The sequence below is a fragment of the Thioalkalivibrio sp. HL-Eb18 genome (assembly GCF_000364985.1).
GTDB lineage: Bacteria > Pseudomonadota > Gammaproteobacteria > Ectothiorhodospirales > Ectothiorhodospiraceae > Thioalkalivibrio.
Genome location: NZ_KB822964.1, coordinates 1 through 56,762 on the forward strand (window position 1 = coordinate 1; position 56,762 = coordinate 56,762).

Annotated in this window: 52 protein-coding genes and 1 pseudogene (1 of these 53 running past the window's edge); 24 read left to right on the forward strand and 29 right to left on the reverse strand. The window is 67.3% G+C overall.

The genetic code is table 11. The annotated features are described in order from the left end of the window. Positions 1-304: 304 nt before the first annotated feature. A complete protein-coding gene (locus tag F813_RS0104915; RefSeq protein WP_012981881.1) occupies positions 305-910 on the reverse strand; it encodes a DUF2459 domain-containing protein in 606 nt (201 codons plus the stop codon). Positions 911-1,106: 196 nt separating this feature from the next. Between F813_RS0104915 and F813_RS0104920 the strand changes: the two genes are divergently transcribed. After that, positions 1,107-1,598 carry a YhcB family protein gene (locus tag F813_RS0104920; protein WP_026148147.1) on the forward strand — a complete coding sequence of 164 codons (492 nt, stop codon included), beginning with the start codon at positions 1,107-1,109 and terminating at the stop codon, positions 1,596-1,598. 114 nt (positions 1,599-1,712) lie between these two features. Here the strand turns inward: F813_RS0104920 and F813_RS0104925 are convergent, their stop codons facing one another. From F813_RS0104925 to F813_RS0104985, 13 genes are all read right to left on the reverse strand, one after another. Continuing rightward, entirely contained in the window at positions 1,713-2,108 is a 396-nt protein-coding gene (locus tag F813_RS0104925) for a hypothetical protein (RefSeq protein WP_017925787.1), read from the reverse strand. A gap of 110 nt (positions 2,109-2,218) precedes the next feature. Continuing rightward, positions 2,219-2,959, reverse strand: a complete 741-nt coding sequence (locus F813_RS0104930) for a glycosyltransferase family 2 protein (protein WP_017925788.1) — start codon at positions 2,957-2,959, stop codon at positions 2,219-2,221. A gap of 9 nt (positions 2,960-2,968) precedes the next feature. Further along, a complete protein-coding gene (gene fabG, locus F813_RS0104935) occupies positions 2,969-3,691 on the reverse strand; it encodes a 3-oxoacyl-ACP reductase FabG (protein ID WP_017925789.1) in 723 nt (240 codons plus the stop codon). Further along, positions 3,688-4,143: a hypothetical protein gene (locus tag F813_RS0104940; RefSeq protein ID WP_017925790.1), complete on the reverse strand. Its 456-nt coding sequence runs from the start codon at positions 4,141-4,143 to the stop codon at positions 3,688-3,690. Before F813_RS0104940 ends, fabG begins: the two co-directional genes overlap by 4 nt. A gap of 51 nt (positions 4,144-4,194) precedes the next feature. Beyond that, entirely contained in the window at positions 4,195-4,971 is a 777-nt protein-coding gene (locus tag F813_RS0104945) for a beta-ketoacyl synthase chain length factor (protein WP_012981887.1), read from the reverse strand. Beyond that, complete coding sequence (locus F813_RS0104950; protein ID WP_017925791.1) at positions 4,968-6,152, reverse strand: beta-ketoacyl-[acyl-carrier-protein] synthase family protein; 1,185 nt, start codon at positions 6,150-6,152, stop codon at positions 4,968-4,970. The genes F813_RS0104945 and F813_RS0104950 overlap by 4 nt, the downstream gene beginning before the upstream one ends. A gap of 38 nt (positions 6,153-6,190) precedes the next feature. Further along, positions 6,191-8,581: an MMPL family transporter gene (locus F813_RS0104955; RefSeq protein ID WP_017925792.1), complete on the reverse strand. Its 2,391-nt coding sequence runs from the start codon at positions 8,579-8,581 to the stop codon at positions 6,191-6,193. Continuing rightward, positions 8,582-9,136, reverse strand: coding sequence for a LolA-related protein (locus F813_RS0104960; RefSeq protein WP_026148148.1), 555 nt, complete (start codon positions 9,134-9,136; stop codon positions 8,582-8,584). Positions 9,137-9,182: 46 nt separating this feature from the next. Then, entirely contained in the window at positions 9,183-10,082 is a 900-nt protein-coding gene (locus F813_RS0104965; RefSeq protein ID WP_017925794.1) for a lipid A biosynthesis acyltransferase, read from the reverse strand. Continuing rightward, a complete protein-coding gene (locus F813_RS0104970) occupies positions 10,079-10,405 on the reverse strand; it encodes a hypothetical protein (RefSeq protein ID WP_017925795.1) in 327 nt (108 codons plus the stop codon). Before F813_RS0104970 ends, F813_RS0104965 begins: the two co-directional genes overlap by 4 nt. Positions 10,406-10,408: 3 nt before the next feature. Beyond that, the gene (locus F813_RS0104975; protein WP_026148149.1) at positions 10,409-11,749 is read right to left on the reverse strand and encodes an AMP-binding protein; all 1,341 of its coding nucleotides are present in this window, start codon (positions 11,747-11,749) and stop codon (positions 10,409-10,411) included. Further along, the gene (locus F813_RS0104980) at positions 11,746-12,360 is read right to left on the reverse strand and encodes a hypothetical protein (RefSeq protein ID WP_017925797.1); all 615 of its coding nucleotides are present in this window, start codon (positions 12,358-12,360) and stop codon (positions 11,746-11,748) included. Before F813_RS0104980 ends, F813_RS0104975 begins: the two co-directional genes overlap by 4 nt. Further along, positions 12,357-12,629, reverse strand: coding sequence for a phosphopantetheine-binding protein (locus F813_RS0104985; RefSeq protein WP_012981895.1), 273 nt, complete (start codon positions 12,627-12,629; stop codon positions 12,357-12,359). The genes F813_RS0104980 and F813_RS0104985 overlap by 4 nt, the downstream gene beginning before the upstream one ends. A 236-nt stretch (positions 12,630-12,865) precedes the next feature. Between F813_RS0104985 and F813_RS0104990 the strand changes: the two genes are divergently transcribed. After that, complete coding sequence (locus F813_RS0104990) at positions 12,866-13,540, forward strand: YdcF family protein (protein WP_017925799.1); 675 nt, start codon at positions 12,866-12,868, stop codon at positions 13,538-13,540. Between the two features lie 25 nt (positions 13,541-13,565). Here the strand turns inward: F813_RS0104990 and F813_RS0104995 are convergent, their stop codons facing one another. Next, on the reverse strand, positions 13,566-16,343 hold the full coding sequence (locus F813_RS0104995; protein WP_017925800.1) for a valine--tRNA ligase: 2,778 nt from the start codon (positions 16,341-16,343) through the stop codon (positions 13,566-13,568). 433 nt (positions 16,344-16,776) lie between these two features. Here F813_RS0104995 and F813_RS14615 point away from each other — a divergent pair. Beyond that, positions 16,777-17,075, forward strand: a pseudogene (locus F813_RS14615) (hypothetical protein). A gap of 280 nt (positions 17,076-17,355) precedes the next feature. On the opposite strand, the gene F813_RS0105005 reads toward F813_RS14615, so the two are convergent. Next, positions 17,356-18,201 (reverse strand): SDR family oxidoreductase, encoded by an 846-nt coding sequence (locus F813_RS0105005; protein ID WP_017925801.1) that lies wholly within the window; start codon positions 18,199-18,201, stop codon positions 17,356-17,358. Between the two features lie 130 nt (positions 18,202-18,331). Between F813_RS0105005 and F813_RS0105010 the strand changes: the two genes are divergently transcribed. Together F813_RS0105010 and F813_RS0105015 are read left to right on the forward strand one after the other, a co-directional pair. Next, positions 18,332-18,739 carry a YchJ family protein gene (locus tag F813_RS0105010; RefSeq protein ID WP_369759324.1) on the forward strand — a complete coding sequence of 136 codons (408 nt, stop codon included), beginning with the start codon at positions 18,332-18,334 and terminating at the stop codon, positions 18,737-18,739. Then, positions 18,736-19,341 carry a DNA-J related domain-containing protein gene (locus F813_RS0105015; protein WP_012981900.1) on the forward strand — a complete coding sequence of 202 codons (606 nt, stop codon included), beginning with the start codon at positions 18,736-18,738 and terminating at the stop codon, positions 19,339-19,341. The genes F813_RS0105010 and F813_RS0105015 overlap by 4 nt, the downstream gene beginning before the upstream one ends. On the opposite strand, the gene F813_RS0105020 is transcribed toward F813_RS0105015, so the two are convergent. From F813_RS0105020 to queG, 3 genes are all read right to left on the reverse strand, one after another. Next, positions 19,342-20,133: a ferredoxin--NADP reductase gene (locus F813_RS0105020; protein WP_012981901.1), complete on the reverse strand. Its 792-nt coding sequence runs from the start codon at positions 20,131-20,133 to the stop codon at positions 19,342-19,344. 104 nt (positions 20,134-20,237) lie between these two features. Then, positions 20,238-22,691 carry an EAL domain-containing protein gene (locus tag F813_RS0105025; protein WP_012981902.1) on the reverse strand — a complete coding sequence of 818 codons (2,454 nt, stop codon included), beginning with the start codon at positions 22,689-22,691 and terminating at the stop codon, positions 20,238-20,240. Between the two features lie 100 nt (positions 22,692-22,791). Further along, entirely contained in the window at positions 22,792-23,934 is a 1,143-nt protein-coding gene (gene queG, locus F813_RS0105030) for a tRNA epoxyqueuosine(34) reductase QueG (protein ID WP_017925803.1), read from the reverse strand. A gap of 19 nt (positions 23,935-23,953) precedes the next feature. On the opposite strand from queG, the gene F813_RS0105035 reads away from it, so the two are divergent. The 7 genes from F813_RS0105035 to hflX all read left to right on the forward strand — a co-directional run bounded on the left by F813_RS0105035 (position 23,954) and on the right by hflX (position 32,144). After that, a complete protein-coding gene (locus F813_RS0105035) occupies positions 23,954-25,468 on the forward strand; it encodes a bifunctional ADP-dependent NAD(P)H-hydrate dehydratase/NAD(P)H-hydrate epimerase (RefSeq protein WP_017925804.1) in 1,515 nt (504 codons plus the stop codon). Then, positions 25,465-25,932 carry a tRNA (adenosine(37)-N6)-threonylcarbamoyltransferase complex ATPase subunit type 1 TsaE gene (gene tsaE, locus F813_RS0105040; protein ID WP_012981905.1) on the forward strand — a complete coding sequence of 156 codons (468 nt, stop codon included), beginning with the start codon at positions 25,465-25,467 and terminating at the stop codon, positions 25,930-25,932. The genes F813_RS0105035 and tsaE overlap by 4 nt, the downstream gene beginning before the upstream one ends. 211 nt (positions 25,933-26,143) lie before the next feature. Further along, positions 26,144-27,487, forward strand: coding sequence for an N-acetylmuramoyl-L-alanine amidase (locus F813_RS0105045; protein ID WP_017925805.1), 1,344 nt, complete (start codon positions 26,144-26,146; stop codon positions 27,485-27,487). Positions 27,488-27,620: 133 nt separating this feature from the next. Beyond that, entirely contained in the window at positions 27,621-29,501 is a 1,881-nt protein-coding gene (gene mutL, locus F813_RS0105050; RefSeq protein WP_017925806.1) for a DNA mismatch repair endonuclease MutL, read from the forward strand. Beyond that, positions 29,501-30,445: a tRNA (adenosine(37)-N6)-dimethylallyltransferase MiaA gene (gene miaA, locus F813_RS0105055; RefSeq protein WP_017925807.1), complete on the forward strand. Its 945-nt coding sequence runs from the start codon at positions 29,501-29,503 to the stop codon at positions 30,443-30,445. Before mutL ends, miaA begins: the two co-directional genes overlap by 1 nt. 94 nt (positions 30,446-30,539) lie before the next feature. Continuing rightward, positions 30,540-30,794 (forward strand): RNA chaperone Hfq, encoded by a 255-nt coding sequence (gene hfq / locus F813_RS0105060; protein ID WP_012981909.1) that lies wholly within the window; start codon positions 30,540-30,542, stop codon positions 30,792-30,794. A 24-nt stretch (positions 30,795-30,818) separates the two neighbouring features. After that, positions 30,819-32,144 carry a ribosome rescue GTPase HflX gene (gene hflX, locus F813_RS0105065; protein WP_012981910.1) on the forward strand — a complete coding sequence of 442 codons (1,326 nt, stop codon included), beginning with the start codon at positions 30,819-30,821 and terminating at the stop codon, positions 32,142-32,144. A gap of 46 nt (positions 32,145-32,190) precedes the next feature. On the opposite strand, the gene F813_RS0105070 is transcribed toward hflX, so the two are convergent. Continuing rightward, a complete protein-coding gene (locus F813_RS0105070; protein WP_017925808.1) occupies positions 32,191-33,777 on the reverse strand; it encodes a LysM peptidoglycan-binding domain-containing protein in 1,587 nt (528 codons plus the stop codon). On the opposite strand from F813_RS0105070, the gene F813_RS0105075 reads away from it, so the two are divergent. The 3 genes from F813_RS0105075 to dnaQ all read left to right on the forward strand — a co-directional run bounded on the left by F813_RS0105075 (position 33,776) and on the right by dnaQ (position 35,864). After that, positions 33,776-34,537 carry a hypothetical protein gene (locus tag F813_RS0105075; RefSeq protein ID WP_026148150.1) on the forward strand — a complete coding sequence of 254 codons (762 nt, stop codon included), beginning with the start codon at positions 33,776-33,778 and terminating at the stop codon, positions 34,535-34,537. The two genes, F813_RS0105070 and F813_RS0105075, sit on opposite strands and share 2 nt — an antisense overlap. After that, positions 34,530-34,982: a ribonuclease HI gene (rnhA, locus tag F813_RS0105080; protein ID WP_017925810.1), complete on the forward strand. Its 453-nt coding sequence runs from the start codon at positions 34,530-34,532 to the stop codon at positions 34,980-34,982. Before F813_RS0105075 ends, rnhA begins: the two co-directional genes overlap by 8 nt. Before the next feature lie 165 nt (positions 34,983-35,147). Beyond that, positions 35,148-35,864 carry a DNA polymerase III subunit epsilon gene (gene dnaQ / locus F813_RS0105085; RefSeq protein ID WP_017925811.1) on the forward strand — a complete coding sequence of 239 codons (717 nt, stop codon included), beginning with the start codon at positions 35,148-35,150 and terminating at the stop codon, positions 35,862-35,864. A 29-nt stretch (positions 35,865-35,893) separates the two neighbouring features. On the opposite strand, the gene F813_RS0105090 is transcribed toward dnaQ, so the two are convergent. From F813_RS0105090 to F813_RS0105100, 3 genes are read right to left on the reverse strand one after another with little or no spacing between them, the layout of a single operon-like run. Then, the gene (locus F813_RS0105090; protein WP_017925812.1) at positions 35,894-37,756 is read right to left on the reverse strand and encodes an SLC13 family permease; all 1,863 of its coding nucleotides are present in this window, start codon (positions 37,754-37,756) and stop codon (positions 35,894-35,896) included. 16 nt (positions 37,757-37,772) lie between these two features. After that, entirely contained in the window at positions 37,773-39,485 is a 1,713-nt protein-coding gene (locus tag F813_RS0105095) for a proline--tRNA ligase (protein ID WP_017925813.1), read from the reverse strand. 57 nt (positions 39,486-39,542) lie between these two features. After that, a complete protein-coding gene (locus F813_RS0105100) occupies positions 39,543-39,884 on the reverse strand; it encodes a phenylpyruvate tautomerase MIF-related protein (RefSeq protein WP_017925814.1) in 342 nt (113 codons plus the stop codon). Between the two features lie 212 nt (positions 39,885-40,096). Here F813_RS0105100 and F813_RS0105105 point away from each other — a divergent pair, with 212 nt between their 5' ends. The 4 genes from F813_RS0105105 to F813_RS0105120 all read left to right on the forward strand — a co-directional run bounded on the left by F813_RS0105105 (position 40,097) and on the right by F813_RS0105120 (position 45,016). After that, positions 40,097-41,146 carry an efflux RND transporter periplasmic adaptor subunit gene (locus F813_RS0105105; protein WP_017925815.1) on the forward strand — a complete coding sequence of 350 codons (1,050 nt, stop codon included), beginning with the start codon at positions 40,097-40,099 and terminating at the stop codon, positions 41,144-41,146. After that, a complete protein-coding gene (locus F813_RS0105110) occupies positions 41,139-44,447 on the forward strand; it encodes an efflux RND transporter permease subunit (protein ID WP_017925816.1) in 3,309 nt (1,102 codons plus the stop codon). The genes F813_RS0105105 and F813_RS0105110 overlap by 8 nt, the downstream gene beginning before the upstream one ends. Before the next feature lie 113 nt (positions 44,448-44,560). Continuing rightward, the gene (locus F813_RS0105115; protein WP_017925817.1) at positions 44,561-44,779 is read left to right on the forward strand and encodes a hypothetical protein; all 219 of its coding nucleotides are present in this window, start codon (positions 44,561-44,563) and stop codon (positions 44,777-44,779) included. A 30-nt stretch (positions 44,780-44,809) separates the two neighbouring features. Further along, positions 44,810-45,016 carry a hypothetical protein gene (locus F813_RS0105120; protein WP_012981921.1) on the forward strand — a complete coding sequence of 69 codons (207 nt, stop codon included), beginning with the start codon at positions 44,810-44,812 and terminating at the stop codon, positions 45,014-45,016. Positions 45,017-45,037: 21 nt separating this feature from the next. Here the strand turns inward: F813_RS0105120 and F813_RS0105125 are convergent, their stop codons facing one another. Genes F813_RS0105125 through F813_RS0105135 form a run of 3 tightly spaced genes read right to left on the reverse strand, consistent with a single transcriptional unit; the run spans position 45,038 to position 47,674 of the window. Further along, complete coding sequence (locus F813_RS0105125) at positions 45,038-46,411, reverse strand: nucleoside recognition domain-containing protein (protein ID WP_017925818.1); 1,374 nt, start codon at positions 46,409-46,411, stop codon at positions 45,038-45,040. A gap of 22 nt (positions 46,412-46,433) precedes the next feature. Next, the gene (locus F813_RS0105130; protein WP_017925819.1) at positions 46,434-47,288 is read right to left on the reverse strand and encodes an SDR family oxidoreductase; all 855 of its coding nucleotides are present in this window, start codon (positions 47,286-47,288) and stop codon (positions 46,434-46,436) included. 8 nt (positions 47,289-47,296) lie between these two features. Further along, positions 47,297-47,674 (reverse strand): DsrE family protein, encoded by a 378-nt coding sequence (locus F813_RS0105135; protein ID WP_017925820.1) that lies wholly within the window; start codon positions 47,672-47,674, stop codon positions 47,297-47,299. Positions 47,675-47,854: 180 nt separating this feature from the next. Between F813_RS0105135 and F813_RS0105140 the strand changes: the two genes are divergently transcribed. From F813_RS0105140 to F813_RS0105155, 4 genes are all read left to right on the forward strand, one after another. Next, positions 47,855-48,139 carry an FmdB family zinc ribbon protein gene (locus F813_RS0105140; RefSeq protein WP_012981925.1) on the forward strand — a complete coding sequence of 95 codons (285 nt, stop codon included), beginning with the start codon at positions 47,855-47,857 and terminating at the stop codon, positions 48,137-48,139. 3 nt (positions 48,140-48,142) lie between these two features. Next, on the forward strand, positions 48,143-48,793 hold the full coding sequence (locus F813_RS0105145; RefSeq protein WP_017925821.1) for a DUF502 domain-containing protein: 651 nt from the start codon (positions 48,143-48,145) through the stop codon (positions 48,791-48,793). A 101-nt stretch (positions 48,794-48,894) separates the two neighbouring features. Continuing rightward, positions 48,895-50,679 (forward strand): aspartate--tRNA ligase, encoded by a 1,785-nt coding sequence (aspS, locus tag F813_RS0105150; protein ID WP_012981927.1) that lies wholly within the window; start codon positions 48,895-48,897, stop codon positions 50,677-50,679. A gap of 21 nt (positions 50,680-50,700) precedes the next feature. Then, a complete protein-coding gene (locus F813_RS0105155; protein WP_012981928.1) occupies positions 50,701-51,330 on the forward strand; it encodes a triacylglycerol lipase in 630 nt (209 codons plus the stop codon). A 22-nt stretch (positions 51,331-51,352) separates the two neighbouring features. Here F813_RS0105155 and F813_RS0105160 read toward each other — a convergent pair whose 3' ends face one another. The 3 genes from F813_RS0105160 to F813_RS0105170 form a co-directional block, all read right to left on the reverse strand. Further along, positions 51,353-52,435, reverse strand: a complete 1,083-nt coding sequence (locus tag F813_RS0105160) for a DUF3524 domain-containing protein (protein WP_017925822.1) — start codon at positions 52,433-52,435, stop codon at positions 51,353-51,355. A 2-nt stretch (positions 52,436-52,437) separates the two neighbouring features. Further along, positions 52,438-55,656: an EAL domain-containing protein gene (locus F813_RS0105165; protein ID WP_017925823.1), complete on the reverse strand. Its 3,219-nt coding sequence runs from the start codon at positions 55,654-55,656 to the stop codon at positions 52,438-52,440. A 285-nt stretch (positions 55,657-55,941) separates the two neighbouring features. Then, positions 55,942-56,265, reverse strand: coding sequence for a high-potential iron-sulfur protein (locus F813_RS0105170; protein ID WP_012981931.1), 324 nt, complete (start codon positions 56,263-56,265; stop codon positions 55,942-55,944). Between the two features lie 326 nt (positions 56,266-56,591). Between F813_RS0105170 and F813_RS0105175 the strand changes: the two genes are divergently transcribed. Beyond that, positions 56,592-56,762: the 5' end (the start) of an outer membrane beta-barrel protein gene (locus F813_RS0105175; protein WP_012981932.1), read on the forward strand. The gene runs 381 nt beyond the window's last position; the window shows 171 of its 552 coding nt (coding positions 1-171); the start codon lies at positions 56,592-56,594; its stop codon lies beyond the right edge, outside the window.

Below are 56,762 nucleotides of genomic sequence, written 5' to 3' on the forward strand. Positions count from 1 at the left end.
TGATTTAATCGCACGTCCGCGCTCGAGCCGCTTTTGCGTGTGAACAAGGCGCGGTGACCGCCGTGCAGTCATTCTGCACAAAGGAGCCGCAACGCCGTTCCCACGCAAAAGCGGCCGAGCCCCTGCTTTTAATGGCTTGTGGGGTTGGTGCCCCCTGTTCCCCGATCCTGCGTTGCGCCGCTTGCGGGTAGAACCACTACCCGCTGCACGACGCGCCTTGTCTCGGAAAACAGGGGGCACCAACGCGGACGTGCGATTAAATCAGCGTCTCCCTAGGGAACACTGATTTCAGAGTTTCCCTGGATTAGCGGGTTTCGACCTGCCAGTTCGAGAGCACCGGTTTCTTCGATACCTCGACGTCCAGGCTCTCCAGCCACTGGGCGACCACGTGGTTCGAGTTGTGGCGCAGAGTGTAGGCATCCGGGTGGTGGACGAAGCTCATGCCCCAGGCCGCCGAGTCGACGCGCTCGTCGGCTCCTTCTTCCCATATGGCCTCGAGCTTTTCGATCAGCGCCTGCGCCCGCGTGGCGGGGACCTCGATGTGGTGGATGTCCTCCAGCGGGACCCGCAGACTCGTGCGCACGGCGGCGTTGAGATCGGCGCCCTCAAGTTCCTGGCGCCCCAGTGCTGCGCGGGTCGAGGCGAAGACGGCCGCCAGCATCGCACCCGGTCCGGTATTGCGTTCGACATAGAACGACCAGTCGCCATAGGAATAGCGCAGCCAGTGCCCGGGCGGCTCGGTCGGCAGCACCAGGCTGGAGTGGCGGCCATGGTCGAGCACGGCCACGGTCACCGGGTCTTCGGGTTCCGCCGGGGCCTTGAGGGTGGTCGGGGCGCAACCGGACAGGAGCCCGGCCAGGCCGATGACCAGGATCAGGGATGGCCAGCGTGTGGTCTGCCTTGGGCGCATGGTTCAGGGGGCCTTTGGCTATGTGTGTCGACGATCGCGACGGGCGATCGAATCGTTGTCCGTCACCCGCTCGGGCGGGTTCCATTGACTTGGTTCGCGTTGAGCGAGATTAGCATGGCCGGGAATGGTGACGACGAGTGCGTTCGCGACGGCCCTGCGGCACAATGGCGACCGTGTTTCCTCGCGGAAGGTGACAGTGGAAGATCAAACGGCAGTCGGGCTGTGGACGGCCCTCGGAATTCTGGCGATCGTGGTAGCCGGCCTGGTGGGTTTCTGGGTTGGGCGCGTCACCAGTGACGAACGCAAACTGATCCGCGAGCTGGAGGAAGAGCTGGATCGGCGCATGCAGGAACTGACGCGCTATCGCGGTCAGGTCAACGACCACTTTGATCGTACCGCCACCCTGTTCGCGACCATGGCCGGTTCCTATCGCGACCTCTACCACCACCTCGCCCAGAGTGCGGAGGAGCTGGCAGACAAGCCGACCCGGGACCGCCTGGAGGATCGCGCGGGGCGCCTGTTGTCGAACGTGCCGAATCGTGATTACGGCGGCAGTCCGGGCGAGGGCCGCAGTCACCGCGAACGCGACTCGGAGCCGGAGGGCGATGTACCCGACCGGCGCTACGAGAGCGACTACCGCGAGTCCTCCGACGCCGAACAGTCGCCGTCGCGTCCGCGGGCCGATTAGGCGGGCGAACCCTCCTTCTGCTGCCGGTGCGTAATCGGATGAGCAGACCAGAGAAAGGCCGGGCGAATGCCCGGCCTTTCTGTTTGTCGGGGTGGCTATAGGGGAGTAACGGGATTAGAGCGCCGAGATTTCCGCGCGGATCTGGTTGTCCAGATTCTGTACCCAGTTGTTGTAATTCGGGTGGATGCGACCATCTTCGTAGTTGAGGTTCGAGCTGTCCTTGTAGCGGATGCTGTACGCCCCGTCGCTGTAGGGGATTTCGACCACTGCAATATGGTCGCGCAGCGACAGCCGACCTTCGAGCAGGCCGGGCTCGGTTTCGCTGATCTGCCAGCCCAGTGCCGTGCCGGCGTTGCGGATCGCCTGCTGCATCTGCTCTGCGCTTGGGCGCTCGCCGTGCACATCGGTGATCGTGGTGTCGCTGACATCATGCACCGGTGCGGTACCGCGGCAGCCCGCGAGTACGAGCACGCCGGCCACGAGCAGGATCAGCAGGAGCCTTGCAGACATTGGTGTTGTCCTTGATGGTGGATGATCACCTGGCAGTGTAGGCAGCGTGACCGCGAATTGCCATGCCCGCCCTGGAAAAAGGTTTGTGAATCCGAGCCTTGTCGCGGTTTTCAGGGTCTGCGAAGCAGTCCCAGATGCCTCAATAGACCAAGCGGGTGCAGGCCACGTGCCAGCAGGCGCAGGGCGACCATCTGGATAATGCGCAGGGTATCCGTTGCGGCGCGGAAATGGCTGGCGCGGTGCTGGTCCGGGTAGATGCAGCGCACGGGTACCAGGGTGACCGGGAAGCCCAGGCGCTCGGCCTCGATCAGGACCTCGCTCTCGAATACGAAGCTGCGGCGCTCGCCATGGGGTAGATGCAGTTGTCGCAGCAGTGCTGCCGGATACAGCCGAAAGCCGGACTGCGAATCGCGCAGCGGCTGTCCCGAGGCCCAGCCAATCCAGAAGTCGGCGGTGCGGTTGCCGAACAGGCGCAGAGGGGGCGTTGCTTCCCGGCCCTTGAGTCGTGCCCCGATCACCAGATGGTGAGGGTGGGTGTGCCAGGCGGTGATCAGGTTCGGGATCTCCGAGGCATCGTGCTGGCCGTCCGCATCCAGCGTGATTACGGCATCCGCTCCCTGTTCCAGGGCGTGCTGCATGCCCGTCCACAGCGCATTCGCCTTGCCACGATTGCGGGGTAGTCGCAGGAGTTCCACCATCCCGGGCTGTGTCTCGACCCGTTCGGCAGTGCCGTCCTGCGAGCCGTCGTCGACCACGATTACCCGGTCGACATGGGGGCGCGTGGCCGCGACGACGGCGGCGATCGTGGGGGCCTCGTTATGGGCCGGTATCAGCGCGTGGACGATCGCCATCGGTTCGGGTCAGGCCAGTGCGCCATTGATGCCGATCACCTGGCCGGAGACATAGCCGGCGTGATCGGAGGTCAGATACGCCACCAGTCCGGCGACTTCCTCGGGGCGTCCGGCGCGCTGCGCGGGCACCATGCGCCTGATCGTCTCGGTGTCGAAGCTCGACTCGCTCATCGCGGTCTCGATGATCCCCGGCGCGACCGCATTGGCCGTGATGCCGCGCGACCCGACCTCCTGCGCCAGAGAGCGAATGGCCCCGTGCAGCCCGGATTTGGCCGCGGCATAGTTGGCCTGGCCGCGGTTGCCCACCACGCCGGCCACCGAGGAGATCGCAATCACGCGCCCCCAGCGGGTGGTGATCATGGGCAGTAGCAGCGGCTGGGTCACGTTGTAGAACCCGTTGAGTGCGACGTCGATCGGCCGGGCCCATTGTTCCGGGCTCATGCCGGCCAGCGGCGCGTCGTCGTGCACGCCCGCGTTGTGAACCAGGATCTGCACCGGCTGCGCAGCCGCGACGGGCTCCAGCTGCGCCCGCGCGGCAGCGGCGTCGGTGATGTCGAAGACCAGGACATCCGCCTGACCGCCGTCGGAGTGGATCTGTTCCGCCAGGTCCCAGGCGGGGCCCGGGTTGCGGTGTGCGTGCAGCAGGACCTCGCAGCCGCTGTCGGCCAGGGCCCGTGCGATGGCCTGGCCAATGGCACCGCTGGCGCCGGTGATCAGTGCGCGATGGCTCATGTCGGGGTGTCCTCGGTTTGCAGGATCACGGTCGCGCGTGCGGACAGGACGGGCTCGCCGTCGGCCGATACCTCGAGATCATAGATGGAGCTGTTGCGATCCGACATCACGCTGCGGGCCGTGATGTCGAGGTCCACGTTCAGGTCGTCCAGCACCGTCCGGTGCACGCGCAGGTTGCGGACCGCGGCCAGGAAGCCGGGCTTGGGTGGTCCGGCGTCGGCCAGCAGGGCGCCATGCACGGCCATCGCCTGGGCGCCGTACTCCAGCGCCGACAGGGCCGGGAGCCCGGTGGTGTTGCGCAAGGGGTTATCAGGGGCGCGGTGGCTGATGGCGCGGCAACGGATCGCCTGTTCGTCCCATTCGACCACCGTCTCCAGCAGGCACATTGCGCCTGCATGCGGCAGCAGGCGGCAGATCGCCTCGTGGTTCAGTTGGGGGCTGGCGGCCTTCATGTGTGGGATCGTCCTGATCCGTCGCAGAGAGTGAGGCGAACCGCGGAAAGATCAGGGCGTGACGCGGATCTCCAGCGATCGCCCCAGCGGCGCGGCAAGCGTAACATGACCGCCTTCGCCGCGCGCGAGGACCTCCAGCAGGGGCAGGGCACGGGCCGCGGGGTTGGTGCCGCGCAGGGCCTCCAGCGAATCCTGGCGGCAGGGGGTTGGATCGCCTCCTTCGCCCAAGGCCAGTTCGAGGGTGGGCCGCCCGGCAACGGCGGGGCCCAGGCGCAGACCGACGGCGAACGGCTCGGTGATGGGCCGTACACGCCGGAACGTGGCCATGGAAGCGACATCGTAAGCAGCCAGCAGGACCTCGCCACCGTCAGCCTGCAGTAGCGTGGCGGCCTCCAGCAGTCCTGCCGCCAGCGTCGCATCGAAACCGGAGATGGCCGTTGCCGGGGCTGGATTTCCCGTCGCGATCGACCAGTTGCCGGCCGGCGCGTTGTGTACCGAGTTGTGGAACTGCACGGGCGAGACCATGGGCTCCGCCTGTGTCAGGGCCTCGCAGATGCGGTCGATGATGTCCATGTCCCCGGAGGACGAGGCGAACACCGAGCGCAGCTGGCTGCGGTCGCAGTCGGCTGTGGCCTCCTCTGCGGCCTTCAGCGCCAGGCGAATCGTGTCCGTCGTGCGGCGGCGCTCGTTGGCCGGCAGCAGGGTGGTCGGCGGGATGGTCACCGGCGCCCGCTCATAGGGCTCCTGTCCGGCGAGGACGGGGCGTGCCGAGGCGAAATCGGCCAGGCCCGGGCCCAGCAGGCCAACGCCCGCAATGCCAACCTTCATGCGGCCTCCAGCAGCAGGCTGCAGTTGTTGCCGCCGAAGCCGAAGGCATTTACGAGTACATGGCGGATCTCGCGTTCCTCGGCGACCCCTCGGGCGTCCAGTTCAAGCTCGGGGTCCGGACGGTCCAGTCCTGCCGTGGCGGGTACGAAGCCCCGCTCCAGGCTGGCCAGTGCCTGCGCGACCCCGACGGCCCCGGCCGCCCCGAGGGTATGGCCGGTCAGGCCCTTGGTGCCGGTGGCGCGGCTGTCTGCACCAAACAGGCGCGCCAGGGCGCGTGCCTCGGAGCGGTCGTTGGCCGGGGTCGCGGTGGCATGCATGAGCACATAATCGATGGCCCCGGCGGACCGCTGTGACCGCGTGAGGGCCTGCTCCATGGCGCTCGCGGCGCCGAGTCCCTCCGGATGCGGGGCCGACATGTGGTGGGCATCGCTGGATTCGCCGTGGCCGATCAGCCGGGGACCGGCCGCGCCGCTGTCGGGCCTCTCCAGCAGGAAGAAACCGGCGGCCTCGCCGATGGAGATGCCGGCGCGCTCGGCATGCAGCGGGCGGCAGGGTTCCGGTGCCACGAGTTGCAGCGCATTGAAGCCGTGCAGGGTCATCCCGCAGAGACTGTCCACACCGCCGACCACCGCCGCATCGCAGAGCCCCGCCGCAATAAAGCGTTCGGCATCGGCAAAGACCTTGGCGCTGGACGAGCAGGCCGTGGAGACCACCATCGCCGGGCCCCGCAGGCCGAGCCGGGTACCGACGAAATCGGCCAGCGAGAACATGTTCTGGGTGTGCTGGTAGTCGTAGTCCGGTGGCAGGTCCCCGGTAGCCGGGTCGCGGCGGTGGTAGGCCTGTTCCGTCGCGGCAATCCCCGAGGTGCTTGTGCCCATCAGGACTGCGATACGTCCGGCACCGTAACGTTCGCGCGCGGTCTCGACGGCCTCGATGAAGCCATCCTGCCGCAGCCCCAGCTCGGCCAACTGGTGGTTGCGGCACTGGAACGGGGCCAGGTGATCCGTCAGCACGATCTCCTCCACATCCGTCACACGCCCGATGTGGGTGTCCAGCTGCACGGAGTCCAGGTCGCAGGCGCGCAGTCCGCTATGCCCTTTGAGCAGAGCATCGGCATTGGCCTGGCGGCCGGTTCCGGTGGCGGAGGTCAGGGTGTGGGCGGAGATGACCAGTGGATTCATTCGGCGGGCTGCGGTTGGCGGGACTGTTGGCGGTGGGGTCAGGGATTGTTGGTGACTACTGTACGGCGCGACCGGGGGGGCTGCGCCAGAAGCGCGGCTGCGAGAAAGGAAAATACCACGCCCAGTACTACCGTGAGCCCCATGGCGCGCAGTACCGGCAGACTGGAAAGGGCCAGCAGGCCAAACACGGCCACGGTGGATAATGCGCAGATGCTGACCGAGGCGGCTGTGTTCTGCCGTGCGCGCAGGTCGCTCAGCGGGCGGCTGAAAAACACGGCGTAGTCCAGGCACAGGCCAACGATCAGCAGCAGCGCGATCAGGTGGAAAAGGGACAGGGGAATTCCGAGCAGGATCAGCGCAGCCACGGTCAGGACCAGCCCGCTCCCTACCGCGGTCAGGATGCGCAGGCTGCGCCCGGGCGCGCGCGTGACCAGCAGCAGTAACAGGGCGACGGCCACCACGCCGAGGGCCAGCCGCTCCAGCGCCTGATCGCGGAATCCGCTGACCAGGTCCTCCGAGGCGCGCAGAAAATCCACGTGCTGCACGCCCACATCGGCCAGGCCGGGCAGGTCTGCCAGCGGTTCCCGCTGCAGCCATTGTCTCACCGCGGTTGCATCCTCCACGCCGCTGAGCCGCACCCAGGCCAGCCAGTCGCCGCGGTCCACGTCCGGCATCAGCAGAGTCCCTGTCGTCTGGCGCAGCGGTCCTTCCGGAAGCGTCTCCGGTGTGAGCGGCTCCAGGTCGCGGGTCCGGGCCACATCCTCCAGAAAGGGCTCGAAGGCATCCGCGCGGAAACCCAGCCCGTCGACCGCGGTGTCCAGTCGCGCGCGCAGGGTGTCCGCGGCGGGCAGGGCCTCCTGGCGTATGCGCTGCAAGGTCTGGCTCGGCAGGACCTGGGCCGCATGGTCGTAGTCCGTCAGCGTCCCCTGGTCGCGCAGATCTTCAAGGCCCGGGTTCAGCGCTTCGATGGCCTGTAGCGCCCGCTCGGGGTCCGGAGCGGTAATCAGCAGGGCATGGCGGATATCTGGCAGTCCCAGGGCGTGGCGCAGTTCGCGGTCGCGGTCGATGTGCTCCTGCGGGACCGGGTGCAGGGCGCCCAGGTTGCCCTCCCAGGGGAACGGGTCGGTGCTGGCGATAACCACCAGCGCCCCCAGCACGGAGGCGGCCAGGATCCAGCGCGCCGCCACCGGAGGCTGCGTCAGAGCGGCCGGTACCGGGAGGCGGGCCGGTGGTACCCCGTCACGCTGCAACGCCTGTGGCATCAGGCGAGGCAGTACCCAGCGCGTGGTGATCGCGGCCACGCCAACTCCGGTCAGCACGAACAGCCCGAGCTGGGCCATGCCGGAAAACCCCGTGATCGCCATTAGCGCGTAGACCAGTACCGTGCTCCCGGCGCCCAGGCCAATCGCCGGCCACAGCTCGCGTGCCACGCCGCGCATCCCGTCACGCGGGGGCGGCCGGCTGTGCGCGAACAGGTGCAATGGGTAGTCGAGCGCGATGCCCAGCACGGTAATGCCGAACGCCAGTGCGATCCCGTGCAGGTGACCGAATACCATTGTCACCACCGCGGCGCCGGACAGAATGCCGGTCGCCAGTGGAACGGCCGCGAGCCAGACGGGGTGGGGGTGGCGGAACACGACCAGCAGGAGTGTGGCCAGGGCAAGGCTGGCGGCCAGGCTGAAGGCGGTGATCTCGCCCCGGATGCGCCCGCGCGCTTCGACCGCAATCACGGCGGGCCCCGCGATGAGCAGATCCAGGTCGTCCGCGTACTCGGCGAAGGTCTCGTCCAGCGCCTTCAGGAGCGCTTGCTGACCGTCCAGATCCATGCCTTCAGCCGCGCTGTGCAAGACCAGCAGGGCCCGCTCGCGCTCGGGGTCGACCCAGACGCCGTGGCGGTCGCGTTCGCCCCCGCCACCAGCCTGTCCCAACTGTTCGAGCACCACCAGTGATTCGCCCGTGGGGTCGCGGCCGATCAGTTCCCGGGGCATCAGCGGGGCGGCACTACCGAGGTCCTCCCGACGTTCCTCGAGCTGGTCGCGCAGGGTGTCGACAGAGAAGCGCTCCGGGGTGACCTCGGGGCTCAGGAGATAGCGGTGCTCAAGCAGGAAATCCAGGGCGGGGTCATCCGGGTCGAGACGCCCGTTACGGATCTCCGCGACCGCGGGGTGGTCGCGCAGCGCCTGGACCAGATGGTCGCTGGCATCCGCGCGTGCCCGGCTGTTCCCGCCCTCGAGGCCCAGCAGCAGGATCTGTCCGGCCGGGCCGCCCCCGGGGTCCAGCGCCACCCCGGTCTCGGTGACCGGCTCCGGGGTGAAGCCCTGGAGGTCGGTTACCAGTTCGCCCCGCCACAGCAGGATGCTGGCTGCCACCAGCAGCCCGATCAGCCAGAGTGCCGGTCCCGGTGACAGGGGAAAGCGATTCGGCACCAATCAGTCGCCGTCTTGCGGATCGAGCTGCATGCGGCTGTGGCGCCCTCCGGACTCCTCGGTATCCAGGCGCAGGAGGGCACCGCCCTCGCCCTGGAGGTTGAGTCCGAGGATCATGCGCCGAAGGGCGCGGTCACGCGGAGTGAGTTCCAGCTTCCAGGCCTCCAGGTCGCCTTCGGTGTCGACTTCGAAGTGTTCTTCCAGTCCCTCGCGTTCCCCCTTGGCAAGGGAGCGGAACAAGGCGGCAAACGCGGCCAGGCCCGGCTGCTCGTCCAGGTCCACCTCGCGGCTGGAGCCTCGGCGCTCCACGATTACCTGGCGTCCCTCGATACGCACGCGTTCACCGCCGTCGCCATCCATACGGCGCTCCAGAGTATCCGGCGGCTCGAACACCAGCGTGCCGGTACGGGTCTCGGGGAATTCGAGCAGGGGGTCCTGACGGGTTTCGCGAAAGTCGATACGTGATGGCGGATTGTCGGCCAGTGCTTCCAGGATCTGGTCCAGTGTGTCGCCGGAGGTCTCCGCCTGTGCGAACAGCGGGCAGGTCAGCAGGAGCACCGCCAGGGCCAGTACCCGCACCCTGGGCAGTTGCCGGAAACAAGGCTTAGCGGGACGAGTCATTCCAGAAATCATAGAAGTTGAACCAGTTGTACGGGGCCTCGCGCACGCGCGTCTCGAGGCGATCGGCGTAGCGTTGCACCCATTCGGCCAGGGCCTCTTCGCGTCGGCCGCGGGGGGCCTCGAGGACGTCGGCAAAGCGCTCAAAGACGATATCGTAGCGATTGCCGCCGCGATAGAGGCCGAAGCACAGGATGACCGGGACCTTGAGTACTGCGGCCAGCAGCAGCGGGCCCTGGGGAAAAAAGGCCCGGCCCCCGAGGAAACGGCATTCCACCATCTTGTCGCTCTCGGCCACGCGATCGGCCAGGGTGGCCACAATCCCCCCCTGTTCCAGACAGTCGCGCGCGTGCAGCAGGGTCTCGGTGTCGCCCAGGGGAATGACCGACGCGGCGACCTCGGGGTTGAGCGCCTCCAGCAACTGGGTGATGCGCTGGTTGTGATCGCGGTACATCAGTACGCGCACCGGAAAGTCGTTCTTGCCGACCGCCAGTACCCGCAGGGCCTCGAAACTGCCCAGGTGTGCCCCTAGCAGCAGGGCCCCGCGGCCGCTTTCGACGTGCTCGAGGAAGATCTCGCGCTCGTGAACATGAAGATCCAGGCACGCGTCCTTGCCGGCTAGTAGAAACACACGGTCCAGGATCACGGCCGCGAAGCTGTGGAAGTGTCGGGCGATCTCGCGTAGACGCGGCTCGCGCCCGAGCACACGGCGCAGGTAGTCCCGGCTGTAACCCCGGGACTTCGGTGCAAACAGGAGAAAGTAGGCGGTGATCGGGTAGAGCAGTGCGCGTCCGGCCGGCCGCCCGAGATGCAAGGCGACCCACAGGATGATGCGCAGGGCCAGGGGGGACCCTCGCTCCCCCTGGCTGAACCACCCGCGGCTCATGCCGATTGACCGTCGTCGTGCAGCCTCAGTTGTCCGCTACACAGGAGTTCGGGTGTCTCTGCGCCATTGCCGATAACGCGGAATGCCCGCAGGCCGCTGGTACCGGGGGGATCAATCTCTACTCGGAAGTCGACCTCCGGGAGCAACGGCGCCAGGAATTTGGCCCGTGCCAGGGTGGCCACCGGCCCCAGACCGCTTGCGCGCGCGACGGCGTCCACCGTGTCCAGGATGACCACGCCCGGTACCACGGGCTGGCCGGGGAAATGTCCGGGCAGCGAGGGGTGGCTGGCCGGGATGCGGTGCGTGGCGGTGATCGGTCCCATTGCTCAGGCGCACTGGCTGTGCTGGTGCAGCAGGTCCAGCAGGACCTGGCGCGGGACCTTGCCCGTCGCGCTGCGGGGAAGGGTATCCACTCGGATGAGCGGGCGCGGGAGGAACAGTGGGTCCGTGGTTTCGGCCAGTGCGGCCAGGATCTCGGCTTCGGAGCGTTCGGGCGCGACGACAATCGCGGCCAGGCGTGCAGTCCCGCTGTCCTGCCCCGGGTCGGGCGGGATGAACACGCCGTCCTGTACGCCGGGGATGGCGTTCAGGCGCCGGTTCAATTCGGCCAGCGAGGCGCGTTTGCCGGCGATATTGAGCTGATCCGCCAGGCGACCGCGCATGCGAAAGTGCTGGTTATCTTCCCGCTCGATACGGTCGGGCAGGGGAACCGGTGCCGGATGCTGGGGCCCCTGTACCGCGACCTGTTCGCTGTCCCGCGTCGTCAGGGCAATCCCGTCATAGACCGTCCACAGGTGCTCTCGGGCCGTCTCGCGGCTGGCAATCGCCCCGGCCTCGGTGCAGCCGTAGATCTCGCGGACGGTCGTGCCAAACAGTGTTTCCGCGGCCTGGGCCCGGTCTTGTTCCAGTGGGGCCGTGGCGCTGAGGATGCGCGCCGCCCTGGGCCAGGTGAGCCCCGCCCGCAGGCAGGCGTCCAGGTGAAACGGGGTCGTAACAAGGTTCGCCGGGGCATGCTCGGCCAGGGCCTGGCGGATATCGTCCGGGAAGAATGGGCGCTCGGCCAGCAGGGTGCAGGGGCCGAGCAGGGCATACAGCACCGTGGATTCCAGGCCGTACATGTGCTGTGCGGGGACCGTCCCCACCAGCGTTCCCCCGTCGGTATCCAGTCCGAAGCGGCGCAGGGCCTGTGCCGTCACGACATGAAGGCTGCTCCAGCTCCTGCTGTGGGCAGTGGGCTGTCCGGTACTGCCCGAGGTATAGGCGTGCACCGCAACCTGATCCGCCGGGATCTCCGGGATCGCGCCCACGTCATGGGTGTGCTCCGTGCCGCCTGCGGTGACCGGGATGGCGGGGGTGGTGACCAGGAGGTCCCGCTCGTCCACCAGGGCGTGCGCGCCCGGATGACGTTCGGCGATCTCGCTCAGGGTGGTGCGGGCACGGTTCGGGGGAAGGATGCTGGCACCGCCGCGTAGCAGGATCGCGGCAAACGCGACCGCAAAGCGATAGCGATCCTCGCAAAGGTTGAAGTGGGCTCCGCCGGCCGGGATTCGTCGGGCGAGGGTGCGGACATCCGCCAGAAATGCAGCCCGCGAGACACGGCGGCCCGCCACCCAGGCCAGTGGCGTTGGGTGGTCGGCAATCAACGCTAGCGTGTTCGAGTTCCTCATCGTTGCCTCAGGATGTGGCGGTGGTCGGCGCGCGCCAGTGCGGCGAGGTAGCGCAGGAAACCCGCCCGGGGTTCGTCGCGCAGGAGCCAGCATCGTAATGGATATTCCAGCATGAACAGAGCCGCCAGGAACAGATAGTTGATCCCATTTGCGAATATGGCCCAGGTGGTGGTGGATACCGTCACCGCGAGGACCGCCGACAGCAGGGCCAGCCCACCGCACAGCAGGGCCCAGGCAACCGTAAGCCGCCGCGTATAGCGATGCACCGGCGGGCTGTCGGAGGCGCCCATGGCCAGTGCATACCGGGTGATCAGGGGCGTGGAGCCCGGGCGCAGGGAGCGGGCAAACAGCCAGGCCAGGGCCCCCTGAACAAGCACCGGTACCGCATAGATCAGCCATTTCCCGGCTGGCTCGGTCCCCAGAAGCAACGCTAGCACGACCAGCGCCAGGGCCATTACCGCTCGGCCGAGTACGGGCAGGGCCGGCCAGGCCAGGACCAGTATGAGCAGCACCAGCCAGGTCAGCGGCAGTTGCGGCAGCTCCAGGAAGCTGCCCGCGATCACGGCCACCGGGTAGCCCAGGGCTACCGCGGCGGCGAGACGGGGGCTCACGACGTGGCTCGATGCGCCTCGATATGGGCGGTCAGGGCCCGCAAGGATGCGAATATCTGGCGGTTGTTCTCGTCATCCGAACGGATCTGCACACCATAGGCACGCGAGATGGCCAGCGCCAGTTCCAGCGCATCGATCGAGTCCAGTCCAAGGCCCTCGCGGAACAAGGGGGCCTCCGGCTCGATGTCCTCGGGGCTGACCTCTTCGAGATTCAGGCTGTCGACGATCAGTCGGGCGACTTCCTGTTCCATTGCGGTTTGTGCTGCCACGTCTCTCCCCTAAATAGCGGCGTAATCCGAAATCGTCTCTCCCTGGGGAGGTGCTGGGCGCGCCCAGCACCTCCCGGCCCGGGGCCGATGATACGCAACCCCAGGGGGGCGTGGTACCCTCCGAATGCTGGGAATAAGCGGTTTTGCGGGGCGGGCCGGCAGAGTGGGTGCTCTCACGGGCTGAGGCGACTCGGCCACCAAGCGAACCGTCGGGGGGCAAGTATGGGGGGCAAGTCGTGATCGGCGGCCGGGTGGGACTGCGGCGCGTCGGGCCGGATGGGCTGCTGACCTTCGGGCTGTCCAATCTGGTCATTGTGCTAACGGCGGGGCTTAGCTGGCTCGTGCTGTGGGGGTGCATGCATCTCTGGGTGCGCAGTCTGCACTGTCCAGGGCGAGCCCCCTGGGTCATCGTCCTGGGACAGCAGTTACAAGAGGGACGCCCCGGACCGGGTTATCGGCTGCGCCTGTTGCGCGCCCTGCGCCTGTTGCGGCGCGACCCGGAGGCCCGCGTTCTGCTGCTGGGGGGCTACACCTCGCCGGAAGGGCCCAGCGAGTCGGCCGCGGGGGCGGCCTTCCTGCGTCAGCGCGGCATGGCGGCCTCTCGCATCTTCTGTGAAGAGGACTCGCGGCACACCCTGGAGAACCTGCAAAACGCCCGCGACCTGCTCGCCCAGCGTACCGGCGGCCGCCTGCCGAGCTGTGTGCTCGTGACCAGTCGCTTCCATCTGCCCCGGGCGGTGGCCATCGCGCGTGGGGTGGGACTCGAGGTCTGTCCCTGTCCTGCCGAGCGCTCACCCCGGGTGCCGCAGCTGCGCCTGGCGCGGGAAATCTGGATGCTGCACTGGTATCACACCGGGCGGCTCGTTGCCCGGTTGATTCGTCATCAGGGGATGCTCGACCGGATCAGCTGATCCCCTGCAGTAGCGTTCGCCGCTGCTACATCGCGCGGATCCGTTCGCGCTGGCCGGCGAGCTGGTCGCGGGTGGCCTGCATCTCGGCGACGCGGTCGCGTTCCTTCTGCACCACCTCGGCCGGAGCGCGGTCGACGAAACTTTCGTTGGACAGACGCTTTGCGCTCTGCTCGAGGTTCTTGTCGAGTTTGCCGATTTCCTTGTCCAGTCGTGCCAGTTCGGCATCCTTGTCGATCAGCCCGGCCAGCGGAATCAGCAACTGCATCTCGTCGACCAGGGCCATCGCGGACTCCGGTGCCTCGTCGTCCGCATCCAGCCAGGTGACGCTCTCGGGCTTGGCGAGGAATTCCAGCAAGCCACGGTGGCGTGTGTAGCGCTCCTGGTCGGCCTCGCTCCAGTTCTTCACCAGCACCGGCAGCGGCTTGCCCGGGGCGATGTCCATCTCGGCGCGGATGCGGCGCAGCCCGGTGATGAAGTCCTTGACCCAGTCGAGCTCGGCGGTGGCGGCGGTATCGCGCGGGAAGGCGTCCTGCGCCGGCCAGGGGCGCTGCACCAGGAACTCGATGTCGTCATCGATGCCGGCGTGCGGCTTCACGCTGGTCCAGATCGCCTCGGTGATGAACGGCATCACCGGGTGCAGCAGGCGCAGCAGGGCCTCGAGGACGGTAACCAGGGTGTGACGCGTGGCGCGCTTGACCGCCTCCGGCGTGGCGTCGTTGTTCAGCACCGGCTTGGTCAGCTCCAGGTACCAGTCGCAGTAGTCGTGCCAGGTGAACTCGTACAGCGTCTGCGCGGCGAGGTCGAAGCGGTAGGCATCAAGCTGCTGCGTGGCGGTCTCGGCGGTGGCCGCCAGGCGATCAAGGATCCAGCGATCGGCGAGGGTGCGCTGCTCCGCGGTGTCGGCGGCGGCCGAGCAGTCCTGGCCCTCGACGTTCATCAGCACGAAGCGCGAGGCGTTCCACAGCTTGTTGCAGAAGTTGCGGTAGCCCTCGATGCGGCCGAGGTCGAACTTGATGTCGCGCCCGGTGGTGGCCAGTGCGGCCAGGGTGAAGCGCAGGGCGTCGGTGCCGAAGGCGGGGAAGCCGTCGGGGAAGGCCTTGCGCGTGGTCTTCTCGATCTTTTTCGCCATCTGCGGCTGCATCAGGCCACGGGTGCGCTTGGCCACAAGGTCGTCGATGCTGATGCCGTCGATCAGGTCAATCGGATCGATCACGTTGCCCTTGGACTTGGACATCTTCTGTCCTTCCGAGTCGCGGATCAGGCCGGTGACATAGACCTCGCGAAACGGCACATCCCCCATGAAGTGTTCGCCCATCATGATCATGCGGGCGACCCAGAAGAAGATGATGTCGAAGCCGGTGACCAGCACGCTGGTCGGGTAAAAGTCCCTGAGCTCCTGCGTCTCCTGCGGCCAGCCGAGGGTGGAGAATGGCCACAGCGCCGAGCTGAACCAGGTGTCGAGCACGTCCTCGTCCTGTTCCAGCGCCACCTCGGCTCCCAGGCCGTGCTTCTCGCGCACTTCGTCCTCGGAACGGCCGACATACACGTTGCCATCGGCGTCGTACCAGGCCGGGATGCGGTGGCCCCACCAGATCTGGCGCGAGATGCACCAGTCCTCGATGTTGCGCATCCACTCGAAGTAGGTCTTGGACCAGTTCTCCGGCACGAAGCGGATGCGGCCATCCTCCACCGCCTTGATCGCCGGTTCGGCCAGCGGGCCGGCCTTCACGTACCACTGGTCGGTCAGGTAGGGCTCGACCACGGTGCCGGAACGGTCGCCGCGCGGGACCATCAGCTTGTGGTCGTCGATCTTCTCCAGCAGGCCTTCGGCCTCGAGATCCGCGACCACCCGCTTGCGCGCCTCATAGCGGTCCAGGCCCTGGTAGGCCTCGGGCACGTTTTCGTTCAGGCAGGCATCGATGGTCAGGATGTTGATGACCGGCAGGTCGTGGCGCTGACCCATCGCATAGTCGTTGAAGTCGTGCGCCGGGGTGATCTTTACGCAGCCGGAGCCGAACTCGGCCTCGACGTAGTCGTCGGCGATGATCGGGATCTCGCGCCCGACCAGCGGCAGGCGGATCGTCTTGCCGATCAGGTGGCGGTAGCGCTCGTCCTCCGGATGCACCGCGACGGCGGTGTCGCCGAGCATGGTCTCCGGGCGCGTGGTGGCCACGGTCAGGTGCCCGGAGCCGTCCGCCAGCGGGTAGCGGAAGTGCCACAGGTGGCCGGACTCTTCCTCCGACAGGACCTCGAGGTCGGACAGCGCGGTGTGCAGCACCGGATCCCAGTTGACCAGGCGCTTGCCGCGGTAGATCAGGCCCTCGTCATGCAGGCGCACGAAGACCTCGCGCACCGCCTCGGACAGCCCGTCGTCCATGGTGAAGCGCTCGCGCGACCAGTCCACCGAATCGCCCAGCCGGCGCATCTGTCGGGTGATGGTGCCGCCGGATTCGTGTTTCCACTCCCATACGGCCTTCAGGAAGTCCTCGCGCCCGAGGTCGTGGCGGCTCTTGCCCTCCGCGGCCAACTGGCGCTCGACCACCATCTGGGTGGCGATCCCCGCATGGTCGGTGCCGCCCTGCCACAGCGTGCGGTCGCCATGCATGCGCCGGTAGCGGATCAGGGTGTCCATCAGGGTGTGCTGGAACGCATGCCCCATGTGCAGGGTGCCGGTGACGTTCGGCGGCGGCAGCAGGATGCAGTAGTTGGCCTCGCCCGACTCCGGCGGCGCGAAGATGTTCGCGGCCTCCCAGCGTTCGTACTGGGTCTGCTCGATGCTCTTGGGGTCGAAGCTCTTGTCCATGATCGCGGGCGCGCTCGGGTCGGAGTGTAGGGAAAGCCGCGCATTATAACGGCGTGGCGCGCTGGCCGCCCGGCGCATGCAGCGTGGGCCGGCTGTCTGCCGTGGAGGCTGGCCTTGGTTCGGCATCTGGTGTTTACGGTGGCTTCGTCTGGCCGCCTGCCACGCGCTCTTTCGCGAGCGCACCGCGAGGTACTTCTTTGCTCGTGCAAAGAAGTACCCAAGAAACACGCCCGACTGCCGCGACCCCGGCCCGCTGTGCGGGCCGGGGTTTCCCTCGCTCCGAGGCTTTTCGCGGGCGGCGCTGAACTCGCTGCGCCTTCGGCGCCGCTCAGACATCCAGCGCCTTTTCTCCCGCGAAAACCCTCTCCACTCGGCGCGACGACAACGGGGAGGTAGGTCAAAACAACGGCTATCCCAGCGATATAGCTCGTGGATGATGGCTAGATTTTCGGACATCTTCGGCACGCTCGGCCTGCGGCCGTTGCGCGCCGCACCCGCAGAGCGGGTGCCGGGGGGCGTAGGATGCGGATGAGCGGAGCGAATCGCATCAGGGTTTCGCACGGCGCGGGGAACGGTGCGTTTCGCTGCGCTCAACCGCACCCTACGGGGTGCGGGCTGGCTGCTGGTGTCTGGATACCGCCTGTTTTGACCTTCTCCTCCCGTATGGAGCCCCTCGCGGAGGGCGTGATGGGCCGGCCCGTTTTCTACAAATTCGGGGCGCTGGATGTCTGATCGAAGCCGCAGGCGCAGCGAGTTCAGCGCCGCCGGCCCAGCGCGTCCGGAGCGAGGTTCCCGGGCGAAATCCGGGTGCCCTTCTTTGGGTACTTTCTTGGGCAAGCAAGAAAGTACCTCGCGGCGCGCTGGCGAGTCAGCGCCAGGCAGTATGCGGACCGAAGCCACCGTAAACACCCAACGACGAACCAGGGCCAGCCACAGCAGGGCAGACGGTTAGGCGTAACCACCTAAACATCGGGGCCCGAGCACGCCCAGCCTGAGAGCGTGAGAGCGTGGCTCAGGTGGTGGCGAGCTGGTCGAGCAGTGCGCGATAGCCGGTGCGGTAGTCGGGATAGCGCAGGCGATACCCGCTGGCACGCAGCCGCGCGTTGCGGCAGTGCTTGCCGCAGACCTCGCCGGCCGGCATCGGCGGCGTCCCCGGTGGATCGAGCTCCATCTCCTGCGCCAGCCAGCCGAGCAGTTCGTGGCGAAGGGCCGGCTCGTCATCGACGCCCAGATAGAGGGGCTCGGGCTCGTCCAGGTGGAAGAGGTGGGTCAGCAGGCCCACGCAGTCCTCGCGGTGGATGCGGTTGGTCCAGACCGGTGCCTCGTGCTGACCGCGCACGCCCTCGCGCACCTTGCGCAGGTGGTATTCGCGCCCCGGCCCGTAGATGCCGCCAAAGCGCACGACCACGCCGGCAAACGGGCTGTCGGCCAGCAATTGCTCGGCCTCCAGCAGGCAACGCCCGGAGAAGCGGGTGGGCTCGGCCGGGCTGGTCTCGTCCACCCAGCGCCCGTCGTCGGTGCCGAAGACCGAGGTGCTGGAGACGAACACGATGCGGCGCGGGTGCTGGCGGGCCTGTTCCAGCGCGGCCAGGGTGTTGCACAGGCCGTCGACATAGGCGCGGCGGTACGCGGCCTCGGTGAACTCGCCCGGGGTGGCGATGAAATAGACGGTGTCCAGTGCCGGGGGCAGCGGCGGCAGGGCGTCCGCGCGGGCGAAGTCGCCGGCCAGCGGCTGGATCGGTTCCGGGATGCGTTCCGGCTGGCGGCGCAGGCCCCAGACCGTGTGGCCGGCTGCGGCGAGCTGTTCTCCGACGCCGCAGCCGAGATCGCCGCAGCCCAGGATCAGGATGTTGGCCATGAATCAGCGTTTCGTTGGGTGCTTTCGCAACCTAACGTTTCCACAGGTGAAAGACCAGCCCCGAATTGGGGGTTCGACCCGGGGCGATGGCTCGGGCATGCTGACGGGGGCTTCGATGAGGGGGTATCACTTGGGCAAGGCCGGGCGCAGGAAGGGGGATGCGTGTGCTTGCGGGTCCGGGCGGAACCGGGCGGTCTGCTGCGGGCCGTATCTGGACGGCGCGGCGGCGGCTCCGACGGCGGAGGCGCTGATGCGCTCGCGCTATGCCGCCTTCGCGGAGGGGCGCGAGGACTATCTGCTGGCGACCTGGGCCGCCGCGACGCGACCGGAATCCCTGATGCTCGAGCCGGACCAGCGCTGGCTGGGTCTGGCGATCCGCGCGACCGGGGCCGGCGGGCCGGAGGATCAGGAGGGTTGGGTCGAGTTCGTCGCCCGCTCGCGGGTGCGCGGGCAGGGGGTGCGCCTGCACGAGCGCAGCCGTTTCCACCGCGAGGACGGGCGCTGGGTCTATGTCGACGGGGAGTTTCCGGGCGCATGATCGATGGGAATCGGCCAGCCGGTTCACCGGTGGATGCGGCATTGCTGGAGCGGGTGTTGGAGGCGGTGCGCGAATATCCGCGCGGATGTACGGAGCACGGGCTGATTGCGCAGCTGCGTGATCTGGACGTGGAACCGTTCGCGGCGGCGCGCCTGCAGGAGCCGTTGAGCCTGTTCCAGACCCACTTTGTGCTGTTCCACTGCCTGTACCGGCTGCGCGACCAGCTCGCGGGGCAGGGCGAGTGGCTGCGCATCCATTGTCTGGATATCGGGGTCGAGCCGTTACCGGTGGTGGATGCGGGATCAGGCCTGCCGGCGCGGGGTGATCCGTTGCGGGCCTACTACCTGGACCTGATGCGGCTGGAGAGGATGGATGCGGCCGCGGTGGAGGCGCTGCTGGGCGAGTTCTGGTCGCATCTGGCGCGGGATCAGCAGCGCGAACAGGCGCTCGAGGTGCTGGGGCTGGAGGATCCGGTCGATGCGGCGGCGATCCGCCAGCAGTATCGGCGCCTGGCCCAGCGTCACCACCCCGACCGGGGCGGTGACACGGCCACCCTGCAGCGGATCAATGCGGCCCGCTGGGTACTGCTGGCGCAGGGGTAGTCAGTCGTCCGAGTCGGACATCGTGGTCACGAAGGCCTGCTCCACGGTGAAGTTGCCGACCCCCTTGTAGTTCGTCTGGGTCCAGCCATGTTCGACCAGCCATTCGCTCATTTCGCGGTTCATCGCCGGGTTGCCGCAGAGCATCACGCGGTCGTGCTCCGGATCCGCCGGGGGCAGGTTGAGGATCTGGAACAGTTCGCCGGAGCGGAACATGTCGGCCCCGCGCTGGTTGTTGTCGTACGGCTGCTGCGCGATCGGGCAGGCAAAGTCGTGGTTCTCGCGGGTGACCGTCGGTACGTAGCGCAGCCGGTCGCTGATGCGTGACTCGATCTCCTGGCGATAGGCCAGCTCCTCGACGGTACGCACGCTGTGCACCAGCACCGCGTTTTCGAAGTGTTCGAACAGTTCCGGGCTGCGGATCAGCGAGATGAACGGGGCCAGCCCCGTTCCGGTCGCGAGCATGTACAGGGTGCGTCCGGGCTGCACGTAGTCGAAGGTCAGTGAGCCCGTGACCTTGGTGTTGATCCAGACTGAATCGCCCGGCCCGGCCTGGGCCAGGCGGCTGGTCAACGCGCCGTCGGGCACGTGGATGCTCAGGAACTCCAGTTCCTCGGCCTCGGGCTCGGAGACGATCGAATAGGCGCGCGGGATCAGCTTGCCCTCGGGGCGCAGCCCCAGCGTCACGAACTGCCCGTTCTTGAACTGCAGGCCTTCCGGGCGCGTGGTCTTGAAGCTGAAGGTCTTGTCCGACCAGCGATGGGTCGAGGTGATCTGTTCTTCCGAATACGGCATGGGTTCCCACGGTTGATCGATTGAGAATGGCTGCACGCTAACAGCTTGCAACAGGCAAGGCGAAAGCGTTGGCTATCTAAAGGGTTGAGGCAGCAGGCGGGGGTTCAAGCCTGGTTATCGGTGTTTCCCTGGCTGGCAAGCGCTGCGAGGTGATCGGTCAAAGGGATCGGCTTTGCCAGGTGGTAGCCCTGGACAAAGTCGAGTCCGATCTCGCGCAGGTGGTGCATCGTCTCCTCGGATTCCACGCACTCGGCGATGGTGCGCAGCCCGAGCACATGGCCGACGCGGTGGATTGCGGTGACCATCGCCGCGTCGACGGCGTTGGTTGCGATGTCGCGCACGAAGCTGCCGTCCACCTTGAGGAAGTCGACCGGCAGGTTCTTCAAGTAGCCGAACGAGGACAGCCCGCTGCCGAAGTCGTCCAGGGAGAAGCGGCAACCCATGTAGCGCAGCGCCCGGATCAGCCCCTGCGCGCGGTCGTGATGGCTGATCGCGGCGGTCTCGGTAACCTCGAAGATGATCTGCTGCGCCTGAATGCGGAACTGGCTCATGCGGCTGGTGATGAACTCGAGCATCCCGTCCTGCGCCAGCGATTGTCCGGACAGGTTGATCGACACCACGACTGGGGCATGATGCGGGTTCCGGTCCCGGTGATCGGCCAGCTGGCGAAACACGAGTTCGACCACATGGCGATCGATCTCGGGCATCAGGTGGTAGCGCTCGGCGGCCGGGATGAAGGCACCCGGGGTGATCAGGGTTCCGTCTTCCCCGTGCAGACGCAGCAGGATCTCGACATGGTCCAGTGGCAGATCGGCGCCGTTCAGGGGCTTGACTGGCTGGGCATAGGCGACAAACCGGGCCTCCTCCAGCGCCGCACGCAGACGGCCGACCCATTCCATCTCGCCATGGCGCCGGCGCAGGATCTGGTCGGAGGGCTTCCAGGTATAGAGGCGGTTGCGCCCGAGATCCTTGGCCACGTAGCAGGCGGAATCCGCCTGGCTGAGGACCTCCGGAAGATTCTGGCCGGGGCCCTCGATCGGGACCAGGCCGATGCTCATGCCGACATCGAAGCGGCGGCCCTCCCAGGAGAAGCGCAGGCCCTGGGCCGTGGCCAGCAGCTTGTTGCCAATCGCCTCCGCGCGTTCCACTGGACAGTGCCTCAGCAGCAGCCCGAATTCGTCGCCGCCGAGCCGCGCAAGGGTGTCGCTGTCGCGGATATGGGCGGGCAGCAGATCGGCCAGTTCGCGCAGCAGCGCGTCCCCGGCCTGGTGGCCGCAGGTGTCGTTGATGATCTTGAACTGGTCCAGGTCCATGTAGAACAGCGCGTGGGGTGTGTCGCCCTCCTCCAGGGTGCGCAGGGCCTCGTCCAGGCGGCGTTCGAACTCGCGGCGGTTGCACAGGCCGGTGAGCTCGTCGTGGGTAGCCTGGTGGTTCAGTTGCTGGGTCATGCGCCACAGCTCGGTGTGGTCGTGCAGCACGACCACGACCCCCTCGCTGTGGTGGTCCGGTCGCCGCAGAGGCGAGACCAGCAGACGGACCACGCGTGCGGCCCCGTCCGGACGGCGCAGCACGCGCTCCGGCGACTCCAGCGTCATGCCCGTTTCCAGGCACTGCGTGACCGGATTCATAACCCGGTGGCCGGTATGCGTGTCCTCGAGCTCCAGCAACTCGTCGAGGCGCTGGCCCTGGACCGCCGTGGCGTCCACGCCCAGCAGGTCGCGCGCCGACGGGTTGAGATAGGTCAGGCGCCCGGTGGTGTCCGCGGTCAGCACGCCGTCGCTGATGGAGTGCAGCGTGGTCAGGAGCCGGTCGCGTTCCGAGGCGGTGCTGGCCTCGGCCGCGCGCAGCGATGTGATGTCCCAGGCGACACCGAGCACGCCTGGCTGAAATGACTGGGCGACCTCCATCGGCATCCAGGAGATGGCGAAGTGGCTGTCGCCGACCTTGACCTCGCTTTGGAATTGTTCTCCCTCGAGCGCGCGGTCGATCGCGGACAGGATGGCCGGATGGTCGGCGTACAACAGGCGTGCGTCCTGTCCGACGACCTCGCCGGGTTGCAGTCCCAGGCTGTGCAGGGCAGCCCCCTCGGACAGGGTGAAAACGCCATCGGGCCCCAGCCCGAACAGGAGCAGCGGCGCGTGACGGATCGTGGCCGAGAGCTGGGTTTCCAGTTCGTGCAGGGCCTGCTCGGACTGCTGTTGCCGGGTGATGTCGCGGACCGTGGCCAGGACCTCGATATCCTCCCCGGTGTGAATCGCGTTGATATTGATCTCGGCCGGGAATTCCGCCCCGTCGCGGCGGCGGTAGCGCGTTTCAAAGCGGGCCGGCAGGCGCTCGTCGGGCTGGCCGTGCGCACGGTCGACGTCGGCTTGCGTGGCCTCGAGGTCGATCGTGGTGATGTGGATGCCGCCGGTCAGTTCGTCCTGGGCGTAGCCGAGCAGGCGTGATGCGGCCTGGTTTGCCGCGACGACATGGCCCGCTCGATTGAGCACCAGCTGCGCCTCCGGTGCCTGTTCAAACAGGCGCTGAAAGCGGGTGCTGTCCGGGTGATCGGGCATGGCGACAGGATGAATCCTTTCGTAGGGTGCGGGGGTCGCAACATGGATCCGCTCCCGAGTGTCACCTGTCGCGCGGGTGCTGGCAAGCGTTGGTCGCTGGTTATTGTCCGGGCGCCTGGGTGAGGCGGGAGAGGTGATCCACGGCCGGCGATGGCGAGGGGCTGCGCAACCGTTCGAGTGCCCAGCCGACGTGTTCGCGTACCAGGGGGGAGGGGTGGTCGGCGCGGGCGCGAAGGGCCGCCTCGGCCTCCGCGGAGGGCGGGCCATTGCCCAGGGCGACCGCCAGGTTGCGCAACCACTGCTCGTGACCGATGCGGCGGATGGCCATGCCCTTGGTACGGTGCAGGAAGATGGTCTCGTCCCAGCCGAACAGCTCCACCAGGCTGGCGGCATCCAGCCCGTGGCGGGCGACGAAGTCGGGTTCCGCGGAGACTTCGGCAAAGCGATTCCACGGGCAGACCAGCTGGCAGTCGTCGCAACCGTAGATGCGGTTGCCGATCAAGGGGCGCAGATCTTCGGGGATCGACCCCTTCAGTTCGATGGTCAGGTAGGAGATGCAGCGCCGGGCGTCCAGGTCGTAGGGCCCGCGAAAGGCCTGCGTCGGGCAGATGTCGAGGCAGGCGGTACACGCCCCGCAGTGTTCGCCGACCGGGTCGTCCACCGGGAGCGGCAGGTCCGTGAACAGCTCGCCGAGAAAAAACCAGGAGCCGCTCTCGCGGGCGAGCAGATTGGTGTTCTTGCCGATCCAGCCGAGCCCGGCGCGCGCGGCCAGGGCCTTTTCCAGGATGGGGGCGCTGTCGGTAAACGCGCGATAGCCGTGTGGTCCTGCCTCGGATTCGATGCGCCGACCGAGCTCGGTCAGGCGCTTGCGGATCAGCTTGTGGTAGTCCCGCCCGAGGGCGTAACGGGAGACGTAGGCGCGGTCCCGTTCGGCCAGCTGGATCGCGGGGCGCCGGGTGCGCGGCGGGAAATAGTCCATGCGCACGCTGATTACGCGCTGTACACCCGCCATCAGCTGAGCGGGGTCGTGGCGCAGTGCGGCGTGTTCGGCCATCCAGCCCATCTCGCCGTGCGAGCCCTTCTCGAGCCAGCGATCCAGGTGCTGGCGATCTGCCTCCGGGACCGTGGCGGGCGCAATGCGCAGGGCCTGGAAGCCCAGCTCGCGGCCCCAGGCCCGAATCTGTTCGGCCAGCGTGGCACATTGGCGTGGATCGAGGGGCTCAGGCACGATTTCGGCAATCATTACGATCGAGGCAAGAAACGTGAATGATGGACCCGGGGGGATCCCCCTGACCAGCGCGCTCTACGACAGCGAGGGCATGCGGGCCCTGGATGCAGCCGGCATGACCCTGCCGGAGATCGCGCCCGGAGAATTGATGGAGCGGGCCGGTGCCGCTCTGCTGGCGGCCGTCAGAGCTCACTGGCCCGATGTGCGGCGGCTCGGCATCCTCTGCGGCCCCGGCAACAACGGGGGCGACGGTTATGTGCTGGCGCGCCTGGCGGCGCAGGCCGGCCTGGATGTGCGGCTCCACGGTGGCCCGTCGCGCGCTCGCGCGGAGTCGGACGGCCGCAAGGCGCATCGGCGCTGGACCGAACAGGGGGGTGCGATGGCGCCGCTCGAGGCCTTCGACCCGCTGGACGCCGAGCTGTGGGTCGACTGTCTGTTCGGTATCGGGCTGGAGCGGCCTTTGCACGATGCCTACGGCGAGGTGGTCGAGCGCCTGAATGCCTCCGGGCGGCCCGTGCTGGCCGCGGACATCCCCTCGGGGGTCAACGCGGATACCGGGGCAGCGCCGGGTCCCGCGGTGCGCGCCCGGCTTACCGTGACCATGATTGCCGACAAGCTGGGCCTGCACACCGGTGCGGGCGTGGATTGCGCGGGTACCGTGGAGGTGGCGCGACTGGATCTGCCCGAGCCGATTGCCCGGGGTGTGATGCCGCGGGCCCGGCATCTGGGCCCCGAGGGTTGGCGAAATCGCCTGCCGGCCCGTCGGCCGGGGGCGCACAAGGGCGACGCCGGGCATGTGCTGGTGGTCGGGGGCGCGCCTGGGTTCTCCGGGGCGGCCCGTCTGACGGCACTGGCGGCCCTGCGGGCCGGGGCCGGGCGGGTCACACTGGCCACGCATGAGGATCATGCGGCCTGGGCCAATGCCGATCGGCCCGAGATCATGGTGAGGGCGGTCCCCGAGCCCTCGGATCTGTTGCGCCTGGCCCGCCAGGTGGATGTGATCGCGGCAGGGCCGGGGCTGGGTACCGGGGAGTGGGGTCGCCGCCTGTGGCATGCGGTCGCCGACGCCGGGGTGCCCTTGGTGGTGGATGCCGATGCCCTCAATCTGCTGGCCGCGACACCTCGGCAGATGGATTCCTGGGTCCTGACGCCGCATCCGGGCGAGGCCGGTCGCCTGCTGAATCGCCCGACGACGGAGGTCGAGTCGGATCGACCGGCGGCGGTGCTTGAGCTGGCGCAGCGCTTCGGCGGAGTGTCGCTGCTCAAGGGGGGTGGGACGCTGGTCGCCGATGGTGGTGGCGAACCACTGACCTGTGTGACCGGAGGCCATGCCGGCATGGCGATCCCCGGGAGCGGAGACGTGCTCACGGGGATTATCGTCGCGCTGCGCGCTCAGGGATTGGAGGCGCGTGCCGCGGCCGAGATCGGGGCGGCCTGGCATTGTGCCGCGGGCCAGGTTCTGCGCGCGCGGCTGGGCAGCTGGCGCGGGCTGCTGGCGGGCGAACTGGCGGATGCGCTGCCCGCCGCCGCCGGGGAGGCGGGGACGTGAACGCCGGGATCCGGCTGCCGGACGCCGCGGCCACGGAACGGGCCGGCGCGGTGCTGGCTGGGATGGAAGGCCTGCGGATCGTCTACCTGGAAGGGGATCTCGGGGCGGGCAAGACCACTTGGGCGCGTGGCCTCCTGCAGGCGCTGGGGCATGCGGGCAACGTGCGCAGCCCCACCTACACGCTGGTGGAGCCCTACGAACTCCAGGGGCGCGGCGTATTGCACTTCGACCTGTATCGCCTGGCGGATCCGGAGGAGCTGGAGTACCTGGGGGTGCGCGAGGCCTTTGGTGAGCAGGCGCTCTGGCTGGTGGAGTGGCCGGAGCGCGGGGCCGGCTGGCTGCCGGAGCCGGATCTGCGGGTGCGGCTGGAAGCGCACGAACCGGACGGGCGCATGCTGTATGTGTCCGGGCCGGCCGCTGCCGATTACCGGGCGCTCGTTGATAAAGCCTTTCGGGTTTATTAACTCAATGAAAAACCGATAAAAATCCCAATATCGAGTGGGGTTCCGGTTCGTGGTGCGCGAAGGATGAGTTGCAATGTCACACGCAAAAACCGCGATATCTCGCTCATAAAGAACGAATTTTGCTATTGCTTTTCCAGAAAAAGCGTCCACAATGTAGGCAGACCCCCTGAATTAAAAGGGATTCGCCGTGGGCCAAAGCTCGATTCCGGATATGCGCCGCCGCCAGGTGCTGCGCGCCCTGACTGCCCTGGGGCTGGTCGGGCTGCCGCTGCCCGCGCTCGCGCGCACGGGTGTCGAGCGGGTGCGCATGTCCGTGGATGGCGACACCACGCGCTTGGTCTTCGACATGGACGGCGATGTCGAATACTCGATGTTCAAGCTCGAGTCGCCCGATCGTCTGGTGGTGGATATCAAGAACGCCCGCGCGGTGGACGAGCTGAAGCTCAGTTCCAACCCGCGTTCGGTCGTCGAGTCGATCCGCCACGCCCCGCGCGACGGCGGCGATCTGCGCGTGGTGTTCGACCTGCGCAAGCCGATCGAGCCGCGCAGCTTCAAGCTGATGCCGGCCCAGGATTCGCCGCATCGTCTGGTGCTCGATCTGACCAGCCGTGAGGGTGCCCCCACGCAGTCGGCCCGGGAGGAATCCCGCGACAACGGCGAACCTCGCCGTGGCCGCTCGCAGGAGGATCTGCGTGATGTGGTGGTTGCCATCGACGCCGGTCATGGCGGGCATGACCCGGGCGCGATCGGCCCCGCCGGGACCCGCGAGAAGGACGTGGTCCTGCAAATATCCAAGCGGCTGGCCGAGCGTGTCGACAACGAGCGCGGCATGAAGGCGGTGATGATTCGTACCGGCGATTACTTCCTGCCCCTGCGCGAGCGTATCGAGCGTGCGCGCGAGGCGGACGCCGACGTGTTTGTGTCGATTCACGCCGACGCGATCGCCAATCGCAACGTGCAGGGTTCCTCGGTATATATGCTCTCCGAACGCGGGGCCTCCAGCGAGGCCGCCCGCTTCCTGGCGCAGCGCGAGAACCAGGCCGACCTGCGGCTGGGCGGTGTGCCGATCAACGGCAAGGATGACTCCCTGACCAACGTGCTGCTGGATCTGGCTCAGAGCGGCAGTCTCGAGGCGAGCAACACCCTGGCCGAGCGCATGATTTCCGAGCTGCACCGGGTGGGCAAGGTGCGCAAGCCGGAGGTCGAGCGGGCCAACTTCGCGGTGCTGCGCTCGCCCGATGTCCCGTCCATCCTGGTCGAGGCCGCGTTCATCTCCAACCCGTCCGAGGAACGCAAGCTGCGCAGCAGCGACTTCCAGAACTCGCTGGCGGATGCGCTGCTGACCGGGCTGAGGTCCTATTTTTCGACGCATGCCCGCCCGGGCACGCTGATCGCCGATGGCCAGCCGGACCAGCACATCATTCGCCCCGGCGAGACCCTGTCGGGGATTGCCGACCGCTATAGCCTGTCGCTGGCCGACCTGCGTTCGGCGAATAACGTCAGTGACGATCGCATCTACGCCGGCCAGGTCCTGCGCATCCCGCGCGATTCCTGAACCCATCCTGGCAGGCGGTCACGGTTTCAGGCCCCGGCCCGCCACTGGCGAGGCCGGCAGGCCCCGCGAACGTGCAAATCGGTCCGTGTTTCCCTAGGCTTGTGGGCCCCTGTCCCGGCCCACGGATTTGCGCGTGTCCATCGAGAAACTCTCCGAGCAACTGATCAACCAGATCGCGGCGGGCGAGGTGGTCGAGCGCCCGGCATCGGTGGTCAAGGAGCTGGTGGAGAATGCCCTGGACGCGGGGTCGACCCGTATCGAGGTACGACTGGAGCAGGGCGGCATCCGCCTGATCCAGATCAGTGACAATGGCTGCGGCATCCATCGCGACGAGCTCCCGCTGGCACTGTCACGCCATGCGACCAGCAAGATCCGCTCGATGGAGGACCTGGAGGCCTTGCACACCCTCGGCTTTCGCGGCGAGGCGCTGCCGTCGATTGCGTCCGTCTCCCGCCTGTCCATGACCTCGGCGGTGGAGGGTGAGCGCAATGGCTGGCGCCTGACCGGTGATGGCTCGGATGTCTTTCGCGAGGCGGCGCCGGCTGCGCACCCGGTGGGCACGACGGTCGAGGTGCGGGACCTGTTCTTCAATGTCCCCGCGCGGCGCAAGTTCGTGCGCACCGAGCGTACCGAGTTCAATCACTGCGAGACCGTCATCCGCACCCAGGCGGCAGCCTGCCCGGAGGTCGCCTTCACCCTGCGCCACAACGATCGTGTGGTGCTGGACCTGCCCGCCGCAGCGGACCCCGCCCAGCGCGTGCGTGCCCTGCTGGGCGAGGCCTTTATGGGCGCGGCGACGCCGGTGGGCGAGCAGCGTGCCGGCCTCAAACTCTCGGGCTGGCTGGGCGCGCCGACCCAGTCGCGGGCACAGCCCGACCAGCAGTTTTTCTTCGTCAATGGCCGCGCGATTCGCGACCGCGTGCTGGCGGCGGCCGTGCGCAAGGCCTATCAGGATGTGCTCTACCACGGGCGTCACCCGATGTTCGTGCTGGAGCTCGAACTGGACCCGGTGCAGGTGGACGTGAACGCCCATCCCACCAAGCAGGAGGTGCGCTTCCGCGAGTCGCGGATGGTGCACGACTTCATCTTTCATGCCCTGCACAAGGCGCTGGCCGATGTGCGTCCCGGGGACGGCGGGATGCCCGGGTATTTGCCAGCCGATACCGGGTCCGCTCCGGCGCCGCAGGAGCGGGCGATTCCGGCGTTCCCGCGCGAGCGCGCCCTGAGCGGGCTGGGGGCGCCCGAGTACCGGGCCGAAGCCCGGTCGCCTGCAGCCGGGGCGGGTGATCGCCGCGAGTATGCCTCTGGCACATCATCGGATTATGCGGCGGCCTGGGCCGAATTCCGCGGGCCAGCCGCGGTCGCCGAGCCCGCACCCCGGTCGTTCGAGGCGGCGGGCGGTGCGAGTGAAAGCGATGATGCGGAAGGTATGCCACCGCTGGGTTTCGCGCTGGGGCAGGTCGCGGAGACCTTTATCCTCGCCGAGAACGCGCGCGGCCTGATCGTGGTCGACATGCATGCGGCCCACGAGCGTATTACCTACGAGCGGCTCAAGCGCGAATGGGGCTCGCAGGGCATTACCTCGCAGCCCTTGCTGGTGCCGGAGCCACTGGATGTGACGCCCACCGAGGCCGCATTGGCCGAGGAACATGCCGGTGTACTGGGTGCCCTGGGGTTCGAGCTGGATCGTGCGGGCCCCGAGACGCTGACCTTGCGGGCAGCCCCGGCGCTGCTGCGCGGGCGTGATACCGCGCAGCTGGTGCGCGATGTGCTCGCGGATCTCGCGGCCATCGGCTACAGCCACCGCGCCGAGGGCGAGATGAATGCCGTGCTCGGCACCATGGCCTGCCATGGCTCGGTGCGCGCCGGGCGCCGTCTGACGCTCCCGGAGATGAACCAGCTGCTGCGCGACATGGAGGCGACCGAACGCTCCGGCCAGTGCAACCACGGCCGCCCGACCTGGGTGGAGCTCGATCACCACGCGCTGGATCGCTTGTTTCTTCGAGGGCGTTGATGGGCACATTCGGACCCGGCCGCCCGCCGGTGGTGATCCTGGCCGGACCGACGGCCTCGGGCAAGACCGCGCTGTCGCTGGCGCTCGCCGAGGCGCTGGAGGGCGAGATCGTCAGCGTCGACTCCGCGCTGGTCTATCGCGGCATGGATATCGGCACCGCGAAGCCCACCGCGGAGGAACGCACCCGCGCGCCGCACCACCTGCTGGATATCCGCGACCCGGAGGACACCTACAGTGCCGCCGACTTCGCGCGCGACGCCCGGGAGGCAATCGCCGGGATCCACGCCCGTGGCCGGACGGCTTTGATGGTGGGCGGTACCCTGCTGTACCTGCGTGCCCTGCTGGATGGTTTCGACGAGATCCCCGAGGTACCGAATGTAGTGCGTGAACAAGTGCGCGCGCGCCTGGAAGTGGAGGGCGGGCAGGCCCTGCATCGCGAACTCGCCGGGGTGGATCCCGAGGCCGCGGCGCGTATCCACCCGAACGACCCGCAGCGCATCCTGCGGGCACTGGAGGTGTTCGAGGCGACGGGGCGGCCGTTGTCCAGCTTCCAGCAGGGCGCGGCGGCCCGCGTGCCGGCGGGCTGGGTCTCGCTGGCCCTGTGGCCGGAGGATCGCGGCGTCCTGCGCGAACGGATCGCCCGTCGCTTCGACGCGATGCTGGACGCCGGGTTTGTCGACGAATTGATGGCCCTGAAGCAGCGTCCCGAGCTGACGGCGGAGCATCCTTCCCAGCGTGCGGTGGGCTACCGTCAGGGCTGGCAGTGGCTGGCGGGAGAGCTCGACTTCGCGCAGTTCCGCGAGCGGGCGATCGCGGCCACCCGGCAACTGGCCAAGCGCCAGCTGACCGGCCTGCGGCGATTCCCCCTGCATGCGCGATTGAACGCGTCCACGGTCGATCGGTCGGAAGTGTTGAACGTGATTCGCCGCGCAGACTTCCAGTAGCGATGTGCTACTCTCTGAGAGGGCGCCGCCAGGGCTTGGTGGAGGAGCTTTTGGCGTGTGGCGAGCTGAAGAATAACAACCAAGGAACGCACTGATGGCCAAAGGGCAAATGCTGCAGGAACCCTTCCTGAACGCGCTGCGTCGGGACCGAGTGCCGGTCTCGATCTATCTGGTCAACGGCATCAAGCTGCAGGGGCAGATCGAGTCCTTCGATCAGTTCGTGGTGCTGCTGCGAAGCACCGTTTCGCAGATGGTGTACAAGCATGCGATCTCGACCATTGTCCCGTCCCGCCAGGTGCGCATGAATACCGAGGGCGAAGAGGCCGCCACCGCCGAGGCGGAGGCTTGAGCATGCGCGGGAGGTTCGTCTTTTTTGTTTGAGCGTCCCGATAGCGCCGGCGATCGCGCCGTGCTGGTGGCGCTGGCCATCGGCGAAAACCCCGACATCGAGGCCCAGGTCCAGGAATTCGACGAGCTGGTCCGCTCCGCCGGCGCGGATGTGTTGGAACTCGTGCGGGGTTCCCGTGACCGCCCGCACCCCCGCCTGTTCGTAGGGGCCGGCAAGGCCGACGAGATTCGTGCCGCGGTCGAGGCCCATGGCGCCGATGTGGTGATTTTCAACCATGCCCTCTCGCCCAGCCAGGAACGCAACCTCGAACGTCACCTGCAGTGCCGGGTGCTGGACCGTGCGGGGCTGATCCTCGACATCTTCGCCCAGCGTGCGCGTTCACACGAGGGCAAGCTGCAGGTCGAGCTGGCCCAGTTGCGTCACATGGCCACGCGACTGGTGCGTGGCTGGACTCACCTGGAACGGCAGAAGGGCGGCATTGGCCTGCGCGGGCCGGGGGAAACCCAGCTCGAAACCGACCGCCGCTTGCTGGCCGCGCGTATCAAGCACATCGAACGGCGCCTGGAGAAGGTCGAGCGCACCCGCGAGCAGGGCCGTCAGGCGCGCCTGCGCAACGAGATCCCGACCGTGTCCCTGGTGGGCTATACCAACGCCGGCAAGTCCACGCTGTTCAACCGCCTGACCCACTCCGACGTGTACGAGGCGGATCAGCTGTTCGCGACCCTGGACCCGACCCTGCGGCGGCTGGACCTGGCCCCGCACCAGTCGTTGATCCTGGCGGACACCGTCGGCTTCGTGCGCGACCTGCCGCACGAACTGGTGGCGGCCTTTAAAGCGACCCTGACCGAGACCCGCGAGGCCGCGCTGCTGCTGCACGTGATCGACGCCGCCGACCCCGAGCGCGAGGCGCGCATCCGCCAGGTCGAGGCGGTGCTGGAGGAGATCGGTGCGCAGGATGTCCCGTGCTGGCGGGTCTACAACAAAATTGACCGGCTGGAGTCGACCCCGGATGCCGCCGAGGCCCGCTTCGGTTCCGGCGATGATGTCTTCTGGGTGTCCGCGTATACGGGCGAGGGTATCGCTACGCTGGAAGAGCACCTGGCCGAGACCTTTACCGAGTCGATGATGCGGGGCTGGGTGGAACTGCCGGCCAGTGCCGGCCGGTTGCGCGCCCAGCTCTACGAGGAGAAGGCCGTGGAGGCGGAGCAGACCACCGCTGACGGTCAGATCCAGTTGCGCCTGAGCCTGCCGCAACGGCGCTTCCAGCAACTGGTGAGTGATGCCGGCCTGAATCCGGAGCAGATCGAGATCGTGTTCGACGAGCCCTCATCGACCGCGGTGGGGCAGTAGGTACCCGGGCGGGCTCGCGGCATCAGGGGCCGCGCGCGCCGGCGAGTCAGGCGTCGCGGGCCCGCGCAATGGCCTCTTCGTCGGCCTCGGCCACGTAGAGCGTCAGGGTTTCCCCCGCACGGATGCCGTCGCCATTGAGCGAGTTCCAGCGGCGCAGGTCACTGACCGAGACCTGGAATTGGCGGGCGATGCTGGACAGGGAATCCCCGGGCTGCACCTCGTAGGCGACGCTGCGGCCGTTATCCGAAGAACTTCCTGAACCCGCCTGGGTGACCTGCAACGTATCGCCCGGACGCAGGATGGCATCGCGCTCCAGTTCGTTCGCCGCGCGCAGCTCGCTGATGGTCATGCCCGTACGCTCGCTGATCGTCCACAGGCTGTCGCCTTCCTGGATCTCGTAGGTGTCGAGTTCGCCCGACTCGGCCGCGGCCGCGACCTGGATCTCGGCGTCTTCCTGTCCGGTCACCGGCAGTTTCAGTGTCTGTCCGGCGCGGATGTTGTCGCCATTGAGACCGTTCATTTCGCGCAGTACGGCCACGCGGGTGCCGGCCCGCTGGGCGATGGAGCCGAGGTTGTCACCCCGGGCCACGGTGTATTCGCGGAAGCGGATCAGCGGATCGTCGCCGTGTTCGGCCAGCGCGACTTCCAGGGTCTCGGCCGCATCGTGCGGGATGAACAGGTGCTGGGCATGCGACGGATGGGTGGCGTGGCGCTGATAGCCCGGATTCAGGCGCTTCAGGTCATCCGCCTCGAGCCCGATCATCTCGGCGATCAAGGCGAGATCGGCCTGGCGACCGGGCTCGATCCGCTCCAGCGCCGGTTCATTGGCGATCGGGGTAATCTGTGTCCCGTGTTCGTCGGGCTCCAGAAACAGCTCGCGCAGGGCCAGGAGACGGGGCACGTAGGCGGTCGCCTCGGCCGAGAGCTCGAGGCTCCAGTAGTCGGTCGGCTCCCCACGCGCCGCGTTGCGCTCCATTGCCCGCGTCACGTTGCCCTGGCCGAAGTTGTAGGCGGCCAGGGCCAGGTACCAGTCATCGAAGCGCTGATACAGGGCCTCCAGGTAGTCCAGCGCGGCGAGGGTGGACTGGTAGACATCGCGGCGCCCGTCGTACCAGTGGTCGCGCGTCAGGTCGAAATGGTCGCCGGTCGCCGGGATGAACTGCCAGATGCCGGCGGCACGACCGCTGGAGGCCGCTTCGGCGGCAAAGCCACTCTCCACGATCGGCAGCAACAGCAGCTCGGTCGGCATGTCGCGCTGTTCGATCTCCGAGAGGATGAAGTACGCAAACGGCTCGGCGCGCTCGGTGGAGAGCTGGATGATGCGCGGGTTGGCGCGGTAATGCTCGATGTATTGTTCCACGCGCTCGTGGTGCAGGTCATCGGTAAAGCCGAACCCCAGGCGGGTGCGTTCCCACAGGTCGTCGGTCTCCGCGGCCTGGTCGGCGGCCTCGCGGGCCTGGCGCTCCATGGCGGCCTGGACGTCGGCCTGGGTCGGCCCCTCCACCACAGGCTTGTCGACCTGGGAGGTATCCAGTGCGCGTTCGGAGTCGTGTAGGCTACAGGCAGAGGCCAGCAGGGTCGCCAGGCCCAGGATAATGCCAAGAGGCAGTCGGGAGCGGGGTCGGATCATCATGGCGCTGAAGGATAAACCACACTCCGAGTATCACCAAGACCCTTTTCTGCGTTGGCTTTCTCACTGGTACGAGAAGCCGCAGGGTCGGCGGGTTCGCGAGCGGCTTTTGCAACGGATTCGACAGCACGCAGCAGCCACCCCCGGGGAGGTCGCGATCGAGCTCTCCCCGGTCCCGATGCTCGAGGATTCCGATACCCTGGGCGGCCCGATCGTGCGCATGGACTCCACGCGGCCGGGCCTGTTGATGGAGCCGGAATTCTGGCCGCTGGAATCGGACTGTGCGCGCCGCATCGTGCTGGCCCATCCCTGTGCCTACAGTGACCTGCCGGCCGCAGTGGTCGCCGAGGCCGCCCGGGTGCTGGAGCCGGAGGGCATGGTCTTCATGCTCGAGGGCAACCGCCTGCAGCTGGGCGATCAGGGCGGGGTACGCGTCTCGCCGCTGCCCGAGGGGCTCCGGCGGCGCCAGTACCGCGAGTTCATGGAGTCCGCCGACCTGGAGGTGCTGGAGCAGTGGAGTCTCAGTCTGCTGCCTCCCGGTCTGTCCGAGGCCTGGCAGCAGCGGCTGGCCCCGGTGGACGCCTGGACTCGCCGGGGGCTGCCCCCGCTGGCCAGCGTGATCCTGACCGTTGCCCACAAACGGGTGGATCTACCCTTGCGCCCGGCCCCGCAGTATCGCTTCGCCAGCCCGGGTCCCCGCCTGCGGCCCGGGCTGGTATCCTCGCGCTCCTCTCATTCCGGAGCCCGCCGAGCGCATGGCTGACGAACGCGTGTACATCTATACCGACGGCGCCTGTCGTGGCAATCCGGGCCCTGGTGGCTGGGGCGCAATCCTGCGGTACCAGGGCACCGAGCGGGAGCTGTACGGGGCAGAGGCCGAGACTACCAACAACCGCATGGAGTTGACGGCCGCGATCCGCGCGCTGGAGACGCTCAAGCGCCCCTGCACGGTGGAACTGGTCACGGATTCGAAATACGTGAAGCAGGGCGTGACGGAATGGCTGCCCGGCTGGAAACGCCGCAACTGGAAATCCGCCAGCGGCTCCCCAGTGAAGAACCGCGACCTCTGGGAGGCGCTGGATGCCCAGGCCGCGCGCCACGACATCGAATGGTACTGGGTGCGCGGGCACAGTGGTCACCCGGAGAACGAGCGCGCGGATCAGCTGGCCAATGCGGGGATCGACGCCCTCTTGGGAAGCGCTGAATAAAGCCATCCTGGCTTTCTCAGCGCACGCTGCGTCGCAAATGCGATTTGCAGCTTGCTTCGGAATCAGCCACCTGCGGTGGTCGATTCCGGCGACACGTCCATGTGCCGCAAGGAAACGCCGATAAATCGGCGTTTCCTCTGGCCGGACAGCCGACGGAGAACTGAAATGCGACAGATCGTGCTGGATACCGAGACCACCGGCCTGGAGCCGGCCGAGGGGCACCGCATCATCGAGATCGGCTGCCTGGAGCTGGACAACCGGCGCCCGACCGGGCGCAAGCTGCACGAGTACCTGCAGCCGGATCGCGAGATCGATGCCGGGGCGATCGAGGTCCACGGGATTACCAACGAATTCCTCGCCGACAAGCCGCGTTTTGCCGATGTGGTTGGCGAGTTCATCGAGTTTGTGCGCGGGGCCGAGTTGATCATCCACAATGCCCCGTTTGATGTCGGCTTCATCAATCACGAGCTGCGCCTGCTGGGTGCGGCCGCGCCGGTGACGGAGCTCGCAGAGGCCTGCACCGTGCTGGATTCGCTGGTCATGGCGCGACGCATGCACCCGGGCACGCGCAACTCGCTGGACGCACTGTGCAAGCGCTACGAGATCGATGCCTCCGGGCGCACGCTGCACGGCGCGCTGCTGGATGCCGAGCTGCTGGCGGACGTCTACCTGGCGATGACCGGTGGACAGGTAGCCCTTGGGCTGGACGCCGGGGGCGAGGGCGGAGCCGAGTCCGGCGCTCCGGTACGCGCGCAGCGCTCCGGCAAGCCCCTGCCGGTGATCGAGCCCGATGCCGACGAACAGGCCGCGCACGAGGCCTTGCTGCGCACGCTGGACGAGGCCGCGGGCGGGGCCTGCCGCTGGCGCGCGACGACGCCCTGAGGGTTGCCCAAGGGAGCGGACGGACGTGATCAGAAGATCAGGTTGATCACCATCAGCGAGACGACCATGAACAGCAGGGTCATCAGCGCGCCGGCGCGGAGGTAGTCGGCCACGCGATAGCCGCCCGGGTCCATGATCAGGGCGTTCACCTGGTGGGTGGGCAGCAGGAAGGAATTGGAAGCGGCGATGGCGACGATCAGCGCGAATACCCGAGGGTCGGCGTCGATGCCGGCTCCCTGGGCGACACTGGCGAAGCTGACGGCCAGCGGGACCAGCAGCACGGTGGCGCCCACGTTCGACATCACCAGCGTGAAGAAGGTGGTCAGCAGAAACACCGCGATCTGCAGTACCCAGACCGGCATATCCTCCAGTTGCGCCATGCCATTGGTCGCGATCCACTCGCCGGCCCCGGAATTTTCCACCGCGAGGCCCAGCGGGATCAGCGAGGCGAGCAGGAATACCGTCTTCCAGCTGATACCGCGGTAGGCCTCGTCCATGGCGATCACGCCGGTGAAGACCATCCCCAGCGCGCCGCCCAGCAACGCCAGTGCCAGTGGCAGGTCGGTGAACAGCACCAGTCCCAGACCCAGTGCCAGCGAGCCGAGCGCGGCCAGCGGCCGGTGAGTCGCGGGTTCCTCCCGCCGCCGGCGCGGGTAGCGGCTGGTGACGACGACGAAGTCGCGGTCGTCCTCCAGCGCCTGCAGGTTCTCCCACGGGGTATGCACCACCAGGGTGTCGCCGGCCTTGAGCGGGGTGTCCGGGACCTCGTCGATGATCAGGTCGTCTCCGCGCTGGATACGCAATACCGAGATGCCGTAGGTGCGGCGCATGCCCCTGTCGCGCACGGTCTGTCCGATCAGGTCGGAGCCGGGTGGAATGATCACTTCGGCAATCCCGCCGTGGCGGGCCGACAGGGCGCGGGCGAACACGTCCAGTTCGTCCTTGAGGATCGTGCCGGTGTGATCACAGGTGTTTTCGATGGTGGTGACCGGGCCGAGGATGGCCAGATGCGCACCGCGCTCCAGCTCGATGTCGCGGTTGGGCTCGATGCGGGTCTCGTCGCCAGTGGTCACCCCGACCACATGCACCCCGAAGGCGGCCTCGAAGTCGCCGACGCGCATCCCGGTCAGCGCGCTGTCGTCACCCAGGCGCGCCTCGCGTACACCGAAATCCATGCCGTAGACATCGCGGAACCAGGCCGAGGTGGTCTGCACCCGGCTCTCGTCCGGATCCTCGTCGCGTGGTACGCGCGCCGGCAGGACCCAGTGCCCGAGGATCGCAAAATAGGCAATCAGGGTCGCCAGCAGGGCCAGCCCGATCGGGGTTACGTCGAACAGCCCGAAGTCGTCCAGGTGTGCGGGCATCAGGTCGTTGAGCAGGATCAGCGGACTGGAGGCGACCAGCGTCAGGGTGCCGCCGACGATCGCGGCGAAGCCCATCGGCATCAGCAGGCGCGAGCGCGGGATGCGCGCGGCGGCCCCAATGCGGTTGATCACCGGCATGAACAGTGCGGCCGCGCCGATGTTCTGCATGAAGCTGGTGACGATGCCCACCGCACCGGAGGTCGTGGCCATCACCCGGCGTTCGGTGCCCCCGCCGAAGCGCAGGATCAGATCCGCCAGGCGGTTCATGATGCCGGAACGGTCCAGCCCCGTGCCAATGATCATCACCGCGATGATCGCGATCACCGCATTGGAGGCGAAGCCCGAGAACAGCGCTTCGCCCTCGACGATCGGGGCCACACCGGGGATCAGTGCCACCATGCCCAGCAGGAACAGCACGCCGAGCGCCGCGAGGTCGATCCGGACGACCTCGGTGACGAACAGCAGGATCGTCAGCCCCAGCAGGCCGAACACGATCCCCATCTCCAGGGTAAAGGCGACCTCCTCCATCTGGGTCGCCCCGGGTTCAGCCCTGCAGACGTTCGCGCAGGGCGTCGAGCAGGCCGTCCATCGGCAGGTGTTCGGCCTCGCTGGCGGTGCGCGCCTGGTACTCGAGTTCGCCGGCGTCCAGACCGCGCTCGCCGATGACCAGGCGGTGCGGGATGCCGATCAGCTCCATGTCGGCGAACATCACCCCGGGGCGCTGTTCGCGATCGTCCAGCAGGACCTGGAAGCCGGCGGCCTCGAGTTCGTCGTGCAGTTTTTCCGCGGCCTCGCGCACGCGCTGGGACTTCTTCGCGCCGATCGGGCACAGGGCGATGTCGAAGGGCGCAATGGCGGTGGGCCAGCAGATGCCGCGCTCGTCGGAGTTCTGTTCGATCGCGGCGGCCACCACGCGCGAGACGCCGATACCGTAGCAGCCCATGGTCACCACCTGTTCGCGGCCGTCCTCGTCCAGTACGCGGGCGCCCAGTGCCTGGCTGTACTTGTCGCCGAGCTGGAAGATGTGGCCGACCTCGATGCCGCGGCGAATCTCGATCGGGCCGGAGCCGTCCGGGGCGGGTTCGCCCTCGGTGATGTTGCGCAGGTCGCTGCTCTCCGGCCGCGGCAGATCACGCTCCCAGTTCACCTGTTTCAGGTGATGGCCGTTCTCGTTGGCCCCGACCACCATGTCGGACATGCCGAGCACCGAATGGTCGGCCAGGACCGGGATCGGGCTGCCGACCGGCCCCAGCGAACCGGGATCGGCACCGAAGGCCGCCCGGATTTCGGCCGCCTCGGCCATGCGCAGCGGCTCGGCGATCCACGGATGCTTTTCCGCCTTCACGGCATTGAGTTCATGGTCACCGCGCAGGATGAGGGCGACCAGGTCGGCATCGACCGCCTCGGAGGCGGCGACCACCAGGGTCTTGACGGTCTGCGCGGTCGGGATGTCGAGGAAGTTCGCCAGGTCCTCGATCGTATGCACCCCGGGGGTAGCGATCTTTTCCATTTCACCGCTGGGTGGCGGGGCCTGCGCCGGCTGCGGGCACATGGCCAGCTCGACGTTGGCCGCATAGCCACCCGGGGAGAAGGCGATGGCGTCTTCGCCGGAACTGGCGAGGACGTGGAACTCGTGCGAGGCATTGCCGCCGATCGCGCCGGTGTCGGCCTCCACCGCGCGGAAATCGAGGCCGCAGCGCTCGAAGATACGGCAGTAGGCATCGTGCATCTGCTGGTAGGTCCGGCTCAGCGAATCGGCGTCGAGGTGGAAGGAGTAGGCGTCCTTCATCAGGAATTCGCGGGCGCGCATGATGCCGAAACGCGGGCGGCGCTCGTCCCGGAACTTGGTCTGGATCTGGTAGTAGTTCACCGGTAGCTGGCGATAGCTGCGGATCTCGCGGCGCACCAGATCGGTAATGACCTCCTCGTGCGTTGGCCCGAAGCAGAAGTCGCGCTCGTGGCGATCCTTTAGTCGCAGCAGCTCGGCCCCGTAGAAGTCCCAGCGCCCGGATTCCTGCCACAGCTCGGCGGGCTGCACCGCGGGCATCAGCACCTCCAGGGCGCCGGCACGGTTCATTTCCTCGCGCACGATGTTTTCCACCCGGCGCAGTACACGCAGCCCCAGCGGAAGCCAGGTGTACAGGCCGGCCGCGAGGCGTCGCACGTAACCGGCGCGCAGCATCAGCTGGTGGGAGATGATCTCGGCGTCGGCCGGGGTTTCCTTCAGGGTGTTCAGCGGAAATTGCGAGACGCGCATCGGGGCAGTGCCTTGTTGGGTTGCGGTGAAGGGGTCGGGTCCGGCCGGGCCGGGAAATCAGAAGGTGGTGCTGTTCGTGCCCCAGAAATGGCGCGGGGCATCCGCGAATTCGATATAGACGCGCGCCGGGTCCAGATTCAGTTCGCCCTGCAGGACGTCGCAGAGCTGACGCGACAGTTCGCGGGTCAGGCCCTCGGGCAGGCCGATACTCTTCAGCTCGCAGTAGGCGAGCGGGTCGGTACTGCCCGCGAAGCACATCGCCGGGTTGTGCGTGCAGGCGACCATCACGTAGCCCTCGGGCTTGCCCAGCCAGTCGGCGACCTGCGTGGACAGGCGCTGGCACAGGCCCGCGGCATCGTCGGGCAGGGCGGCGTTGGTCTCGACTCGCAACAGCGGCATCTTGGCTCCCCTTGGGTTGGCTTGTGGCGCCACATGATACGGCCAGTGGGCGGGCCGTGCAGTGTGCGCTGCGCCTCCGGACGGAATAGCTATACTCACGCCGAGGGATTTCCGGCGGCGGCGTTGCCGTCGGCGCGCAATCGGCGTATAAATTAGAAAACTCTAATATATGTCGGCCGGCAGGCCCGATCGTACGCAAGGAACACAAGCCGATGACACAGAAGTGGATGCCCACGGCCCTCTGGGGTCTGTTGCTGTTGCCGTTCTCCGCCCAGGCCGAGTTCCCGTTCGAGACCGCAACCGCCGAGCGCCAGACGCTTGCGCAGGAGCGCATTCTGGATGGTCGGGTCGAGGCCGTGCAGCGCTCCACGATCTCGGCGCAGACCTCCGGGCGCATCCGCGAGATCTATGTCGATGTCGATGATTTCGTCGAGGCCGATGAATTGTTGCTGCGGGTCAGCGACTCCGAGCAGCAGGCGCGGGTGAGTCAGGCCGAAGGGGATCTGGCCGAGGCGCGCGCCCGCTTCAACGAGGCCCGCTCGGAGTTCAACCGCATCCAGGATGTCTTCGACCGGGGCGTCGTCTCGCGCTCGGAGTTCGAACGGGCCGAGGCCGAGCTGCAGTCAGCCCGGGCGCGTCTGCGCTCCGCCGAGGGGCGGGTCGAGGAGGCCCGCGAGCAGCTCGGCTATACCGAGGTGTTTGCCCCGTACTCCGGGATTGTCACTGAACGCCATGTCGAGGTGGGTGAATCGGTCAGCCCGGGCTCGCCCCTGCTGTCCGGTATCAGCCTGGATCGGCTGCGAGTGGAGGTGGACGTGCCGCAGCGGCTGATCCATGCGGTGCGCGAGCGCCGCGAGGCCGAGGTGCTGCTGAATGACGACCGGCGCCTCGCGGCCGAGAGCCTGACTATTTTCCCCTATGCCGATCCGGCCAGCTCGACCTTCCGTATCCGCGTGAACCTGCCGGAGCAGGAGGATCTGGGCCTGTTTCCCGGCATGTTCGTGAAAACCGCGTTCTTCCTGAACGAGGTCGAACGCCTGACCGTGCCGCGCGAGGCCGTCGTGTATCGCAGCGAGGTCACCGCGGTCTACGTGATCGATGACGAGGACCGCGTGCGCTTTCGTCAGGTCCGTGTGGGGCGCACATACGACGGCTACATCGAGATCCTCGGTGGCCTGGGCGAGGGCGAGCGCGTGGCGCTGGACCCGGTACACGCAGCGATCTACCTGAAGGAACACCAGCAGGTGGGCGCCGATGAGTGAAGCGAGCACGGAGGCGGCATCCGGCCGCATGGGGATCTCCGGGCGCATCGCCCAGGCCTTCCTGACGACCCAGATCACACCGCTGCTGGCCCTTCTGGGGCTGCTGCTGGGGCTGTTCGCGATCCTCGTGACCCCGCGCGAGGAAGAGCCACAGATCAACGTGACGATGGCCGACGTGTTCATCCCGTTCCCCGGGGCGAGCGCACAGGAGGTGGCGCAGCTGGTGGCGACGCCCGCCGAGCAGGTGCTCTCGGAGATCGAGGGCATCGACGACATCTATTCCACGTCGCGCCCCAACATGGCGCAGATCACGATCCAGTTCGAAGTCGGCGAGGATCGCACGGCGGCGCTGGTACGCCTGTACAACCAGGTGTTCTCCAATCAGGACTGGCTGCCGCCGGGGCTGGGGGTGGGCGAGCCGATCATCAAGCCGATGGGCATCGATGATGTCCCGATCGTCAACGTCACCCTGTGGACCGAGGACGAGAATCGCGGCGGGCACGACCTCCTGCGGGTAGCGCATGCGCTGGAGTCCGAGCTCAAGCGCGTGCCCGGCACACGGGACATCTATACCGTCGGCGGCCCGGATCATGTGGTCCACGTGCGCTTCAAGCCGGAGACCCTGGCGGCCTACAATCTGTCGGTGGACGATCTGCGCGACAGCCTCCAGGCGTCCAATTTCTCGCGCGATGCCGGACGCCTGTACGAGGACGATCAGGAGATCCTGGTCCAGGCCGGCGACTTCATCACCGAGCCCGAGGCGTTCGCCGGGCTGGTGGTCGGGATGCACGACGGGCGACCGATCTATCTGGAGGACGTCGCCGAGGTTGTTCAGGGGCCGGCCTATGCGACCGAACATGTGCGCTTCGCGCATGGCGCGGCGGCCGGGGATCGCGCGCGCGTCGGTGAGAGTCATCCCGCGGTCACGGTCGCGATTGCCAAGCAGCCGGGCACCAATGCCCCGGATATCGCCGATGCCCTGATCGAGCGGCTGGAGCAGTTGCGCGGGACCTATATCCCGGACGGCATCGAGACCACCATCACCCGCAACTACGGCGCGACCGCCGACGACAAGGCCAACACCCTGATCCAGAAGCTCATTCTGGCGACCGCCTCGGTGGTCATTCTGGTCTGGATCGCACTCGGCTGGCGCGAGGCCTTCATCGTCGGCGTGGCCGTGGTGATTACCCTGGCGATTACGCTGTTCGCCTCCTGGGCCTACGGCTTTACGCTCAACCGGGTGTCGCTGTTTGCGCTGATCTTCTCCATCGGGATTCTGGTGGATGATGCGATCGTGGTGGTGGAGAACATCCACCGGCACATGGTCCAGGGCCGCAAGAAGCTGCTCGAGGCGATTCCCTATGCCGTGGACGAGGTCGGCGGACCGACGATCCTTGCGACGTTCACCGTGATCGCGGCGCTGTTGCCGATGGCCTTCGTCACCGGCCTGATGGGGCCGTACATGAGCCCGATCCCCATCAACGCCTCGATGGGGATGATCATCTCGCTGGCCGTGGCCTACGTGGTTACGCCCTGGCTGACCTACAAGGTCCTGCGCCGGCAGGCCGAACAGCACGCGCACGTCGCCCCGACGGGCGGTGGTGGCCACGGTGCAGAGGGCGAGAGCGCCTCGGCCGGGCTGATGAAGATCTTCAACACCCTGCTACGGCCGTTTCTCGGCACCTCCGGGCGCAAGAAGGGCAATCGCCTGGCCCTGTGGGTCGGCACCCTGCTGCTGATCCTCGGCTCGGTGTCGCTGGCCTACTTCCAGCTGGTGGTCATGAAGATGCTGCCGTTCGACGACAAGTCGGAGTTCCAGGTGGTGCTGGACATGCCCGAGGGCACCAGCCTGGAACGCACCTCGATGGTGCTGTCCGAGATGGCGGATTACCTGAAGACCGTGCCCGAGGTCGACAACGTGCAGACCTACGCGGGGACGGCCGCGCCGATCAACTTCAACGGTCTGGTGCGGCAGTACTACCTGCGCGAGGGCAGCCATGTCGGTGATATCCAGGTCAACCTGACCCACGCCTCCGACCGTTCGCGCAAGAGCCACGAGATCGCCCTGGGCGTGCGCGAGGGGATCAACGCGATCGCCGATTGCCATGGCGCGGCGGTGAAGGTGGTCGAGGTGCCGCCGGGGCCGCCGGTGATGTCGCCGATCGTCGCCGAGATCTACGGCCCGGACTACAACGGTCAGATCGAGATTGCAAAGAAGGTGCGCGAGGTGTTCGAGAACACCGATGGCATCACCGACATCGACGATTCGGTGGAATATCCGGGGCCGAAGAAGATCCTGCAGGTGGATCGCGAGCGCGCCGCACGGCTGGGCGTGTCGCAGCAGGCGGTGGTGCAGGCGATCGAGACCGCACTGTCCGGCGAGGACGTCACTTATCTGTACGGCTCCAACGTGAAGTACGCAGTTCCCGTGCGGCTCGAGTTTGATCAGACAGAGAAGGGCAGCCTGGAACCGGTGCTGGGGCTCAAGGTGCGCTCGCGTGACGGTGCGCTGGTGCCGCTGTCCGAGGTGGTGAATGTGGTCGACTCCACCCTTGAACACTCGATTCACCACAAGAACCTGCTGCCGGTCGTCTATGTGGTCGGCGACCTGGCCGGGGGGCTGGACAGCCCGCTGTACGGCATGTTCGACATGTTCTTTGGCCTGCGCGATCGGCCGATGGCCTATGACGAGCCGTTGGAGCAGCTGTTCATCAGCCAGCCGGACAACCCGTACAACTTCTCCCTGAAGTGGGACGGCGAATGGCAGGTCACCTACGAGACCTTCCGCGACATGGGTATTGCCTACTCGGTGGGCCTGATCCTGATCTACCTGCTGGTGGTTGCGCAGTTCCGCTCGTACATGGTGCCGCTCATCATCATGGCCCCGATCCCGCTGACCGTGATCGGGGTGATGCCGGGACATGCGTTCATGGATGCGTTCTTCATGGACGCCAAGTTCACCGCGACCTCGATGATCGGGATGATCGCGCTGGCCGGGATCATCGTGCGCAACTCGATCCTGCTGGTGGACTTCATCAACGACGAGATCCGCCGCGGCGTGGACGTGATCGAGGCGGTGGTGCATGCCGGGGCCGTGCGCGCCAAGCCGATCATCCTGACCGGACTGGCGGCGATGGTCGGCGCCGGGTTCATCCTGGATGACCCGATCTTCTCGGGCCTGGCGATCTCGCTGATCTTTGGCGTGTTCGTCTCCACCCTGCTGACGCTGGTGATCATCCCGGTGCTGTACTACCTGTACGTGCGCAACCGGGTCGAGCTGATCCGCGCCCAAGCGGCATAACGCCAAACCCGGCATTGCGCCCGCGGGCGCAATGCCGGAGTCCGGACCCGGCGTTTTCGCTGCCGGCGCGCGAGCCGCTACAATCGCCGCTTTGACCTAACCGGAGTTACCCGATGGATGTCGAGATGGGAGAAGAGGGCCTGAACGTCCTCGGGATCAGCCGCGAGCAATGCGCGACGCTGGTCGAGGCCCTTAAGTCCAGCGAGGACCAGCGCTTCATGGACGACCCGGAGCTACGCAGGCTGTTCAAGCTGCTGGCCGTGCTCCAGAGCGACCTCTGGGACGACATGACCGCCGGGCAGTTCGACTTCGCCCCCTACAAGAAGCAGTAATCGCCTGCCGCGCAGGCCCGGAGTCCCCTGATGTCCGACAACGGATCCCGCCGTCCCTCGAACTTCGTAATCGGCAATATCTTCCTCGGCGCGGCCGCGCTGATGCTGTTCTTCTTTGTCACCCTGTGGGAGATCCTGGGCGTGGTGGCCCTGGTCCTGTGGATGGCACTGGCGGCTATCGGCGTCTACTTCATCGTGAAGGACAAGGACATCAATCCCGGTGGACCGCCCAACTGACCGCGCCACGCGGGAGACCCGTTACAGGTACAGGATGGCCACGATGGTCACGGCTGCGATCACCGCGACGGCGTCGGCGCTCAGCGCGGCGGCCAGGGTGTGGCGCACGCGCTTGACGCCGATCGCGCCGAAGTACACGGCGAGCACGTAGAAGGTGGTCTCGGTCGAGCCCTGCAGGGTGGAGACCAGGATGCCGACATGGGTGTCCGGGCCGGTGGCCGGGTCCTGCATGATGCCGGCCATGATGCCGTAGGCGCCGGAGCCGGACAGCGGGCGCAGCAGCGCCATCGGCAGGGCCTCGGCCGGCAGGCCGAACGGGGTCGTCAGCGGCCCGACCAGTCCGACGAACATGCCTAAAGCCCCGCTCTCGCGCAGCATCCCCACGGCGACCAGGATCGCCACCAGATAGGGGATGATACGCAGGGCCACGTTGAAGCCTTCCTTGGCCCCTTCAACGAAGACCTCGTAGACCGGCACGCCGCGGATCACGCCGTAGGACAGGAAGCCGACCACCAGCCCCGGGATGATCCAGGGGGCGATCGCCTGGCCGTACACGATCGTCAGCGGGATGATCGCCAGCACTCCCAGCAGGACCAGAACCGAGACCCAGGCCGGATAGCCTTCGGCGGGGACCTCGATGTTCATCGGCTGTCGATCGGACGGGTCGCTGTCCTGTTCGCGGTTTTCGGCTGTCGCCGGTTCGGCGCTGTCCTGGCTCGCTTCCCGGATCGTGTCTTCCAGCTCGTCGGAGCCGGAGGCGGCATCCGCGTCGATCGAGCGGGTGGGGGGCGGACTGCGGAAGTAGCGCTGCAGGATCAGGGCGCTGGTGATGCCGGCGATGGTCGCGAACAGCGTGGCAAACAAGGTGGTCGGCAGGATCGCGGCCGGGGCCTCGGAGCCGAGCGAGGCGCGCAGCGCGATCACCCCGGTGGGCAGCAGTGTGATGCTGGAGGTGTTGATTGCCAGGAACAGCGCCATCGCATTGGTGGCGGTGCCCGGGTGCGGGTTCAGCTTCTCCAGTTCCTGCATCGCGCGGATGCCGAACGGGGTCGCGGCGTTGCCCAGCCCCAGAATGTTGGCGGAGAAGTTCAGGATCATCGCCCCCATCGCCGGGTGTTCCGGGGGGACCGACGGGAACAGGCGCACCATCAGCGGGCGCAGCAGGCGCGCCAGTACGGTCAGCAGGCCGCCGGCCTCGGCGATCTTCATCAGCCCGAGGAACAGCGCCATGACCCCGACCAGCCCCAGTGCCAGCTCGACCGCCGAGCCGGCGGCATCGATCGCGCCTTCGGACAGGGCCTGCATCGGCTGTTCGTCGGGATCAGTGGACTGGAACTCGCGGATCGCGGCCGTGGCCACGGCGATCACGATCAGGGCGAGAAAGATCAGATTCATGCGGCGCCCGCCCGCGCGGTCATCAGCGGTTCTCCCCGCGCGATACCCCGCGCAGCACGGCGTCCATCGCGCGTGCCGGCAGCAGCCACTTCAGGAAGGCGAACAGCTTGGTCGGGAAGGTGACGCGGTAGCGCACCCGCGGACGGCGGGCCTCCAGCGCATGCACCACGCAACGAGCGACGGCCTCCGGCCCGAGGGTAAACGGGGCGTCCGACTCGGCGTTGGCCATGCGCGCCTCGGCGGCGCGGTAGGTTTCGGCCCAGGGGCTGTGTTCGCGGTGAATGTGGCGACGGAAGGCCTTCAGCGCGTTGGCGCGGAAGGCACTGCGGATCGGGCCCGGCTCGACCAGGCTCACGTGGATGCCCGTGCCGTGCAGTTCCTGGCGCAGGGTGTCGGTCATGCCCTCGATCGCGAACTTCGAGGTCACGTAGGCCCCGCGCAGGCGCAGGGCGGCAAAGCCGAGTACCGAGGAGTTCTGGATGATCCGCCCCTCGCCGGCGCGGCGCATCGCGGGCAGCACCGTATTGGTCAGCTCCAGCCAGCCGAGTACGTTGGTTTCCAGCTGGGCGCGCAGGGTGGCGCGGTTCAGGTCCTCCACCGCGCCGGGCTGGCCGTAGGCGCCGTTATTGAATAGTCCGTAGAGGTGCCCGTCGGTCCGGTGCAGGATCTCGGTCACCGCGCTGTGGATACTGGCGGAGTCGTCCAGATCCAGCTGCAGGGCCTCGAAGCCCTCCTTCTTCAGCCGCGAGACATCCTCGCCCCGCCTTGCGGTGGCAAACACGCGATAACCGCGTTCGCGCAGCGTACGCGCGGTACAAAGCCCGATGCCGCTGGAGCAGCCGGTGATCAGGATCGCGCGGGAGGGGGTGTCACTCACTCGGGGACTCAGTAGGTCAGCGTGGCCACGCCGTCCTCGACCACCTCGCCGATGAAGGCCCCGCCGCCGCGCATCCCGTCCAGTTCCGGCACGGCGTTATCCAGCGTCAGGCCGTTTTCGTCCATCGCGCCGGCACAGGCGTAGAAGCGACATCCGGCCTCGTGGGCGTCCTGCATGAAGCTGTAAACGGACTTCTCCCTGGCTTCGCCAGGGTAGATGTTCTCGGCCACCCCCTGGCGCAGCAGACGGGTCGTGCCGGCGGCAAAGTACATCTCGACTTCCAGATCCATCGCGGCGGCGACGGTGGCCTGGAAGAACGGGGCCCCCAGCGTGCCGGGGCGGTCCAGGTCCAGGTTCAGCAGCATGATCACGATCTTTTCGGCCATGACGGGTCCTTGCGGGCAGTGCATTCGGGTATGGGGCGAATGATCGGCGCTGCGCTCGCGCGGCGCAAACACGGATTGTCGCCGGGGAAAGCCTTTTATTCGCGTGAAACGCCCGCATAATACGCCTCGAACCGTTTTGTTGCGGCCGTTGTGCGGACGCGAAGCCTGAGGAATACACGCATGCCCATTTACGAGTATCAGTGCAAGGATTGTGGCGAGATCTCCGAGATCCTGCAGAAGATATCCGATCCGCCGGCCACCACCTGCCCCGAGTGTGGCGCCGAGGCCCTGACCAAGCAGGTCTCCGCCGCGGGCTTTCGCCTGGCGGGGGGCGGCTGGTACGAGACCGACTTCAAGAAGGACGGCAAGCGCAACCTGAAGGATGGCGGCGGGGCCGGCAAGAGCGATTCGGCGGCTTCCGGCAAGTCCGAGGCGACTCCCAAAGCGGCGGCGACCGGCACCTGATCGATGCTGGTCTCCCTGCGCCGCTACCTGATTGCAGGGCTGCTGGTCTGGCTGCCGCTGATCGTCACTGGCTTCATCATCAAGCTGCTGGTCGACCTGCTGGACTTCACCATCCTCCTCCTGCCGCCGGCCTGGCGGCCGGAGGCCTTGCTTGGTTTTTCGATCCCTGGTGCCGGGATCGTGATCGCCATCGTGGTCGTGTTTGTGACCGGCGTGATCGTGGCCAATATCGTCGGCCGCAAGCTGGTCTCGCTGGGCGAGTCCATCGTGCACCGCATCCCGCTGGTGAGCTCGATCTACGGGGCGGTCAAGAAGCTCACCGAGACGGTGCTGGCCGATGGCGGACAGGCCTTTCGCAAGGTGGTGTTGATCGAGTACCCGCGACGGGGACTGTGGTCTGTGGGTTTTCTGACCGGCACGGGTGCCGGCGAGGTGCAGGATCGCACCGAGCGCGACGTGATCACTGTGTTCGTCCCCACCACGCCCAACCCCACCTCGGGCTTTGTGCTGCTGGTCCCGCGCGAGGAGGCGATCGAGCTCGACATGACGGTGGAAGACGGGCTCAAGTTCGTGATGTCCATGGGCGTGGTCACGCCGCTGTCGAGCCCCACCGAGGCGCCGGCTCCGGTTGCGCGAGAGCAGGGCAAATCGTAAGATTTCCGGCCTTTTCGCGGGCGCAGGCGCGAGGTTTGCCCCGTTTTCCCGACTAACCGTGCAGGCCCTCCGTGGGCGTGCCCTTCGGCTGGAACAGCGTAATGCGAACTCATCTGTGTGGACGTGTCACCGAGAACGAACTCGACTCGGAGGTGACCCTTTGCGGCTGGGTGAACCGCCGGCGTGACCACGGTGGCGTGATCTTCGTCGACCTGCGCGACCACGCGGGCCTGGTCCAGGTGGTGTTCGACCCCGACCGTGAAGAGGTCTTCGCGCGTGCCGAACAGCTGCGCAGCGAGTACGTGATCCGTATGACCGGCCGCGTTCGCCGGCGCCCCGAGGGCACCGAGAACCCCGATCTGACCACCGGTGCGGTGGAGATCCTGGGCCTGGAGCTGGAGGTCCTGAACGCCGCGAAGACCCCGCCGTTCCCGCTGGACGACGAGGACGTCGGCGAGGACACCCGCCTGCGCTATCGCTACATGGACCTGCGTCGCCCGGTGATGCAACAGCGCCTGCGCTTGCGCGCGCAGGTGACGGCCGCCATGCGCCGCTTCCTCGAGACGCGCGAGTTCCTCGATCTCGAGACCCCGATGCTGACCAAGGCCACGCCGGAGGGCGCGCGCGACTACCTGGTGCCCAGCCGCACGCATCCCGGCAGCTTCTTCGCCCTGCCGCAGTCGCCGCAGCTGTTCAAGCAGCTGCTGATGATGTCCGGCATGGACCGCTACTACCAGATCACCCGCTGCTTCCGCGACGAGGACCTGCGCGCCGACCGCCAGCCGGAGTTCACCCAGCTGGACATGGAGATGGCCTTCGTCGACGAGGCCGACGTGATGGACGTGACCGAGGGCCTGATCCGCCACCTGTTCCGCGAGGTGCAGGGCGTGGAGCTGCCGGATCCGTTCCCGCGCATGGCCTACGCCGAGGCGATGGCCCGCTTTGGCTCCGACAAGCCCGATCTGCGCATCCCGCTGGAGTTCACCGAGCTGACCGAGGTGATGCAGGCGGTGGAATTCAAGGTCTTCAACGGCCCGGCGAACGACCCCGAGGGTCGCGTGGCCGCGCTGCGCGTGCCGGGCGGGGCGAAGCTCACGCGCAAGGAGATCGACGTCTACACCGAGTACGTCGGCCGCTACGGCGCGAAGGGCCTGGCCTACATCAAGGTTAACGACCCGGCGGATCTCGAGGGTGGGCTGCAGTCGCCGATCCTGAAGTTCCTGCCGGAGGACGTGACCCGGCAGATCCTCGAGAAGACCGCGGCCGCCGCCGGCGACCTGATCTTCTTCGGCGCGGACAAGGCCTCGGTGGTCAACGAGGCGATCGGTGCGCTGCGCGTGAAGCTCGGCCACGACCTCGAGCTGGTCGAGGCGGGCTGGCAGCCGCTGTGGGTGGTCGACTTCCCCATGTTCGAGTACGACGACGGGGACAAGCGCCTGTACGCCCTTCATCACCCGTTCACCGCCCCGGCGGTGGACAGCCCGGACGCGCTGCGCGCCAACCCGCGCGAAGCCCTGTCCCGCGCCTACGACATGGTGCTCAACGGCACCGAGGTGGGCGGCGGCTCCATCCGTATCCACAATCCGGAGATGCAGCAGGCCGCGTTCGAGGCCCTAGGGATCGGCGAAGACGAGGCACGCGAGAAATTCGGCTTCCTGCTGGATGCGCTGGAATTCGGCGCGCCGCCGCATGGTGGCCTGGCCTTTGGTCTGGATCGCCTGGTGATGCTGATGAGCGGCGCCCACTCCATCCGCGACGTGATGGCCTTCCCCAAGACCCAGACGGCCGCCTGCCTGCTGACCGATGCCCCGGCGCCGGTGGGCGAGAAGCAGCTGCGCGAGTTGGGCATCCGCCTGCGCGCCAGCGCTACGCAACAGGCCGGGTAGGCAACGGGCCGGTCGTTCACCATGGCCGGCATGCGCGCCAGCGTGGTCACGGTCCATGGCTGGCATATGCCGGGCCTGGAGCTGGCGCTGCTGGAACGCCGGCTGCGCGCGGGCGGGCTGGAGGTCCATCGCTTCCACTACGCCTCGCGCCACCAGACCCCGGAACAGGCGGCACGCGCCCTGGCCGCCTTCGTCGAGGAAGTCCCCGGCGACCTGGTGCACCTGGTGGCCCACAGCCTCGGCGGCATTATCGTGCGCCATCTGTTCACCGTGGCCCCGGTCCAGCGCCCCGGGCGCATCGTGATGCTGGGTTCGCCGCTGGCGGGCAGCCGGGTGGCCGCGCGTCTGGCGCGCAACCGGCTCGGTCGCTGGTGGCTGGGGGCGGCGCTGGACCGCGGTCTGCTGGGCGGCAGCCCAATCCTGCGCGGGCGCGAGATCGGGATGATCGCGGGCAGCCGCCCGCTGGGGCCGGCGCCGCTGTTCGCGCAGATGCCGCCCCCGCATGATGGCTTCGTTGCCGTCGACGAGACGCGCGGTCCGGATGTCACGCGTCACCTGACGCTGCCGGTCTCGCATACGGGGATGCTGTTCGATGCCACGGTGGCCCGGGAAACGCTGCACTTCCTTGATCGCGGTGACTTCCTTCCCTGAGCGGCCCCGTTCAGCGTCTCCCTCAGTCGACGCCCCGCCGGGTCTCCAGCAGGTCTTCGATCTGACGCCGCCATTGTGGCTCCAGTCGGCCGGCATGCCAGTCGCCAATATCAGGGACGGGCGGTCGCTCACCGCTCAGCCATGCGCCCAGGCGGGCGGCCAATGACTCGGTATCACCGGCGGCGTAGCGGCAGCTGGTCGGATACTGTTCGGGGTATACCAGGGCATCGGGCACCAGCGGCAGTACGCCCGCGCGGGCGGCCTCCAGTAGCGAAAGGCCCTGAAACTCGTGGCGTGCGGTGCTGACCACGATCCCCGCCCGGCACAGCCACTCTTCGTATTCCTCGCGCGAGCACTTGGTGTCCACAACGATGCGGTCCGCCAGGTCTGCGCGCAGTCGGGCGAGGGACTCCGGGGGACTGACGGGCCGAGGGCCGAGCAAGGCCAGTCGGAAATCGATCCCCTTGCGGGCCAGTTGCCGCAGGGCCTCGACGAAGACTTCCGGGGCCTTGTCGTATTCCCAACGGTGGTTCCACAGGATCAGGTTCGGATCACGTTCTGTGTGGTCGGTGCTCGTGATGGCCTGGATGGGTACGGGCAGGATCTCGCCGCGCTCGGCGAGCGTCGTGCGCACACCCGGGGGTACCTGGTCCGGCATGCGTCCGAGCAGGCGGTCGACGCCATCGAGAAAGGTATCGCGGTTGTAGCGCGAGTTGAACGCGATGCGGTCGGCCGCCAGGGCGCCGTAGAGCTGCACCATCTGCGGATCCACCGAGGGGTTCTGGCCGGCCTGGGTCGGGTAGGCGAACTGGTTCTCGTGGAAGTAGTACAGCGCGGGCGTTTGCGCGAGCGCCGGGTGGAGGCCGCGCAGCGTGGCGAGGTCGACCATCGAGGTCGCCATGATGGCATCGGGGTGGGCGTCGCCGAGGGTCTCGAGCCAGGAGATTGGGTTGCCCCGAATGCGCCAGCGGAAGTGGCGGCCTGGCAGTTCCCGGCGCTCCCAGTCGAACTCGGAGAACTGCCGGGTCAGCCAGTCGGCCCAGGCGGCATGGCTGTCCGCACGGTAGGCGGACAGCAGCAGGATGCGGGGCGCCGCGGGCTGCACACCTACGGGGCCCGGTCCGGCGGGAAACCCGGCGAGGGGCGATTCAGATGGTAACCCTGGACCATGTCGACCCCCAGGTCGGCCAGCATCGCCAGGGTGTCGCCGTCTTCCACGCACTCGGCCACGGTCCACTTGTCCAGCACGCGGGCGACGTCGACCATCGCGCGGATGAACGCCTGGTTGTCGCGGTTGTTCGGCAGATCGCGCACGAACATGCCGTCGATCTTGAGCACCTGGACGCCCAGGTACTTGAGGTAGGCAAAAGTGGAGAAGCCCGATCCAAAGTCATCCAGGCAGACAAGACAGCCGGCCTGCTGCAACGCCTCGATGAAGCGCTGGGCGTCCTGCATCTCGGAGACGGCCGCGGTCTCGGTCAGTTCTATGACGAGCCGCCGAGGGTCGACGCCCTGCTGGCTCAGCTCGTTGGTGATGTATTGCGGCAGCCCGGGTTCGTCAAAACTGCGCCCGGAGATGTTGATCGCGATCCCCGGGAGCTCGGGCTGGCGGGCCAGGTGTGCGATGCTCTCGCGGATCACCCAGCGGTCGATATCGACGATCTGCCCGGTCTTCTCGGCCACGGGGATGAATTGTCCCGGCATCACCACCTCGCCGGGTGCCAGCGGGTCGCGCATGCGGACCAGCGCCTCCATGTGATTGAGCGCCCCGCTGTCCAGGTGGTAGATCCCCTGGAAGTGCAACTCGAACTGCCCGCCCTCCAGCGCCTTGCCGATGCGCTGGCTCCAGCTCATCCGCTCGAGCATGCGTTCGGCGGTGTTGCGGCTGGCGTCGAATACCGCCCAGGTGTTCTTGCCCGAGTCCTTGGCCTGGTACATCGCGGCATCGGCATGGGCCACCAGGTCTTCGACGTTGTCTCCGTGCTCGGGGTAGCGGGCGATGCCGATGCTCGCGGTCAGGCGGTAATTCTGCCCGCGGAAGCGGAACGGGATTGCGGAGATCGCGCGTGCCACCCGCTCGGCCAGTCCTTCAGGTTCCCGTTCGGCTGCGTGGTCGACCAGAATTGCGAACTCGTCGCCGCCCAGGCGGGCAAAGATCTCCTCTTCGCGCACCAGGCTTGCGATCTCGCCTGCCGCGCGCACCAGCACGGTGTCTCCGGCGCGGTGGCCGAAGGTGTCGTTGATGGTCTTGAACTCGTCGAGATCGAAATAGATCAGGGCCAGGTGGGTCCCGCGGCGACGGGCGGTGTGGATCGCCTGTTCCAGCTGGCGCTGGAAGCGATGGCGGTTGTACAGGCCCGTGAGCGGGTCGTGCTCGGCCAGATAGACCAGCTGCTGGGCGGTCTGGCGCTCGTGGGTGACGTCCTCGTACAGCCACAGTCGGCCAATGGAGCGCTCGTCGGCATCGTGTACCGGATAGGACAGCTGCGTGAGAATGCGGCCGTCATAGAGGTCCACCTCGAAGCGTTCGCTGATCTCGTGGGTGTCGAGGACGTGCAGTACATGCCGCGAGGCATGGTCGGGCCGGGCAAAGCGATGGGTGGAATGTTCCAGCACGGCACGTGAGGGCTGTCCGACCAGATCGACCTCGTCGGCGATCGCCCACATGCGGCGAAATGCGGGGTTCACGTACTCGATGGACCCCTGGCGATCCTCGAACAGGATGCCGATGCTCATGGCCGAGAGCAGCGAGGCCATGCGCCCCTGCTCGCGCCGCGTGAGTTCCAGCAGCCGCGCCTGCTCGTCGCGCGAGGTCTCCAGGCTCTCCAGCGCCTCCAGGAGGGCTTCTTCATTGCGCTTGCGCTGGCTGATGTCGTGCACGATGGCGACATAGCGCGGGCGCTCGCCCCGGGGGGCGACCAGCTGTAGCGAGATGTGCACCGGGATCAGGTGTCCGTCGACGTGCTGGTGCGTGGTCTCGAACAGCAACTGGTCGCGCTCCCCTCGCCGCAGGGGCTCCAGCATGCTGCGAAAACGGGTCTCGGGGAACTCCGGCTTGATGTCGTACGGGTGCAGCTGCAGCAATTCGTTGCGAGTACGACCGGTCTGGTCCATCGCGCCCTGGTTGACATAGATGAACTGCAGGCTGTCCACGTCAAACAGGAAGACGCCATCCAGCGTCAGGTCCAGCGTGCTGCGAAAGGCCTCGAGCTCCTCGCTGCGGCGTTCGAGTTCGCGGGATGTGGTGACCAGCTCGTGGGCGTCGATCACGTGACCCTGAAGATAGATGAGCCGCCCATGTGCGTCGTAGACGCCGGCACCGCGTTCGAAGACCCAGCGCACGGATTGGTCGCTGGCTATGGCGCGGTACTGGATTTGATAAGTCCCGTCGCGCTGAAGTCCCTTCTGCACGCCCTCCCATATGGAGTCGGAATCCTCCGGGTGGACCCAGCTCGCCAGGGTGATCTTCCCGCTATAAAAATCCGCGGCGTTGTAGCCGGTTAATTCGCGGACCCCTCCATCGATGAAGATCACGTCCCACTGAGGGTTGTTACGGCAACGGTAGACAAAGCCATTGACCGTTTCCAGCACCCGCAGCAAGTCGTCGCTGTGCTGCGCGCCGATGGTGCGCGCGAGGCTGATCAGCGCCAGGGTGAAGAGCATCGCGGCGCCGGTGCGCAGGGCCTGGATCGGCACCCCGGTCGCGGCCAGGAAATCGCCCTGCGTGGGCAGCCATGCGGGGAGGCCGAAATCAACCTGCGCCGGGAAAGGCAGAAATACGGCATAGGCCAGAAACGCGAGGGCTGCGATCCCCAGCGCCGGGATATGTCGCTGCATCTCCGGCTGTGCCCCCGGGGAACGAACGTGTAGCAGGAATGCGAGCCCTGCGAGGAGTGCGCCGGGGAACCCGATCAGGTAGCGGGCACCATTGGCGAGCCCGGTTGCCGGCTCAACGGCGACCAGGAGTATCGCGCTCAGGCCGATGGCGAGACTCCCGTACACGCCCCAGGCCGGCAGGTGCAGGCCGGGGCGTATGTCGAGCAGCGCGCGTCGACCGAACTCCAGCAGGGGCAGATAGGAGACCGCCAGCCAGGCGGTCATGAACCAGCGATCGGAGAGTACGCCCAACTCGTGATGCGGGCCGATCGCGTTGAGGAAACCATAGGCCCCGTGCAGCAGACCGAACGGCACCAGCCACCCGACATGAGCGGCGAAAGGCACAAACCGTTCGCGGCGCGGCAGCATCAGCGCCACGATGCCGAGGGTGAAGAACGCGAGCCCGTTGAGCGCGTACAGCAGCGTCAGTGGCGTGGATTCAAGGCCCACTAGCTAGATGGAAACTCGGATTGGGAGGATGAGGCCTTGCGCGCAGGTGAGGCTGGTATGCGACTGGAGTAAGGCACGTGGTAGTCCTTTAACGGGCAGGCCGTCGTCCGATAACGTCCAGTTGGCAAGGAAAGTTGAGCGACTTAGGCCCAAGCCTAGCCTGTTAGGCCCAAGCCTGACCTTTTTGCGACCCAGTGCGCAAGTCGCGGCCGTCCATTGACTGCCCCCCAAACGCGAACACCGCCCGGAGGCGGTGTTCGCTGGGGCCCTCAGGCGGTGTGGTGATCAGCCGCCTCGGACATGCGCATCGCACCAGCCCTCGGCATTGACCAGCACTTCCTGGAAGGCCTGGTGGTGGCAGCCACCCCAGCCGTTTTCCTCTTCGCCCGCCCAGAAGGCGCAGTTTTCGCACACGGCGCCGTCTTCGTAGGCGTCGTGGTCGGACGCGTCGGAGGCGTTGTTCACGTAGTCATGGGCGTGGCCGTCTTCGGCTTTGGGCTTGGCATAGGCAACACCGAAGGTGGTCAGGCTCGCGAGCGGGACGGCCGCTACCGCCATGGAGGCGCGGCGGAGAAAGGCTCGACGGTTCGCGTTCGGTTGATCGGACATGGAGTGACCTCCGTAGATCATTTGAATTTTTTGCGCTTAACTTGACCCAAGGCATGGTTGAAGCATGCCGGACGGATCGCATGTTTAGAGCGAGGGAATATCCAGATGTTCCCGTGGTGGGCAACTTCGGCCCGGTTCAAAGACACGCTCCGCACCCTTCGATGCATCGGGCCGCGAAAAAATTCCGCTCCCTGGTGGCCCGATCCGGTTTCGACGGGGCCGGCGATCCACTAATATCAGTAGGCGCTGAAGTTCCTGCGGGCGGTGGCGGCTCGACGCGCCAGCGGGGCTTCCGGTTCCTGTCAATGACTCATTGGAGGTGTCCCATGTTCAAGCTACGTACGTCCCTTGCGATGTTGGCCGCTGGTACTCTTGCGCTGGCCGGAACAACGGCCCAGGCGCAAGAACGCGTGGGCATGGAACCCAGTATCGCCGTCATGCTCGGCTCGGTCTCGCCGGATGCATCAGGGACCTCGACGGACTGGGGCTATGGCATC

Bases quoted from the DNA above. Each gene is read 5' to 3' on its own strand.
- F813_RS0104915 (WP_012981881.1), bottom strand. From the start codon at position 910: ATGCGCCCAAGGCAGACCACACGCTGGCCATCCCTGATCCTGGTCATC.
- F813_RS0104925 (WP_017925787.1), bottom strand. From the start codon at position 2,108: ATGTCTGCAAGGCTCCTGCTGATCCTGCTCGTGGCCGGCGTGCTCGTA.
- F813_RS0104930 (WP_017925788.1), bottom strand. From the start codon at position 2,959: ATGGCGATCGTCCACGCGCTGATACCGGCCCATAACGAGGCCCCCACG.
- fabG (WP_017925789.1), bottom strand. From the start codon at position 3,691: ATGAGCCATCGCGCACTGATCACCGGCGCCAGCGGTGCCATTGGCCAG.
- F813_RS0104940 (WP_017925790.1), bottom strand. From the start codon at position 4,143: ATGAAGGCCGCCAGCCCCCAACTGAACCACGAGGCGATCTGCCGCCTG.
- F813_RS0104945 (WP_012981887.1), bottom strand. From the start codon at position 4,971: ATGAAGGTTGGCATTGCGGGCGTTGGCCTGCTGGGCCCGGGCCTGGCC.
- F813_RS0104950 (WP_017925791.1), bottom strand. From the start codon at position 6,152: ATGAATCCACTGGTCATCTCCGCCCACACCCTGACCTCCGCCACCGGA.
- F813_RS0104965 (WP_017925794.1), bottom strand. From the start codon at position 10,082: ATGAGCCGCGGGTGGTTCAGCCAGGGGGAGCGAGGGTCCCCCCTGGCC.
- F813_RS0104970 (WP_017925795.1), bottom strand. From the start codon at position 10,405: ATGGGACCGATCACCGCCACGCACCGCATCCCGGCCAGCCACCCCTCG.
- F813_RS0104975 (WP_026148149.1), bottom strand. From the start codon at position 11,749: ATGAGGAACTCGAACACGCTAGCGTTGATTGCCGACCACCCAACGCCA.
- F813_RS0104995 (WP_017925800.1), bottom strand. From the start codon at position 16,343: ATGGACAAGAGCTTCGACCCCAAGAGCATCGAGCAGACCCAGTACGAA.
- F813_RS0105005 (WP_017925801.1), bottom strand. From the start codon at position 18,201: ATGGCCAACATCCTGATCCTGGGCTGCGGCGATCTCGGCTGCGGCGTC.
- F813_RS0105015 (WP_012981900.1), top strand. From the start codon at position 18,736: ATGATCGATGGGAATCGGCCAGCCGGTTCACCGGTGGATGCGGCATTG.
- F813_RS0105020 (WP_012981901.1), bottom strand. From the start codon at position 20,133: ATGCCGTATTCGGAAGAACAGATCACCTCGACCCATCGCTGGTCGGAC.
- F813_RS0105025 (WP_012981902.1), bottom strand. From the start codon at position 22,691: ATGCCCGATCACCCGGACAGCACCCGCTTTCAGCGCCTGTTTGAACAG.
- queG (WP_017925803.1), bottom strand. From the start codon at position 23,934: ATGATTGCCGAAATCGTGCCTGAGCCCCTCGATCCACGCCAATGTGCC.
- F813_RS0105045 (WP_017925805.1), top strand. From the start codon at position 26,144: ATGCGCCGCCGCCAGGTGCTGCGCGCCCTGACTGCCCTGGGGCTGGTC.
- miaA (WP_017925807.1), top strand. From the start codon at position 29,501: ATGGGCACATTCGGACCCGGCCGCCCGCCGGTGGTGATCCTGGCCGGA.
- hfq (WP_012981909.1), top strand. From the start codon at position 30,540: ATGGCCAAAGGGCAAATGCTGCAGGAACCCTTCCTGAACGCGCTGCGT.
- F813_RS0105075 (WP_026148150.1), top strand. From the start codon at position 33,776: ATGGCGCTGAAGGATAAACCACACTCCGAGTATCACCAAGACCCTTTT.
- F813_RS0105070 (WP_017925808.1), bottom strand. From the start codon at position 33,777: ATGATGATCCGACCCCGCTCCCGACTGCCTCTTGGCATTATCCTGGGC.
- rnhA (WP_017925810.1), top strand. From the start codon at position 34,530: ATGGCTGACGAACGCGTGTACATCTATACCGACGGCGCCTGTCGTGGC.
- dnaQ (WP_017925811.1), top strand. From the start codon at position 35,148: ATGCGACAGATCGTGCTGGATACCGAGACCACCGGCCTGGAGCCGGCC.
- F813_RS0105090 (WP_017925812.1), bottom strand. From the start codon at position 37,756: ATGGAGGAGGTCGCCTTTACCCTGGAGATGGGGATCGTGTTCGGCCTG.
- F813_RS0105095 (WP_017925813.1), bottom strand. From the start codon at position 39,485: ATGCGCGTCTCGCAATTTCCGCTGAACACCCTGAAGGAAACCCCGGCC.
- F813_RS0105100 (WP_017925814.1), bottom strand. From the start codon at position 39,884: ATGCCGCTGTTGCGAGTCGAGACCAACGCCGCCCTGCCCGACGATGCC.
- F813_RS0105105 (WP_017925815.1), top strand. From the start codon at position 40,097: ATGACACAGAAGTGGATGCCCACGGCCCTCTGGGGTCTGTTGCTGTTG.
- F813_RS0105110 (WP_017925816.1), top strand. From the start codon at position 41,139: ATGAGTGAAGCGAGCACGGAGGCGGCATCCGGCCGCATGGGGATCTCC.
- F813_RS0105115 (WP_017925817.1), top strand. From the start codon at position 44,561: ATGGATGTCGAGATGGGAGAAGAGGGCCTGAACGTCCTCGGGATCAGC.
- F813_RS0105120 (WP_012981921.1), top strand. From the start codon at position 44,810: ATGTCCGACAACGGATCCCGCCGTCCCTCGAACTTCGTAATCGGCAAT.
- F813_RS0105125 (WP_017925818.1), bottom strand. From the start codon at position 46,411: ATGAATCTGATCTTTCTCGCCCTGATCGTGATCGCCGTGGCCACGGCC.
- F813_RS0105135 (WP_017925820.1), bottom strand. From the start codon at position 47,674: ATGGCCGAAAAGATCGTGATCATGCTGCTGAACCTGGACCTGGACCGC.
- F813_RS0105140 (WP_012981925.1), top strand. From the start codon at position 47,855: ATGCCCATTTACGAGTATCAGTGCAAGGATTGTGGCGAGATCTCCGAG.
- F813_RS0105145 (WP_017925821.1), top strand. From the start codon at position 48,143: ATGCTGGTCTCCCTGCGCCGCTACCTGATTGCAGGGCTGCTGGTCTGG.
- aspS (WP_012981927.1), top strand. From the start codon at position 48,895: ATGCGAACTCATCTGTGTGGACGTGTCACCGAGAACGAACTCGACTCG.
- F813_RS0105155 (WP_012981928.1), top strand. From the start codon at position 50,701: ATGGCCGGCATGCGCGCCAGCGTGGTCACGGTCCATGGCTGGCATATG.
- F813_RS0105170 (WP_012981931.1), bottom strand. From the start codon at position 56,265: ATGTCCGATCAACCGAACGCGAACCGTCGAGCCTTTCTCCGCCGCGCC.